Source organism: Pedococcus sp. P5_B7, assembly GCF_054049895.1.
Genome location: NZ_JBFULM010000008.1, coordinates 285136 through 342121 on the forward strand (window position 1 = coordinate 285136; position 56986 = coordinate 342121).

The 56986-nt window shown below is 70.6% G+C and carries 56 protein-coding genes (2 of these 56 running past the window's edge); 40 read left to right on the forward strand and 16 right to left on the reverse strand.

From position 1 onward, the window contains the following. The 5 genes from ACXJKD_RS18435 to ACXJKD_RS18455 all read left to right on the forward strand — a co-directional run. Positions 1-500, forward strand: the 3' portion of a protein-coding gene (locus ACXJKD_RS18435) for an IclR family transcriptional regulator (protein WP_457256270.1). 301 nt of this gene lie to the left of the window's left edge; the window shows 500 of its 801 coding nt (coding positions 302-801); its start codon lies beyond the left edge, outside the window; the stop codon is at positions 498-500. A gap of 101 nt (positions 501-601) precedes the next feature. Beyond that, positions 602-1387 carry a glycerophosphodiester phosphodiesterase family protein gene (locus ACXJKD_RS18440; protein WP_457256272.1) on the forward strand — a complete coding sequence of 262 codons (786 nt, stop codon included), beginning with the start codon at positions 602-604 and terminating at the stop codon, positions 1385-1387. A gap of 150 nt (positions 1388-1537) precedes the next feature. After that, positions 1538-1909, forward strand: coding sequence for a VOC family protein (locus ACXJKD_RS18445; RefSeq protein WP_457256273.1), 372 nt, complete (start codon positions 1538-1540; stop codon positions 1907-1909). Between the two features lie 151 nt (positions 1910-2060). Further along, positions 2061-2489 carry a hypothetical protein gene (locus ACXJKD_RS18450; RefSeq protein WP_457256274.1) on the forward strand — a complete coding sequence of 143 codons (429 nt, stop codon included), beginning with the start codon at positions 2061-2063 and terminating at the stop codon, positions 2487-2489. Positions 2490-2494: 5 nt separating this feature from the next. Beyond that, positions 2495-3715, forward strand: a complete 1221-nt coding sequence (locus tag ACXJKD_RS18455; RefSeq protein WP_457256276.1) for a DUF6544 family protein — start codon at positions 2495-2497, stop codon at positions 3713-3715. A gap of 154 nt (positions 3716-3869) precedes the next feature. On the opposite strand, the gene acs is transcribed toward ACXJKD_RS18455, so the two are convergent. Continuing rightward, complete coding sequence (gene acs / locus ACXJKD_RS18460; protein WP_457256277.1) at positions 3870-5852, reverse strand: acetate--CoA ligase; 1983 nt, start codon at positions 5850-5852, stop codon at positions 3870-3872. Between the two features lie 143 nt (positions 5853-5995). On the opposite strand from acs, the gene ACXJKD_RS18465 reads away from it, so the two are divergent. Beyond that, positions 5996-6883: a hypothetical protein gene (locus ACXJKD_RS18465; protein WP_457256278.1), complete on the forward strand. Its 888-nt coding sequence runs from the start codon at positions 5996-5998 to the stop codon at positions 6881-6883. A 107-nt stretch (positions 6884-6990) separates the two neighbouring features. Here ACXJKD_RS18465 and ACXJKD_RS18470 read toward each other — a convergent pair whose 3' ends face one another. From ACXJKD_RS18470 to ACXJKD_RS18500, 7 genes are all read right to left on the reverse strand, one after another. Beyond that, positions 6991-7551 carry an AMIN-like domain-containing (lipo)protein gene (locus tag ACXJKD_RS18470; RefSeq protein ID WP_457256280.1) on the reverse strand — a complete coding sequence of 187 codons (561 nt, stop codon included), beginning with the start codon at positions 7549-7551 and terminating at the stop codon, positions 6991-6993. Between the two features lie 217 nt (positions 7552-7768). Then, positions 7769-9403 (reverse strand): solute symporter family protein, encoded by a 1635-nt coding sequence (locus tag ACXJKD_RS18475; protein WP_457256281.1) that lies wholly within the window; start codon positions 9401-9403, stop codon positions 7769-7771. After that, positions 9400-9732 (reverse strand): DUF485 domain-containing protein, encoded by a 333-nt coding sequence (locus tag ACXJKD_RS18480; protein WP_457256282.1) that lies wholly within the window; start codon positions 9730-9732, stop codon positions 9400-9402. The genes ACXJKD_RS18475 and ACXJKD_RS18480 overlap by 4 nt, the downstream gene beginning before the upstream one ends. Positions 9733-10064: 332 nt before the next feature. Further along, positions 10065-11588, reverse strand: coding sequence for a sodium/solute symporter (locus ACXJKD_RS18485; protein WP_457256283.1), 1524 nt, complete (start codon positions 11586-11588; stop codon positions 10065-10067). Beyond that, complete coding sequence (locus ACXJKD_RS18490) at positions 11585-11950, reverse strand: hypothetical protein (RefSeq protein WP_457256285.1); 366 nt, start codon at positions 11948-11950, stop codon at positions 11585-11587. Before ACXJKD_RS18490 ends, ACXJKD_RS18485 begins: the two co-directional genes overlap by 4 nt. A gap of 64 nt (positions 11951-12014) precedes the next feature. After that, complete coding sequence (locus ACXJKD_RS18495) at positions 12015-12830, reverse strand: LytR/AlgR family response regulator transcription factor (protein ID WP_457256287.1); 816 nt, start codon at positions 12828-12830, stop codon at positions 12015-12017. Positions 12831-12840: 10 nt separating this feature from the next. Then, entirely contained in the window at positions 12841-14043 is a 1203-nt protein-coding gene (locus ACXJKD_RS18500; RefSeq protein WP_457256289.1) for a sensor histidine kinase, read from the reverse strand. A 24-nt stretch (positions 14044-14067) separates the two neighbouring features. Here ACXJKD_RS18500 and ACXJKD_RS18505 point away from each other — a divergent pair, with 24 nt between their 5' ends. From ACXJKD_RS18505 to ACXJKD_RS18540, 8 genes are all read left to right on the forward strand, one after another. After that, a complete protein-coding gene (locus tag ACXJKD_RS18505; RefSeq protein WP_457256290.1) occupies positions 14068-14910 on the forward strand; it encodes a hypothetical protein in 843 nt (280 codons plus the stop codon). Positions 14911-15751: 841 nt separating this feature from the next. Beyond that, a complete protein-coding gene (locus ACXJKD_RS18510) occupies positions 15752-16447 on the forward strand; it encodes a hypothetical protein (protein WP_457256291.1) in 696 nt (231 codons plus the stop codon). After that, positions 16444-17571: a TadA family conjugal transfer-associated ATPase gene (locus ACXJKD_RS18515; RefSeq protein ID WP_457256293.1), complete on the forward strand. Its 1128-nt coding sequence runs from the start codon at positions 16444-16446 to the stop codon at positions 17569-17571. The genes ACXJKD_RS18510 and ACXJKD_RS18515 overlap by 4 nt, the downstream gene beginning before the upstream one ends. Continuing rightward, positions 17568-18323 (forward strand): type II secretion system F family protein, encoded by a 756-nt coding sequence (locus tag ACXJKD_RS18520; protein WP_457256294.1) that lies wholly within the window; start codon positions 17568-17570, stop codon positions 18321-18323. The genes ACXJKD_RS18515 and ACXJKD_RS18520 overlap by 4 nt, the downstream gene beginning before the upstream one ends. Positions 18324-18508: 185 nt before the next feature. After that, a complete protein-coding gene (locus tag ACXJKD_RS18525) occupies positions 18509-18919 on the forward strand; it encodes a type II secretion system F family protein (RefSeq protein ID WP_457256295.1) in 411 nt (136 codons plus the stop codon). Positions 18920-19483: 564 nt separating this feature from the next. Next, a complete protein-coding gene (locus ACXJKD_RS18530; protein ID WP_457256297.1) occupies positions 19484-19678 on the forward strand; it encodes a DUF4244 domain-containing protein in 195 nt (64 codons plus the stop codon). A 14-nt stretch (positions 19679-19692) separates the two neighbouring features. After that, positions 19693-20100 carry a TadE family type IV pilus minor pilin gene (locus ACXJKD_RS18535; RefSeq protein ID WP_457256298.1) on the forward strand — a complete coding sequence of 136 codons (408 nt, stop codon included), beginning with the start codon at positions 19693-19695 and terminating at the stop codon, positions 20098-20100. Further along, positions 20084-20449, forward strand: a complete 366-nt coding sequence (locus ACXJKD_RS18540; RefSeq protein WP_457256300.1) for an Rv3654c family TadE-like protein — start codon at positions 20084-20086, stop codon at positions 20447-20449. Before ACXJKD_RS18535 ends, ACXJKD_RS18540 begins: the two co-directional genes overlap by 17 nt. Positions 20450-20493: 44 nt before the next feature. On the opposite strand, the gene ACXJKD_RS18545 is transcribed toward ACXJKD_RS18540, so the two are convergent. After that, positions 20494-21576, reverse strand: a complete 1083-nt coding sequence (locus ACXJKD_RS18545; RefSeq protein WP_457256301.1) for a hypothetical protein — start codon at positions 21574-21576, stop codon at positions 20494-20496. 52 nt (positions 21577-21628) lie between these two features. Continuing rightward, complete coding sequence (locus ACXJKD_RS18550; protein WP_457256303.1) at positions 21629-24049, reverse strand: DEAD/DEAH box helicase; 2421 nt, start codon at positions 24047-24049, stop codon at positions 21629-21631. A 73-nt stretch (positions 24050-24122) separates the two neighbouring features. On the opposite strand from ACXJKD_RS18550, the gene ACXJKD_RS18555 reads away from it, so the two are divergent. From ACXJKD_RS18555 to ACXJKD_RS18590, 8 genes are all read left to right on the forward strand, one after another. Further along, on the forward strand, positions 24123-24467 hold the full coding sequence (locus ACXJKD_RS18555) for an anti-sigma factor antagonist (protein WP_056921833.1): 345 nt from the start codon (positions 24123-24125) through the stop codon (positions 24465-24467). A 140-nt stretch (positions 24468-24607) separates the two neighbouring features. Next, complete coding sequence (locus ACXJKD_RS18560; RefSeq protein WP_457256305.1) at positions 24608-27106, forward strand: sodium-translocating pyrophosphatase; 2499 nt, start codon at positions 24608-24610, stop codon at positions 27104-27106. A gap of 108 nt (positions 27107-27214) precedes the next feature. After that, positions 27215-27721, forward strand: a complete 507-nt coding sequence (locus ACXJKD_RS18565; RefSeq protein ID WP_457256307.1) for an N-acetyltransferase family protein — start codon at positions 27215-27217, stop codon at positions 27719-27721. A 9-nt stretch (positions 27722-27730) separates the two neighbouring features. Next, positions 27731-28447, forward strand: a complete 717-nt coding sequence (locus ACXJKD_RS18570) for an AIM24 family protein (RefSeq protein ID WP_457256308.1) — start codon at positions 27731-27733, stop codon at positions 28445-28447. After that, positions 28444-29943 (forward strand): DUF7059 domain-containing protein, encoded by a 1500-nt coding sequence (locus ACXJKD_RS18575; RefSeq protein ID WP_457256309.1) that lies wholly within the window; start codon positions 28444-28446, stop codon positions 29941-29943. Before ACXJKD_RS18570 ends, ACXJKD_RS18575 begins: the two co-directional genes overlap by 4 nt. Positions 29944-30050: 107 nt before the next feature. After that, on the forward strand, positions 30051-30731 hold the full coding sequence (locus ACXJKD_RS18580; protein WP_457256311.1) for a TetR/AcrR family transcriptional regulator: 681 nt from the start codon (positions 30051-30053) through the stop codon (positions 30729-30731). After that, positions 30731-32467, forward strand: a complete 1737-nt coding sequence (locus ACXJKD_RS18585) for an ABC transporter ATP-binding protein (RefSeq protein WP_457256313.1) — start codon at positions 30731-30733, stop codon at positions 32465-32467. Before ACXJKD_RS18580 ends, ACXJKD_RS18585 begins: the two co-directional genes overlap by 1 nt. Then, on the forward strand, positions 32464-34500 hold the full coding sequence (locus ACXJKD_RS18590) for an ABC transporter ATP-binding protein (protein ID WP_457256315.1): 2037 nt from the start codon (positions 32464-32466) through the stop codon (positions 34498-34500). The genes ACXJKD_RS18585 and ACXJKD_RS18590 overlap by 4 nt, the downstream gene beginning before the upstream one ends. Before the next feature lie 235 nt (positions 34501-34735). Here ACXJKD_RS18590 and ACXJKD_RS18595 read toward each other — a convergent pair whose 3' ends face one another. Both ACXJKD_RS18595 and ACXJKD_RS18600 read right to left on the reverse strand, forming a co-directional pair. Continuing rightward, positions 34736-34936: a hypothetical protein gene (locus ACXJKD_RS18595; protein ID WP_457256317.1), complete on the reverse strand. Its 201-nt coding sequence runs from the start codon at positions 34934-34936 to the stop codon at positions 34736-34738. A 44-nt stretch (positions 34937-34980) separates the two neighbouring features. Beyond that, a complete protein-coding gene (locus ACXJKD_RS18600) occupies positions 34981-35169 on the reverse strand; it encodes a hypothetical protein (RefSeq protein ID WP_457256319.1) in 189 nt (62 codons plus the stop codon). A 146-nt stretch (positions 35170-35315) separates the two neighbouring features. Here ACXJKD_RS18600 and ACXJKD_RS18605 point away from each other — a divergent pair, with 146 nt between their 5' ends. Together ACXJKD_RS18605 and ACXJKD_RS18610 are read left to right on the forward strand one after the other, a co-directional pair. Next, a complete protein-coding gene (locus ACXJKD_RS18605; RefSeq protein ID WP_457256320.1) occupies positions 35316-37079 on the forward strand; it encodes a sodium:solute symporter family protein in 1764 nt (587 codons plus the stop codon). 12 nt (positions 37080-37091) lie between these two features. Continuing rightward, the gene (locus ACXJKD_RS18610) at positions 37092-37412 is read left to right on the forward strand and encodes a hypothetical protein (RefSeq protein ID WP_457256321.1); all 321 of its coding nucleotides are present in this window, start codon (positions 37092-37094) and stop codon (positions 37410-37412) included. 141 nt (positions 37413-37553) lie between these two features. On the opposite strand, the gene ACXJKD_RS18615 is transcribed toward ACXJKD_RS18610, so the two are convergent. Genes ACXJKD_RS18615 through ACXJKD_RS18625 form a run of 3 tightly spaced genes read right to left on the reverse strand, consistent with a single transcriptional unit; the run spans position 37554 to position 39905 of the window. Further along, positions 37554-38726 (reverse strand): MFS transporter, encoded by a 1173-nt coding sequence (locus ACXJKD_RS18615; RefSeq protein ID WP_457256322.1) that lies wholly within the window; start codon positions 38724-38726, stop codon positions 37554-37556. 58 nt (positions 38727-38784) lie between these two features. Next, entirely contained in the window at positions 38785-39189 is a 405-nt protein-coding gene (locus ACXJKD_RS18620) for a VOC family protein (protein ID WP_457256324.1), read from the reverse strand. Continuing rightward, complete coding sequence (locus tag ACXJKD_RS18625; protein ID WP_457256325.1) at positions 39186-39905, reverse strand: TetR/AcrR family transcriptional regulator; 720 nt, start codon at positions 39903-39905, stop codon at positions 39186-39188. Before ACXJKD_RS18625 ends, ACXJKD_RS18620 begins: the two co-directional genes overlap by 4 nt. Before the next feature lie 127 nt (positions 39906-40032). On the opposite strand from ACXJKD_RS18625, the gene ACXJKD_RS18630 reads away from it, so the two are divergent. Further along, positions 40033-41103 (forward strand): NAD(P)-dependent alcohol dehydrogenase, encoded by a 1071-nt coding sequence (locus ACXJKD_RS18630; RefSeq protein ID WP_457256326.1) that lies wholly within the window; start codon positions 40033-40035, stop codon positions 41101-41103. A gap of 13 nt (positions 41104-41116) precedes the next feature. Here the strand turns inward: ACXJKD_RS18630 and ACXJKD_RS18635 are convergent, their stop codons facing one another. Further along, positions 41117-41920 (reverse strand): dioxygenase family protein, encoded by an 804-nt coding sequence (locus tag ACXJKD_RS18635; protein ID WP_457256327.1) that lies wholly within the window; start codon positions 41918-41920, stop codon positions 41117-41119. A 384-nt stretch (positions 41921-42304) separates the two neighbouring features. Between ACXJKD_RS18635 and ACXJKD_RS18640 the strand changes: the two genes are divergently transcribed. From ACXJKD_RS18640 to ACXJKD_RS18710, 15 genes are all read left to right on the forward strand, one after another. Next, positions 42305-42610, forward strand: a complete 306-nt coding sequence (locus ACXJKD_RS18640; protein ID WP_457256329.1) for a hypothetical protein — start codon at positions 42305-42307, stop codon at positions 42608-42610. A gap of 53 nt (positions 42611-42663) precedes the next feature. Next, a complete protein-coding gene (locus tag ACXJKD_RS18645; protein ID WP_457256331.1) occupies positions 42664-43158 on the forward strand; it encodes a hypothetical protein in 495 nt (164 codons plus the stop codon). 119 nt (positions 43159-43277) lie between these two features. Next, complete coding sequence (gene topA, locus ACXJKD_RS18650; protein WP_457256332.1) at positions 43278-46079, forward strand: type I DNA topoisomerase; 2802 nt, start codon at positions 43278-43280, stop codon at positions 46077-46079. A gap of 4 nt (positions 46080-46083) precedes the next feature. Further along, positions 46084-47442: a serine hydrolase domain-containing protein gene (locus tag ACXJKD_RS18655; RefSeq protein WP_457256334.1), complete on the forward strand. Its 1359-nt coding sequence runs from the start codon at positions 46084-46086 to the stop codon at positions 47440-47442. 203 nt (positions 47443-47645) lie between these two features. Further along, the gene (locus ACXJKD_RS18660) at positions 47646-48419 is read left to right on the forward strand and encodes an ABC transporter ATP-binding protein (RefSeq protein WP_457256336.1); all 774 of its coding nucleotides are present in this window, start codon (positions 47646-47648) and stop codon (positions 48417-48419) included. A gap of 5 nt (positions 48420-48424) precedes the next feature. Then, positions 48425-49132 (forward strand): ABC transporter ATP-binding protein, encoded by a 708-nt coding sequence (locus ACXJKD_RS18665; RefSeq protein WP_457256337.1) that lies wholly within the window; start codon positions 48425-48427, stop codon positions 49130-49132. Positions 49133-49197: 65 nt separating this feature from the next. Then, positions 49198-50451: an ABC transporter substrate-binding protein gene (locus ACXJKD_RS18670; RefSeq protein WP_457256339.1), complete on the forward strand. Its 1254-nt coding sequence runs from the start codon at positions 49198-49200 to the stop codon at positions 50449-50451. 133 nt (positions 50452-50584) lie between these two features. Continuing rightward, positions 50585-51457, forward strand: a complete 873-nt coding sequence (locus tag ACXJKD_RS18675) for a branched-chain amino acid ABC transporter permease (RefSeq protein WP_457256340.1) — start codon at positions 50585-50587, stop codon at positions 51455-51457. Then, the gene (locus tag ACXJKD_RS18680; protein ID WP_457256342.1) at positions 51454-52470 is read left to right on the forward strand and encodes a branched-chain amino acid ABC transporter permease; all 1017 of its coding nucleotides are present in this window, start codon (positions 51454-51456) and stop codon (positions 52468-52470) included. Before ACXJKD_RS18675 ends, ACXJKD_RS18680 begins: the two co-directional genes overlap by 4 nt. Positions 52471-52625: 155 nt before the next feature. Then, entirely contained in the window at positions 52626-53399 is a 774-nt protein-coding gene (locus ACXJKD_RS18685) for a MerR family transcriptional regulator (RefSeq protein WP_457256343.1), read from the forward strand. A 53-nt stretch (positions 53400-53452) separates the two neighbouring features. Then, on the forward strand, positions 53453-54043 hold the full coding sequence (locus ACXJKD_RS18690; RefSeq protein WP_457256344.1) for a GNAT family N-acetyltransferase: 591 nt from the start codon (positions 53453-53455) through the stop codon (positions 54041-54043). 117 nt (positions 54044-54160) lie between these two features. After that, positions 54161-54403, forward strand: coding sequence for an LPXTG cell wall anchor domain-containing protein (locus ACXJKD_RS18695; protein ID WP_457256346.1), 243 nt, complete (start codon positions 54161-54163; stop codon positions 54401-54403). A 100-nt stretch (positions 54404-54503) separates the two neighbouring features. Further along, positions 54504-55121, forward strand: a complete 618-nt coding sequence (tmk, locus tag ACXJKD_RS18700) for a dTMP kinase (protein WP_457256347.1) — start codon at positions 54504-54506, stop codon at positions 55119-55121. Continuing rightward, a complete protein-coding gene (locus ACXJKD_RS18705) occupies positions 55118-56257 on the forward strand; it encodes a DNA polymerase III subunit delta' (RefSeq protein WP_457256349.1) in 1140 nt (379 codons plus the stop codon). The genes tmk and ACXJKD_RS18705 overlap by 4 nt, the downstream gene beginning before the upstream one ends. Positions 56258-56291: 34 nt before the next feature. After that, positions 56292-56986, forward strand: partial view of an alpha/beta hydrolase gene (locus ACXJKD_RS18710; RefSeq protein WP_457256351.1) — the beginning only. It continues 862 nt past the right edge of the window; only the first 695 of its 1557 coding nucleotides appear in the window; it begins with the start codon at positions 56292-56294; the stop codon falls past the right edge of the window.

The window sequence follows — 56986 nt, forward strand, 5'->3', positions numbered from 1 at the left end:
CCCACATGGAGCGGCTCGCCCACGAGCTCGGGGAGTCGGTCAACCTGGCGATGCTCGACGGCGACCAGGTGGTCTACATCGGCCAGGTGATGGCCAGCCGCAACTCGATGCGCATGTTCACCGAGGTCGGTCGTCGGGTGCTGCCGCACTCCACCGGCGTCGGCAAGGCGATCATGGCGGGCATGGATCCTGAAGCCGTGCAGGCCATCCTCGCCCGCACCGGCATGCCGGCCCGCACCGAGCACACGATCACCGATCCCGAGGCCTTCGCCGCCGAGCTGGACCGGACTCGCGACCGCGGCTACGCCCTCGACGAAGGTGAGCAGGAGGTCGGCGTGCGGTGCGTGGCCGTCGCGATCCCGGGCTCGCCGCAACCACTGGCGCTGTCAGTGTCCGGTCCGCTGCCGCGCATGACCGACGCGTTCATCGAGGGTGCGGCACCGCCGATGCACGCTGTGGCAGAGGCGATTTCGGCCGAAATGCGGGGCGCGACCGTCTAGCGGGTCGGCATCGGGCGAACGGTTGCCTTCCATGGGGTGAACAGTGGTGCCAGGAGCCGTTTTCGGTGCTGGGCGCCCCGAGACTTCGGCACGCTGGTGTCATGGCCTACGGCTCCGAGCTCGGACCCATCGCCCTCGCCCACCGCGGAGGCGCGTCCCTTGCGCCTGAGAACACCATCGCGGCCTTCAGCCTCGCGACCGCGCTCGGCATCCGCTACCTGGAGACCGACGTCCGCATCACCGCCGACGGTGAGCTCGCCTGTTTCCACGACGCGACCCTCGACCGGGTGACGGACGGACGCGGGCCGCTCGCGCGGCATACCCTCGCGCAGCTGCGGCAGCTGCGCGTCCTGGAGCGCGAGCCGATCCCCACCTTGACCGAAGCCCTTGAAGCCTTCCCTGACGCCAGGTTCACGGTCGACCTCAAGGAGCGTACGGCGATCCCTGCGCTCACCAAGGTGTTGCAGCACAAGGACTTCCGCGAGCGGGTCTGCATCGCGGGCGCGTGGGACGGGTGTCTCGACGTCGTGCGCGCACAGGTGCCGGGCGTGCGGACCGCGCTGGGCTGGCGCGCGCTCGCCGCGGTGGTCACCTGCGCCCGCGCCGGTATGCCGCCCGCTCGCCGGTTCGCGACCGCCGAGTTCCTGCACGTGCCGGATCGGCTGGGGCGGGTGCAGGTGTTCGTCGAACGCTTGGTGACCGGCGCGCACGGGATCGGCGTCAAGGTCGTGGTCTGGACGGTCAACGACCAGCCCTCGATGGTGCGGCTCCTCGACGCCGGGGTGGACGGCATCATCACCGACCGGCCGGACCTGCTGCGCGAGGTGCTGCTGGCGCGCGGGCAGTGGACCCCGATGCCGGGACGCGTGCCCAACCCGTCCTCATAGTCCCGCAGGCGCGCCCGGCTCGGGTGTCGTGGCAGGTGACGTGGCAGGTGACGTGGCAGGTGACGTGGCAGGTGTCGTGGCAGGTGTCGTGGCCTGGCCGTGGCCGGAACAGGATGCCGATCGTCCTGAACCGCGGCTAGCGTGCCGGGCATGGCCATCGCACGCTTCCCCAGCATCGTCCTCGACTGTCCCGACCCCCTGGAGCTCGCCACCTTCTACGGCGCGATGCTCGACTGGACGGTCGACACCGCCAACTTCGACGCGTCCGACGGCTGGATCGACGTGAAGGCCGACTACGGCCAGTGCCTGTCGTTCCAGGGGGTCGAGGACTACAAGGCCCCGGTCTGGCCCGGCCAGGACGTGCCCCAGCAGATGCACCTCGACGTCGTCGTCGACGACCTCGACACCGCCGAGGCAGCCGTGATCGCGTTGGGCGCGAGGAGGCACGACCACCAACCGGGCACGTCGTTCCGCGTCATGCTCGACCCCGCCGGGCACCCGTTCTGCCTCTGCACGAGCTGAGACCGGGGAGGCGCCTGCCGCCGAACGACCAGGTCGATCCACCGGGCAGACCGCACGTGCTCAGGTGCGCCAGCGGATCGGTGAGCTGATCGTCTCTCGGCAGGGACCTTCGCCTCTGGCCAGGTGCAACCGCCGGACGCAGGCTGGCCCCATGACCACCGCCCGCACGCGCAGCTTCTCGGTAGCTCACTTCGCGGCCCTGACGAACCAGGTCGCGAACCGGGCGCTCGTCCCCCTGCTCGAGAGCTCGTTCGGGGACACGCTGGGACGCCGACTGGCCGTGCTCGACTACGTCGGACGCCGCTCCGGCCAGTCGCACCGGCTCGTGGTGAGGTACGTGGCCGAGGGGCGATCCGTGCGCATCACCGTGGGTATGGCCGAGCACAAGACGTGGTGGCGCAACTTCGAGACGACTCACCCGCTCACGCTGCGGTTGGCTGGGATCGACCACCACGTGTTTGCCCACGTGCACCACGACGATGGCCGGACCTACGTCATCGCCGACCTGGAGTTCACCGACCACCCGGAGGTCTTGGTGGCCGACCTGGCGGTCGCTCCTGGGGCCCCTGTGGAGGGGTGAGCTGGATGACGCCCGTGATCCGCTGGGCCGTGGTCGTAGTGCTCGTGGGCCACGGCCTCATCCACCTGCTCGGGGCCGGCAAGGGCCTGGGGTGGGTAGAGGCCTCGGTGCTCGAGGAGTCGATCAGCCCCGGTCTCGGGATCCTCTGGCTGCTGGCAGCCGCGCTCGTCCTCTTGTCCGCCGGTCTCATCGCCGCCAGAGCCCCGACGACGACCTGGTGGTGGGCCGTTGCCCTCGGTGCCGCCGCGGTCTCGCAGGTGGCCGTCATCACCTCGTGGAGCGACGCCAAGCTCGGCACCGTGGTCAACGTGCTGCTGGTCGTCGCCGCGGTCTACGGTTTCGCCTCGGTCGGCCCGGCCAGCTTCCACGCCCAGTGGGCCACCCAGTCGGCGCAGGCCCTGGACGAGGCCGAGCACAGCATCGCCCTCGTGACGGAGGCCGACCTCGCCGACCTGCCCGAGCCCCTGGCCGACTTTGTGCGCAGGTCGGGCGCAGTGGGTCAGCCCCACATCAGCAGCTTTGCCGCCACGTTCCATGGCCGGATCCGCGGCGGACCCACCCAGGCGTGGATGCCGTTCACGGGTAGACAGGTCAACACGTTCGGACCGCGACCACAGCGGCACTTCATCATGGACGCCAGGCGATCCGGGTTGCCGGTCACGGTCCTGCACCAGTACGCCAGCGGGACCGCGACGATGCGCGCCAAGGTGGTGTCACTGGTGTCCGTGGTCAACGCCGCCGGTGCGGAGATGGACCGTGGAGAGACGGTCACGGTCTTCAACGACCTCGTGGCCTTCGCGCCCGGGGCGATCGTCGACGCCCCCATTCGATGGACTGCCGTCGACGGCACCCACGTGCAGGGTGTGTTCAGCGTCGGAGCGCAGAGCGTCTCCGGAGTACTGACCTTCGACGACGACCACCACTTGGTCGACTTCGTCTCGCAGGACCGGTCGCGGGCGTCCTCTGATGGGAAGTCCTTCACTGCGATGCCGTGGTCCACGCCCCTCGCCGGACACCTGGATGTGCGTGGTCACCTCGTGCCCCTGGAGGGCGAGGCGCGCTGGGACGCCCCTGCGCCCGAGGGCTCGTTCACCTACGTCGAGCTCGAGATCGAGGACGTGGCCTACAACCTCACGAGGGTCGACGACATCGGAGCCTCGGCCCGGCAGCTTTCCGAGGCCGATGGCCCGGCACGTTCTCGGACCGCCGCCCGCTCGCTGCCCTGACGAGCGGGCCCTGGGCGAGTTCCCAGGGCCACATTGGGCCTGGACGAGCACCGTGCGGTTCAGAGCAGAACTGCCTGGAGCCCGTCAAACCCCTTGGGGGACATGGGTATGCCGCGGACGCGAGGTGCGTCCGCGGTATACCGGGGTGGGGCGTTCAGTCCTCCTTGCCGGTGGACATGCCTTCCTTGATGAGGTTCATGACCGAGGAGTCGGCCAGCGTCGTGACGTCGCCGACCTCGCGGTTCTCGGCCACGTCGCGCAGCAGGCGGCGCATGATCTTGCCCGACCTCGTCTTGGGCAGCTCGGAGACCACCATGATCGAGCGCGGCTTGGCGATCGGGCCGATCTCCTTGGCGACGTGGTTGCGCAGCTCCTGCACGGTCTCGTCGCCGTGGTCCTCGTGGCCGCCACGCAGGATCACGAAGGCGACCACGGCCTGGCCGGTGGTCTCGTCGGTGGCCCCGACGACGGCCGCCTCGGCCACCGACGGGTGCGACACCAGGGCCGACTCGATCTCGGCCGTGGAGAGCCGGTGGCCAGAGACGTTCATGACGTCGTCGACTCGGCCGAGCAGCCAGATGTTGCCCTTCTCGTCGTACTTCGCACCGTCGCCGGCGAAGTAGTACTTGGGGCCGAACCGCGACCAGTACGTCTCCTTGTAGCGCTCCTGGTCGCCCCAGATGCCACGGAGCATGCCCGGCCACGGCTTGGTGAGGACCAGGTAGCCGACCGCCTCGGGGTCGTGCAGCGGCTGGCCCTCGTCGTCGAGGATCTCGGCGCTGATGCCGGGGATCGGCTTCTGCGCGGAGCCGGGCTCGAGGTCGGTGACGCCGGGCAGCGGGCTGATCATGATGCCGCCGGTCTCGGTCTGCCACCACGTGTCGACGATCGGGGCGCTTCCGCCGCCGATGTTCTTGCGGTACCAGAGCCACGCCTCGGGGTTGATCGGCTCACCGACCGAGCCGAGCAGCCGCAGCGACGACAGGTCGAACTTCGCGGGGATGTCGTCACCCCACTTCATGAACGTCCGGATCGCGGTCGGTGCCGTGTAGAGGATCGTGACCTTGTACTTCTCGACGATCTCCCACCACCGGCCCTGGTGCGGGGTGTCGGGGGTGCCTTCGTAGATGACCTGGGTCGCGCCGTTCGCCAGCGGCCCGTAGACGATGTAGGAGTGGCCGGTCACCCAGCCGATGTCGGCGGTGCACCAGTAGACGTCGGTCTCGGGGTGCACGTCGTGCACGACCGAGTTCGTGTATGCCGCCTGCGTCAGGTAGCCGCCCGTCGTGTGGAAGATGCCCTTCGGCTTCCCGGTGGTGCCCGAGGTGTAGAGGATGAACAGCGGGTGCTCGCTGTCGTGGGCCACGGCCTCGTGCTGGTCGCTGGCAGAGTCGACGACGTCGTGCCACCAGACGTCACGGTCGTCGTTCCAGGCCACCTCGTCCTTGGTGCGCCGCACGACGAGGACCTTCTCCACCGTGCTGTCGCCCTCGACCGCCGCGTCGACCGCGGGCTTGAGCGGAGCTGTCTTGCCCCGCCGGAACTGGCCGTCGGCGGTGATCACGAGCTTGGCCTCGGCGTCGGCGATGCGGGTGCGCAGGGCGTCGGCGGAGAAGCCCCCGAAGACGACCGAGTGGGGGGCCCCGATGCGGGCGCAGGCCAGCATGGCCGCCACGGCCTCGGGGATCATCGGGAGGTAGATGGCGACCCGGTCGCCCTTGGCGACGCCGAGTGACTCCAACGCGTTGGCGGCCTTCGCAACGTCACGCTGCAGCTCGGCATACGTGATCGTCCGGGTGTCTCCACCCTCGCCCTCGAAGTGGATCGCGACACGGTCGCCGTTGCCGGCCTCGACGTGCCGGTCGACGCAGTTGTAGGAGGCGTTGACCTCTCCGCCGACGAACCACTTGGCGAACGGCGCCCCGCTCCAGTCGAGGGTCTGGTCGAAGTCCTTGGACCAGCTCAGTCGCTGCCGGGACTGGTCGGCCCAGAACCCCTCGAAGTCGGCTGCGGCCGCGTCGTAGAGGTCGGCCTTGCCGTTGGCCTGCGCGGCGAACTCGGGGGTGGGTGCGAGGTCCAGACCCTCGGTGTGGCTCGTCGTCGTGGGCTCGGACACGGTGGTTCCTCCTGGCGGCATCGGCAGGCAACTCTCGCAGCAGGTGCGGTCGAGGTCGCGGTGACGACCCCAGCCAACCTGCATCCGGCTCTCGCATCAAGGGGAGTGGTCGCCATGATCGGTCGGCGGACGTTGCGAGCGGCCAACGGCTAGCCTTGGGCGGCGTGAGCACCCCCAGGAGCACCACCCCGACCGCCGGCTCCGGCGCCCCGTCCCAGCCCGCTCTCGACCGGGGCCGGGCGATGGCGCGCAAGGTCTGGCCCGAGGTCGCCCTGTTGCTCGCGGCCCTGCTCTGGTGGCCGGTGGGGTTCGCCGGGGTGACGTCGTGGCTGCACCTGCCGCTCAGTGTCTTCGACGGTGGCGTGCTCTTCCTGGGCGCGACCGCGGCCGCAGCCTCGGTCTCGCTGCTGGTCCGCTCGCCCTGGCCTCGGTTCGCGATCGTCGTGGTGCTCAGCGGGCTCGGGTGGCTGCTCGACGCCCCGGCCACTGACGAGTACCCGCACGAGCGGGCTGTGCTGGCGGTGCTGCTCGGGGCGGCCGCGTTCCTCGGCATCGCGCTCGGCGCCCGCGGGGCCAAGGGGCCCGTCGCCGCAGCCAGCGTGCTGGTCGTGGTCGCCGGCCTGTCACCCGCTTCCTGGCCGACCGAGGCGGCCGTCGCCGTGGCGCTCGCCCTGCCGTTCGCCGTCGCCACGTGGCAGCGGGTCGCCCCCACGATCCTCTCGGTGGCCCGGCTGGCCGTGACCTGGTTGCTCTTCGCCCTGCTCGCCCGCGCCCTGCAGTACGGCTGGGACGTGCTCCGGCCCGGGACTGGCGGTGGGTTGACCCTGCGGGAGCAGGCCAGGCGGGTCGCCGAGCCCGCATGGGACTTCGTGCGCACCCAGTGGTGGACCTACTCCCAGACGCAGCTGCAGGCGCTGCTGCCGTGGCTCTGGCTCAGCCTGGCAGTGGCCGCCGTGCTCGTCGGCGTGCGCCTCGTGAACGCCCGGATGGTGGCCGAACGCAAGCGCAGGGCCGCGGCGTCGGACGAGGAGCGGATAGCCCGCCGCAGCTGAGCGGTCCGGCCGGCACGGCTGAAGGGGCCGGCACGGCCGACCGGACCGGCCGGCACGGCTGAGCGGCCGGGCCCCCGTCAGGGGCCCGACCGCTCACCCGGCGCGGCTCACCAGTGGTGGGCCACGTCGATGACGAGTCGGCTCGCGGTCCCGTCCTGGATCGTGAAGACGCGGTAGGGGAGCCGCGCCCGCACTCCCAGGCCGAGGCTGGTGTAGCCCTCGAAGCTGCTGTCCCACTTGACCTGGCGGAAGGTGGTGTAGCCCGTGACGTTGACCATCTCGTTCGGGTTCCGCGGCGTGTAGGTGGGGGCCCCGGTGGCGGGGTTGTAGGCGGGGGCGTTGACGGTGACCTGCAGCTTGCCCGCACCGCGCAGCGCGATCGGCAGACCCGACGCCTGGCTGGTGAACGTCGTGACGTACCTGACGGTGTAGCCGGGTGCCTTCCCCTTCAGGTCGATGACCAGCCGGTCGAAGCAGGCGTGGCGTCCGGAGCGGACGCCCGTGACGGAGCCTGTCGGGGACAAGGCCTTCGTCTTGGCGAGCGAACCCCAGGTGATGCCGCAGTACGGAGCGGCCTGCGCCGAGGTGGTGGCCGTGGTGGCCGGGACGGCCCCGACGAGTGCGGCGACGAGGAGCGACCGGGTGATCGCGGTGCGGGTGATGTTCATGGCGTCCTCCTTCCGGACACCGCAATGACGTGCACCGCGACCGTCCGGTTGACCTCCGTGCCAACGGTGACCGTGTCGTCCGCAAAGGTCGGCTGTGTCTGGAAAACGCGGCATACGAAGGGGTTCGGGCCGGGACGGCGCGGTGCCGTGCCCCCACCTGCGGGGACACGGCACCGTGGTCCTGGGTATGCCGCGTGCTTGCGCGGCGAAGTTCCGCCTAGTGCGCGACCGCCTTCTCGGCGCCGTGGCCGGTCAGCGACCGGACCTCCATCTCGGCGTACTTGGCAGCGTTGTACTCCTGGCTCGTCACGGTGCCCAGCCAGCCGAGGACGAAGGCCAGCGGGATCGAGATGATGCCCGGGTTGTCCAGCGGGAACCAGTGGAAGTCGGTGCCCTGCAACATCGACAGCGACTTGCCGGTGACCGGGTCGACCGGCTTGCCGGAGACGACCGGGCTGAAGACGATCAACGTCAGGGCCGTGGTGAGACCGCCGTAGATGGACCAGAGCGCACCGCGGGTGTTGAACCGCTTCCAGAACAACGAGTAGAGGATCGTCGGGAGGTTCGCCGATGCCGCGATGGCGAAGGCGAGGGCGACGAGGAACGCGATGTTCTGCCCGTTGGCGAGGATGCCGCCGAGGATGGCGAAGATGCCGATGATGACCGCGGTGATGCGGGCGACCCGGACCTCGTCCTCCGCCGAAGCGGTGCCCTCCTTGATGACCGAGTTGTAGATGTCGTGGGACAGGCTGGCGCTCGCCGTGATGGTGAGCCCAGCGACGACCGCGAGGATCGTCGCGAACGCCACCGCCGAGATGAGGCCGAGCAACAGCTCACCACCGAGCTCGTAGGCGAGCAGTGGTGCAGCGGAGTTGGCCTTGCCCGGCGCGGCCGCGATGGCCTTCGGCCCGACGAGGGCGGCGGCGCCGTACCCGAGGACCAGCGTGAAGAGGTAGAAGATGCCGATGAGCCAGATCGCCCACTCGACCGACTTCCGGGCCTCCCTCGACGAGGGCACCGTGTAGAAGCGCATCAGCACGTGCGGCAGGCCGGCGGTGCCGAGCACCAGGGCCAGCGACAGCGAGATGAAGTCGACCTTGGTGAGACCGCTCTTGCCGTACTGCAGGCCCGGGTCGAGCACCTTCTTGCCGCCCGACTGCTCGACTGCCTTGCCCAGCAGCGAGCTGAGGTTGAGCCCGAACCGGCTCAATACCCAGACGAACATCACGCCGGCGCCGATGATGAGAAGCACGGCCTTGATGATCTGCACCCAGGTCGTGCCCTTCATGCCGCCGATGAGGACGTAGGCGATCATGATGACGCCGACGACGGCGATGACGACCGACTGCCCGGCCTTGTCGTCGATCCCCAGCAGCAGGGCGACGAGGCCACCGGCGCCGGCCATCTGCGCCAGGAGGTAGAAGAAGCAGACGGCGAGGGTCGAGATCGCCGCGGCCATGCGGACCGGCCGCTGCTTCAGCCGGAACGACAGGACGTCGGCCATCGTGTACTTGCCGGCGTTGCGCAGCAGCTCGGCGACGAGGAGCAGTGCCACCAGCCAGGCGACGAGGAACCCGATGGAGTAGAGGAAGCCGTCGTAGCCGTTGAGGGCGATGGCGCCGGCGATGCCGAGGAAGCTGGCTGCCGACAGGTAGTCACCGGCGATGGCGATGCCGTTCTGTCGCCCGGTGAAGGCGCGGCCGCCGGCATAGAAGTCAGCGGCGCTGCGGTTGTTCCGCGAGGCCCGGATGACGATCGCGAGGGTGATGAGGACGAAGACGCCGAAGATGCTGATGTTGAGCGCCGGGCTGCCGACCTCGGTCGCAGCGGGGGCCAGGGTGGTCAGGCTCATCGGTGGTCCTCCCCGATCGTCGTGGCGAGTGCGGCGGCGCGCGGGTCGAACTCACGGTCGGCCCAGCGCACGTAGATGATGGTGATGACGAAGGTCGAGACGAACTGGCCGAGCCCGAGCAGGAGCCCGACGTTGACGTTGCCGAACACCTTCGTGCTCATGAAGTCCGAGGCGTAGACGGACAGCAGCACGTAGAGGAAGTACCAGGCGAGGAAGAGACCGGTCATCGGGAAGACGAACCGGCGGAACCGGGACCTGAGCTCTGCGAAGTCCGCGGAGTCTTGGAGTGCGACGTACGGGTCGTGCTCCGTGCGAGCGTCGTTGCTCACGGGACACCTCCAGTGGTGGCGCGGGCTTGTCCCGCGGTCGTCGCCACTGTGCTCCTGCAGGCCTCTGAGCAGCAGGTATGCCGCGCGCCCACGCGCCGTGCGGAAGGCAGGGGTCGCCGGGTGGCCGGGTCCGCTGCGCCGAACGGTCGTCCACGTGCGCCCAGCGGCTGTCGTCGGCACCGGTCCGCGACCTCGGGCTCCTCGAAGCCGCAGCGGCGCGCCCCCGGGCCTCCCTCTTCGGCGAAGATGCCAGGCCTTCGCGCTGGTCATGGACGTGGCGACCGGCGATGCAGACCTCCGGAGATCGTCGAGCGGCTCGGACTGCAGTCTGGCTAGTTGCGGTCGAGCGCTAGGTCCTCGGGGGTGTGCAGCCGGACCATGGTCCGGGCGGTGTGGCGGGGGATCCGGCCGGGGGTCGCGAGGGACACGACCACGGCCGTCGCGAAGGCGATCGGGATCGTCCACGCGGCGGGCTGCCCGAGCAGCGCGCCGGGCCACCCCGGGATCGGCCCGGCGAAGATGGTCAGGCCCACGGCGGCTGCTGCCAGGGTCCCGCCGACCACGAGCCCGGCGGCCGCACCCACCGTGCTCAGCCCACGCCACCACGACCCCAGCACCAAGAGGGGGCAGAACGTCGAGGCGGCGACGGCGAACGCCAGGCTCACCATCGTCGCGAGGCCGACCGGCTCGATCAGTCTCGAGGCGGCATACGGGACGAGCACGGACAGCACCGTCGCGAGCCGGAAGCCTTGCGCCACGGTGAAGTCGTCGCCGGTCATCCGGCCCAGCCGCCGGCGGAGCAGGTCCTGGTCGATGACCCCCGCCACCGAGATGGTGAGTCCGGAGGCGGTCGACAGGAAGGCGGCGAAGGCGCCGCCGGCAAGCACCGCCGACAGCGTCTCGCCGAGTCGGTCGGGCACCATGGCGCCGGGCAGCCTGAGCACGAGGGTGTCGGCGGCACCGCTCGCCAGGTCGGGCAGGTAGACGCGACCCAGCACGCCGTACAGCGGGGGGAAGAGGTAGAACGCGCCGAGCAGCGCGACGACGGTGACGGTCGTCCGCCGGGCAGCCTTGCCGTCGGGGTTCGTGTAGAAGCGGACGAGGACGTGGGGCAGACCCATCGTCCCCAGGGCGAGGGCCAGCAGGAGGCTGTAGGTGGCGTAGACCGGATGTCCTTGCCCTGCAAGCCCGTTCAACGGCTCGATCCACTTGGCCTCCCGTGCCGCCGCCGGTCCCGGAGCGCCGTCGCCGACCCAGGCGCCGAGCAGCACGAAGGCGGGGACGGCGATGGCGGTGAGCTTGACCCAGTACTGCACGGACTGCACCAAGGTGATCGAGCGCATCCCGCCAGCGGCGACGTTCGCGACCACCACTACGGCGACGATCAGCCCACCGACCCACGTCGGCGCCCCGGTGACCGTCCCGAGGGCTAGGCCAGCCCCCTGCAGCTGGGGGAGGAGGTAGAGCCAGCCGATGCCGACCACGAGCACCGAGCAGAGTCGTCGGATCACGGTGCTCTCGAGCCTCGCCTCCGCGAAGTCGGGCAACGTGTAGGCCCCGGAGCGCCTCAACGGCGCGGCGACCAGGACGAGGAGGACGACGTAGCCGACGGTGTAGCCGACTGGGAACCACAGCATGTCGAGGCCGTTGGTGTAGACCAGTCCCGCGATGCCGAGAAAGCTTGCGGCAGAGAGGTACTCGCCGCCGATGGCGCTCGCGTTGCGGTAGGGGGTGACCGTGCGGCCGGCCACGTAGAAGTCGCTGGTCGTCCGCGACAGCCGGAGCCCGAAGGCGCCGATCGCCAGCGTCACCGTGCAGACCAGGACGATGGCGACGACGCCGTAGGCCGGGTTCACCGGCGACCCACCACGTCGGAGAACTTGGCCTCGATGCGCTCGGAGGCCCGGACGTAGACCCGCGCCACGATGATCGCGACCGGGTAGACGACCACGGCGAGCACGATCCACGGGAGGGGGAACCGCCCGATCTCCATCGTCCGTGTGGCGGGCACGAACAGGAACAGCAGTGGCAGCCCGCCCAGACCCACTGCCCCGAAGGCGAGCACGCGCAGGGCCAGCCGCAGCTGGGCGGACATCAGCCCGGCCATGTAGACCTCGCCGAGTGTGCTCTGCTCGTCGATGTCACGGGTGAGCGGGCGTAGGTCGCGCCGGGTGGCGGCGTCACGGCGGGTGCTGGTGACCCTGACTCGTGCCGGCACCGAGGACGGTGTCGGTCCAGGAGGCTCGGGGGGTCGACCGGGGCCGGAGCTCACGACGCCGAGCTCACGAGGAGGAGCGGAGGGTCGCGCGCAGCAGGCGGTCGCGCAGCTCGCGGGTGTGGCGTCGGCTCACCTGCAGCTCGGCGTCCTCGAGCACGACACTGCACCGACCGTGCTCCATGCGCACTTCCCTGACGTGCGCCAGCGACACCAGCGTGCTGCGGTGAATCCTGACGAATCCCGCTGTGGCCCAACGCTCTTCGAGGGTGCTGAGTGGGATGCGGACGAGGTGGCTGCCGGTGGCCGTGTGCAGCCGCGCGTAGTCGCCCTGGGCCTGGGCGTAGCGGACCTGGCTTCGCGTGATGAACCGCGTGACACCGCCGAGCTCCACCGGGATGGTCTCGTCCTCCGGCTCTCCCGCCCCCTGCGGCGCGCTGCCTCCCGGCTCCACGGCGGCGACGACCCTGCGCACCGCCTCGGCCAGACGGTCCTTGCGCACCGGCTTCATCACGTAGTCGGTGGCGTCGACGGCGAACGCGTCGACGGCATGCTGGTCGTGGGCGGTCACGAAGACGACCTGGGGCCGCTCGACGAACCGGGCGATGACCCGGGCCAGCTCCATGCCGTCGAGGCCGGGCATCGAGATGTCGGAGAAGACGACGTCGATGTCGCCGCTGTCGAGCGACCGCAACGCATCCGCGCCGCTCGACGCCGTGACGACCTCCGCGATCCGGTGGTCCTGGCGCAGGAGCCAGCTCAGCTCTTCGAGCGCGGGCGCCTCGTCGTCCACGACGAGGGCACGCAGGGCTGCACCCGTGGAGCCGCCGGTGGCGTCCTGCGGGCGGCGGTGCTCCGGGTCGCCGGAGGGGGCGCCAGCCATGGGGGAGAGACTACGTCGTCGCGTGGACACCGGGGGCATACTTGGGCACCCGAAAAGTCACCTTCGTGCCCGCCCCCGGGGCGGTCTCGACGACGAGTCCGTAGTCGTCGCCGTAGACCTGTCGGAGCCGGGCGTCGACGTTGCCGAGCCCGACGTTGTCCCCGTCGGAGTGGCCGTCGAGGACGGTGCGGATCGCGACCGGGTCCGACCCGACCCCGTCGTCCTCGACCGTGATGACGGCTTCCGCCCCCTCGTCGCTGGCGGTGATGCTCACGTGTCCACCACCCTCCTTGGTTGCCAACCCGTGTCGGACGGCGTTCTCGACCAGGGGCTGGATGGCCAGGTAGGGGACCGTGACCGGCAGGACCTCGGGCGCGATGAGCAGGGAGATCCGCAGCCGGTCGCCGAACCGCGCCTGTTCGAGCACGAGGTAGCGCTCGACGTTGCGGAGCTCCTCGGCCAGGGTCGTGAAGGCCCCGCCGCGGCGCAGGGCGTAGCGGGTGAAGTCGGCGAACTCCAGGAGCAGCTCGCGCGCCCGGTCGGGATCGGTGCGCACGAACGAGGCGATGGCGGCCAGGGAGTTGTAGATGAAGTGCGGACTGATCTGCGCCCGGAGGGCGCGCAGCTCGGCCTCCATGGTGCGGGTGCGCTGGTGACCGAGGTCTGCGAGCTCGGCCTGGGTGGCCATCCACCCCGCGACCTCCTCCGTCGCCCGAGCGAGACCCGCCGACGCGTTGGGACCGTATGCCGCGAGCGCCGCGACCACGCGGTCATCGGTGACCACCGGGGCGATCACCGCCGACCGGACCGGGCAGTCGGGGTCCGGGCACTGGACCTGGCCCGGACGCAGGACGATGGTCCGCCCGGTGCGCAGCACCTCCTGCGCGTGGTCGGCCGCATCCGCCGCGTGGTGGTCGGCTGCGCCGTCCCAGGCGAGCAACCCACCGGCGTCGCAGATCGCCACCGCGGAGGAGCCGAGCAGCTCGCGCAGGTGCTTGGCGGCGCGGCCGGTGCCCTCCTCGGTCAGCCCGTCCTGCAGGTGGCGGGCCGCCAGTGACGCGGTGTGGAGGGTGGCGTGGGTGGCCTGGTCGACCTCGGACACGAAACCGCGCGAGGCGCTGCGACCGTGGCGGACCAGACGGATCAGGGCGTAGAGCAGCCCCATCGCTCCCGCGACGAAGATCGCGGTGGGGAGGTGGAAGCTGCCCGACACAGGGCGAACTCTAGGCTGCACTGCGTGGTCGACGTCATCGCTTCACTCAGCGCCCTTGCCGAGCTGCCGGGCGTCCCCGAGCGGATCGCGGCTGCCCGGGACGCGTGTGAGCAGCTGCGCTGGCACGAAGCCTTGCGGCGCCGCATCCCCGAGGCGTCGGCCGAGTCACGCGTCCGAGGGGCGCAGGCGAGCGCAGCCCTCGAGGGGGCGACGGTCCCTCTCGACCTCGTCCGGGACGTGATGCGCGGCGCTGCTGAATGGCCGTTGCAGCCCGACCCGGTTGAGCTCGTCGCTCGGGGAGCCGTGACCGCCACGGCCGAGAGCGAGCACGTGAGGGGCCTCGTCACGAAGGCGCCGTTGCAGGCGCTGGCCAGGCTGCACGTGGCCGCTGCTGCCGAGCTGCTGCCCGCCGAGCAGGTCGGACGACCCAGGGTGGCCGGCGAGACCTGCGCCGAGTTCCGCGACCTCGGTGCGGCCCCGGACTCGGCTGCCCTTCGCGAGCGGCTCGACCTCCTCGTCACCGTGATGACCGCCGGCTCCGCTGTCCCGGGCCTCGTCGTGGCTGCCGTGGCGCATGCCGAGATCGCCACCGCCAGGCCGTTCGTCCGCGCCAACGGGGTCGTCGCTCGCGCTGTCGAGCGAGCGCTGGTGCAGGCCACCGGACTCGACCCGACCGGTGTCGTGGTGACCGAAGCCGGGCACGCCACCCAGGGTGGGCCGGCCTACCTCGGCGCGCTCGCCGCATACGGAACGGGCACCCCCGAGGGGCTGGGACTGTGGATCGGGCACTGTGCTGACGCTGTCGTCGCGGGCGCGGCTCAGGGGGTCCAGATCTGCGACGCCGTGCGCGCCGGCCGACTCACCTGACCTTTGCCGCGCCCGTCGTGGCTTGCTCTGCTGCGCGCGACCGCACGTGGTCTTCCTGCTGCGCGCGACCGCACGTGGTCTTCCTGCTGCGCGCGACCGCACGTGGTCTTCCTGCTTCGCCCGACGGTACTGGTTTCCTACTTCGCCCGACGGTACTGGATTTCCTGCTTCGCCCGGATGTCAAGGCTTTCCTTTGCGTCCGGGCGGGGGTACACATGGAGGCAAGTCGACGTACGAGAGTCCGACGGCCACCGTGACCCCATCGGGCACCCACGCGAAGCCAGTCCCCTGGTGGACAGATCGTGACGGGCTTGTCCCGGTGCGACAACTACAGAATGCACGCCTGGTAACCCGTGGCGGATCACGGCTGATGGCACCCCGCAACGCGGGGTGCCATCCCCCTGTGGCGGTGTTTTGTCCGTAATGGGCCGTGGTGTCCCCGGAAAATCTCGAATCTCGTGGGCGAAACGCGTCAGGAACGAGTTGCGGTTGAAGGGTAAATGGTCCACCATGAAGGCGTCCGCTCCCCCTTGTGGGTAGAGCGGATCGGCGCACCGGCTCCTCCCCCCCGGAGCTTGGCGCGTCGACGGCCCCGGTTGTCCCCCCGACCGGGGCCGTCCCCTTTCTCCACCCGGATTCTCGAGCCTCCCCCCGGTTCGAGGTATTCGGCGACCGGATCCTGGTAGGCGAATACCTCGACCCGACGCTCCCTCACCGCCGTCGTGCCGCACGGCTGCCGATGCGGTGTCCTCCGTCCACAGCTCCTTGATCGGCTGATCCCGCTCCACAGGCTTGCCGTCGGCCGCTCGCCCAGCGCCGTGGGCCACCACAGGCTTGGCGGATGGACCATCGGGTGCTGGGAGTGATCGGGGCGTCGGGCGGCCTGGGCGTGTCGACCCTCGCTGTCGCCCTGGCCGTGCGCGCCTCAGGGCTGGTGGGTGCCACGGTGGCGGTCGACGGCGCTCCGGGTGGCGGCGCCCTCGACGTCACCGCGTGCGTGGAGCACCTCCCGGGGCTGCGCTGGGCCGACCTCGCCGGTGCCGACGGCCGGATCGACGGGGCGGCCCTGCTCCGGGAACTCCCTGCCGACGGTCCGGCACGGGTCCTCGCCGGACGAGGCCCGGCGCCTCCCGACCCGGTCGTCCGTGCTGCCGTGTCCGGGCTGGCCCGGGTCTGCGGGCTGACGGTCCTCGACCTGGCGGGTTCGACGTGGTGGGCCGAGGTGTGCACCGACCTCCTGCTCGTCGTCGGGTCGACCGCTCGCCAGCTGGCCGACGGTGCCGGGGTGGCCGACCGACTCCACGACCTCGGCGTGCCGGCCGCCCTGGTGCTGCGCTGCAGTCGCGGCGACGCGCTGAGTCCGGAGGAGGTGGCCGCGCACCTCGACCTCCCGCTGGCAGGCACCGTGCGCGACGACCCGCGGGTGCCCGCCGATGCCGACCGCGGGCGACCACCGGGCAGTCGCCCGTCCGGCGCCCTGGTGGGAGCGGTCGACGCGCTGCTGTCAGCCCCGACGCCCGAGGTGGTGGGCCGGTGAGGCGCGACGCCCTCATCGTCGACCGGATCCGCCGGGGCGAGGCGCCCGATCCTGGGGCGGTGCGGGAGATCGCGGCGGCCGACGCGGCTCGGCTCGGTGATGCCGGCGTCGAGTCCGCGCACGCACTCCTGGCCTCTGAGGTACTCGGGCTGGGTCCGCTCGAGCCGTGGGTCGGCGACCCGCGCGTGACCGACGTCCTGGTGAACGGCGACGGGTCCGTCTGGGTGGACCGCGGCGAAGGAGCGCTCATGCCGGCCGGCCTCGCCCTCGACCCGTCCGACGCGCGACGGCTGGCGGTCCGGCTGGCCGCCCTGGCCGGCCGTCGGCTCGACGAGAGCCAGGCCTGGGTCGATGGGCTCCTCCCCGGGGGGATCCGACTCCACGCCATCCTTCCTCCGTTGGTCGACGGGGGTGCCCACGTCAGCCTTCGCGTGCCTCGGGCCGTCGGCTCCGGCCTGGCCGGGCTGGGCTCCCGCGGGATGTTCGGGCCGAGGGTCGAGGCGCTGCTCCGCGGGCTGGTCGGTCGCCGCTGCTCGTTCGTGGTCACCGGTGGCACCGGCTCCGGCAAGACCACCCTCCTCGCGGCGATGCTGTCCGAAGTGGCGGCAGGCGAGCGCATCGTCGTCGTCGAGGACGTTCGAGAGCTCGCCATCGGCCACCCCCACGTGGTCCGGCTGCAGGGCCGGGGGGCCAATGTGGAGGGTCAAGGAGCGGTGGGGCTGGTCGACCTCGTCCGTCAGGCGCTCCGCATGAGGCCGGACCGCCTCGTGGTGGGTGAGGTGCGTGGAGCGGAGGTGCGCGAGATGCTCGCCGCCCTCAACACCGGGCACGACGGCGGCTGCGGCACGCTGCACGCGAACGCGCCCGCCGACGTGCCCCGTCGGTTCGACGCGCTGGGCGCGCTGGCGGGGTTGCCTCGCGACGCGATCCAGACCCAGCTGGCCAGCGCGGTCGAAGCAGTGGTGCACCTCGGTCGGGAGGGCGGGGCGCGGCGGGTGGCCTCGATCTCGGTGCTGCGGTGGACCGGATCAGAGACCGCTTGCGACCTCGCCTTCGACGCCGTGGCAGACCGGGTCGGCCCGGGCTGGCCGACGCTCGCTGCCCTGACCGGGGTCGACCCGTGACAGCTGCGGGCGCCCCACCAACTGGGGTGCTGGTCCTCGCAGGGCTGGTCCTGCTGGTGGCAGCCGCTGCCCTGTGGCCCGCGGGCGTTGACCGGCTGCCGAGTGCCAGCGGGCCGGCCCTCGCTCATCCTGGCGGTCCCCCGGAGGTCGGGGCTGGCTCACGGTCCACGGTCTCGCTCCGAAGCAGGGTGCGCGCCGCCGCGCGCCGCGACGCCCTGGAAGGGGCGCTCGCCGACCTGGTGGCTGCGCTCGCGGCTCCGCTGCGAGCCGGGGTGCCACCGGCAGTCGCCGTGGCTGCGACTGCCGAGATGTTCCGCGACGACACGGCGCTCGGTCCCCTGGTGGGCGACCTCTCGATGGCAGCACGACGTGGGGCCCCCCTCGCGGAGGTGTGGCACTCGCACGCCCGGACCCGCGACAGCCCTGACCTGTCGTTCGTCGCCCAGGCGTGGGCCCTCAGCGAGCTGACCGGTGCGCCGCTCGCCGACGCCCTGGCCTGCGGTGAGCGGGTGCTGCGCGACCGGGCTCGGGCGCGCGAGCGGCTGTCGGCGGCAGCGGCCGGTCCCAAGGCGTCGATGGCGGTCCTGTGCCTCCTCCCGGCCTCGGGTCCCGTCGTGGGGACTGCGATGGGGGTGGACCCGCTGACGCTCTACTTCTCTTCGTCGGTGGCCACCGGGAGCCTCGTCCTGGGCGTCGGCCTGGGGCTGAGCGCGTGGTGGTGGAGCCGACGCATCCTGCGGAGGGCCGCGTGACGACGCTGGTGGTCTGCGTGCTGGCAGGTCTCGTCCCCGTCCTGTGGCCGGCACGACCTCCGCCGGGGCCGACCCTCGCCCGCGGGGGCGATGCCCGACCTCGGTGGCGTGGCCGGGAACGAACAGCGCGATGGCGTGGGCGGCGACCGGACCAGGCAGCGGACGGTGCCGTTGCCGATGCCCTCGTGCTCGTCGCGCTCTGCCTGCGCGCGGGGCTACCCCTGACCGCTGCCCTGCGGCACGTCCAGTCGGGGGCCACCGGCGTCGTGCGCGACGACCTCGCCTCTGTCGTGGCCGCGCTGCAGTGGGGCCTGCCGGCGCGAGAGGCGTGGGCCCACGCCGGTGCCCGCTGGCGCCAGGCCGCCACCGCAACCCACCTGTCCGAGCAGACCGGGGCAGCGGCGGCCGAGCTCCTCGAGGATGCGGCGACTCGAATGCGCGAGCAGGGTGAGCGAGCCCGCGAGGGCGCCGCCGCCCGAGCCGGCGTGCTGCTCGTGCTGCCGTTGGGTCTGGGCTTCCTCCCGGCCTTTGCCTGCACCGCTGTCGTGCCGGTGGTCGTCACCCTCGCTTCCCGGGTCCTCGCGGGTGGTTCGTGAGCTGTCGCGCGGGTCGGGAGTGGTCTGGTCCTAGTACCAAAGAGCAATTGCTGCTCGTGCTCCGCCGATCGGAGGGTGAGGGCTGCACCCACCCACGCCATCTCACGACCTCGAGAGCAGACATGACACGCAGGGCACCCAGCGCGCGGCACTGCGGTGGCGTGTCCATCTGGGACGTGGCCAGTGGCGGCCGGATGGGCTTCGTCACGGGCGAGGATGCGACCGAGGTGGCCAACCACCCACGAACTGTGTCCAGGACTGCCAGGCCCAGAACCAGGTGCAGGGTCGCCTCGCCACCCTCGGCTTCCCCTTCCCCCGTGCCGGCAGGCAGCCGCCTGACCCCGCGCACGTCTCCGTGACAGCGCTCGCCTGAGGCGACCACGCCCGAGCACGGGAGCTGGGTGAGGTGCCGGATCGCTCACGCAGGTGGGCAGTTCGTCCACACCCAGCTCTTGGCCCGGTGGTGGTCCACAAGCAGGCCGGAGGTGCGTGGCGACGCGACGCAAGGTCCGGTGGACTCGGGTGAACGGGCTGAACGCCCATCACCCATCCGAGGAGCACAGCGTGAAATGCACACTGGTCACAAGGTTTTCGACGATCCGCCACTCGGCCGAGGCCGGCATGACGACAGCAGAGTATGCCGTGGGCACGCTGGCCGCGTGCGCCTTCGCCGCCGTCCTGCTCACCATCGTGCGGTCGGACTCGGTCAAGTCGGCACTGGCGTCCGTCATCACGGCCGCGCTGGGTTCGGTCGGCTAGAGGGCGAGACGGGGATGGCGACGGCGGAGCTCGCGGTCGCCCTCCCGACGCTCATCCTGGTGCTGTTCGTCGCCCTGTCGGCGCTCACGACGGTCACCGACCAGGTGCGGTGCATCGACGCGGCCAGGGCGACGGCCAGAGCCTTGGCCCGCGGCGACGACCCGGCCGCTGCCCTGTCAGCAGGCCGGCGGTTGGCTCCACCGGGTGCCGTGTTCGCGGTCTCGGGAGCCGGGTCAGGTCCGGGGTCAGGTCCGGGGTCAGGTCCGGGGCCAGGTCAGGGGCCGGGTCCGGGGTCAGAGGTCACGGTCGTGGTGCGAGGCCGCCCGGCGCCGGGGCTGGGGTGGCTCGGGGAGCGGGCGACTCCGACGGGACGTGCGGTGGCCGCCAGGGAGGCGGTGGGAGCCGATGACCCGGCGCGGTGAGCGAGGGGCGACGACGGTGCTGGTGCTGGCGGCCGTCGGAGTGCTGCTCGTGGTCCTCGTCGCGGGTCTGGCGCTGGGCAGCGCCGTGGTCGCGACCCACCGGGCCCGGGCGGCCGCGGACTTGGGGGCGCTCGCGGCTGCGCAGGCCCTGCAGGCCGGCGACGACCCGTCCGAAGCCTGCGCGTCCGGGGCCTCGGTGGCGTCGCGCAACGGAGCCGAGTCCGCTGACTGCGTGGTGGCCGACGACGGGTCGGTGACGTGTCGGGCGACGGCGCGGCCGTCGTTCATCCTGCCGGGGACCCTGCGCCGAACCACGACGGCGACGGCCCGAGCTGGGCCGTCGCCGTGATGGAGCTGCTGCCGCCCGAGTCGGCGGCAGCGGTCAGTCGCCGGTTACTCGCGGGCCGCCCGGTCGCCCCGTTCCGTGCGGTCGCCGTCGGTGCCCTGCGTCCCCTCGGCCTGGTCGGCAGAGTCAGCAGAGTCAGCAGAGTCAGCAGAGTCAGCAGAGTCAGCAGAGTCAGCAGCGTCGGCGGGGTCGCGACCCATGATCTTGTCCGCCACGGTGCGGTAGCCGGGGTGGTTCGGGTCGTCCGAGGTGTCGCTGTCGCGCCCGTCGGAGGTAGGGGTGGCCGAGTCCTCGGCCGCGATCACGCGGGTCGAGTCATCGGTCGCGGAGGAGTCGTCGTGCGCGTGCACACCGTCGTCCGACGCCTCACCCGACGCCGTGGCCCCGGTGCTCGCGTCATGGGTGGTCGCCGCGTCATCCCTGGTCGCCGCGTCAGCCGTCGTCGTGCCAGCGGCGGTGGGGTAGCCCGAGTCGGCAGGTGCATTCGCGGAGTGGCGAGCGGCGAAGTCATCGCCGGTCGCGCGGCGTTCGTCGTCGGCCTGGTCGACGTCGGCCCGGTCGGCGTCGTGGTCGTCGTCGTGGCTGGCGGTGACGCCCGCTCCGGCTCCGGCTCCGGCACCGGCAGCGGTGGCCGACCCGCCGGTGGCCGAGCTGCGAGCTGCGTGCTCCTGCTCCAGCCGGTCGCGCTCGTAGGCGCGGGCCCGCTCCTCGGCATCCTGCTGCCGGGTGGCGAACTCGCTCTCGCGCTCGCGGTCGCGCTCGGCCATCCGAGCCTCGAACTCCTCGTCCCGGACGCGGTCACGCTCGGCCAGGGCGCTCTGGTGCGACTCCTCGGCGCGGGCCCGCTCGTCGGCGCGGATGCTCTCCTCGATCTTGGCCTGGCGCTCGGCCTCCTTGGCCTCACGGGCAGGGCGACGTCGGCGCTTGGCGCTGCCGCGGATCATCGCGAGCCCGAGCCACAGGAGCAGCAGCACGGCTGCACCGGTGATGAGCAGGGCGAGCGGGGTCATTCCCCAGCTGTAGCCGGCGAACTCGAGATCGACGGGCGTGGTGAGTGAATCGGTGGTGAGGAACAGGATGACACCTGCTCCCACGGCGAGCAGGACGAGAATCAGGCCGAGCACGATCACGGAAGGAACCTCCGACGATGAGGGGTGCATGGTGCACCGTCCGCAGTCGACCCTAGCCGCTGGCCTGCGCGTTTGCCCGATTCGTCACCGTCGGAACCTCCCGCGGACCCGTGGGTGGCTCCGCACCGGAGGGCGGGTCCGGAACGCATGCAAGCACCGCCTGCAGCAGCCGGATCGCGCCCGTTTTGTCCAGCGGCTCGTTCCCGTTTCCGCACTTCGGCGACTGCACGCAGGCGGGGCAGCCGTTCTCGCAGCGGCAGGCGCTCACCGTCTCGAGCGTCGAGCGCAGCCACTCCTCGAAGGACTCGTAGGCCCGTTCGGCGAAGCCCGCCCCGCCCGGGTGGCCGTCGTAGACCATGATCGTGGGCAGTCCGGTGTCCGGGTGCAGCGCGGTCGACACGCCACCGATGTCCCACCGGTCGCAGGTCGCGACCAGCGGCAGCATGCCGATCCCCGCGTGCTCGGCCGCGTGTGCGGAGCCGGGGATGTCGACCTCCGGCACCCCGGCCGCCGCCAGCCACTCGACCGGCATGGTCCACCAGACCGCCCGCGTGTTGAGCGTGCGCTGGGGCAGGTCGAGCGGGTGGGTGCCGAGGACCTCACCGCTGGGCAGCCGCCGCAGGAACGACGTGACCTGGGTGTGCACGTGGACCGTGCCGAACGACGCCTGCACCGGCCCCCAGGCCACGCTGCGCTGCGCCCCGATGATGTCGAAGGCGCTGACCGACTGCGCGAACGTGCTCCAGCCGGGGTCGCCGCGCACCGCCGTCGCGGTGCCGTTCTCGAGGTCGAGCTCGGTCACCACGTAGGTGTCGCCCTGGTGGACGTGCACCGCACCGGTGTGGACCTGGGTGTGCGCGGACGCCTCGTCGATGGTGCCCAGGACCCGTCCGGTGCGTTGCTCGACGATGCCGACGACCTCACCGGCACCTCGCAACGACACGTGGTCGGAGGCCCGGTCGGTGCGCGCCCAGTACCAGCCGGTGGGCCGTCGACGCAGGATCCCGCGCGCCACGAGGGCCTCGACGAGGGAGCGGGCCTGGTCACCGAAGAGCGCGAGGTCGTCCTCCTTCAGCGGCAGCTCGGCCGCTGCGGCGGCCAGGTGTGGGCCGAGGACGTGGGGATTGTCGGGGTCGAGCACGGTGGCCTCGACCGGCTGCCCGAAGACCACCTCGGGGTGGTGCACGACGTAGGTGTCGAGCGGGTCGTCCGCGGCGACGAACACCGCCAGCGATCGCGTGCCGGCACGACCGGCGCGACCGGCCTGCTGCCAGAGCGAGGCGCGGGTGCCCGGCCAGCCGGCCAACAACACCGCGTCGAGACCGCTGATGTCGATGCCCAGCTCGAGGGCGTTGGTGGCCGCCAACCCAACGATCGACCCGGCCCGCAGCGAGCGTTCGAGCTCGCGGCGCTCCTCGGGCAGGTAACCGCCTCGGTATGCCGCGACGGCACCGGCCAGCCCCGGCGCCACCTCGGTGAGCGTGCGGCGGGCGCTGGTGGCCAGGGCCTCGACCCCCGCTCGGGACTTGGCGAAGGCCACCGTCTGCACGCGCCGGGTGACCAGGTCGGCCAGCAGGTCGGCGGCCTCGGACGTGGCCGAGCGACGACCGTCGCCCTCTCCGAGCGGGCCCGGCTCCCACATCGCGAAGGTCATCGCCTCGCGAGGCGAGCCGTCCTCGGTGACCGGCACGACCGGCATACCGACGAGGCGGGAGGCGTGCAGCCCGGGGTCACGCACGGTCGCGGAGGCGAGGATGAACGTGGGGTGTGCGCCGTAGCGGGCGCAGACCCGGCGCAGGCGCCGCAGCAGCGCGGCGAGGTGCGAGCCGAACACGCCGCGGTAGGTGTGGCACTCGTCGATGACGACGTAGCGCAGGGCCCGCAGGAACGGCGCCCACCGCTCGTGCAGGGGCAGCAGCGAGTGGTGGACGAGGTCGGGGTTGGTGAGGATGAGCTGGGCGTGGTCGCGGATCCAGCGGCGCTCCTCGGTGGCCGTGTCACCGTCGTAGGTCGCGGCCCGCACGCCCGGAACGGCCATCGCCTGCACCCGGGCCAGCTGGTCGGCCGCGAGCGCCTTGGTCGGAGACAGGTAGAGGGCAGTCGCGCCGCGGCCCGACGGGGCGGCCGACCCCTCCACGAGCGCCGACAGCACCGGCAGCAGGTAGCCCAGGCTCTTGCCCGACGCGGTGCCGGTCGCCATCACCACGTGGGACCCGTCGTGGGCGAGGTCGGCCGCCGCCCGCTGGTGCGACCAGAGCGTGGTCACGCCCGCACCGGCGCACGCGGCATACACACTCGGATCGACCCAGTCGGGCCACGGGACGAGCGCGGCAGCCCGGGCGGGCACCTCGTGGACGTGGAGCAGCCGCTCGCTCCTGGTCCCGGCCGCGAGGCCCGCCAGCGCCGCCACCGGGTCGAACGCGACGCGACGAGGCCCCGCGGAACCGGGTGGGGTGGGGCCGGAGGTGGACATTGCCGCTACCGTAATCCCGAGAGCAGACGGTCTCACCGCCTGCTCACCTGTGTACGCAAGTGAAAGGGCGGACGTGGACCTCTCGGTCTCCAGCAGTGAGCAGGGCGCGGTGACGATCGTCCACGTCGCGGGCGAGATCGACGTCTACACGGCCCCGTTGCTGCGCGAAGTCCTCGACAAGCAGGTGGCCGCGGGCCGCACCGACCTCGTGGTCGACCTCGAGAAGGTCACCTTCATGGACTCCACCGGTCTGGGCGTGCTCGTGGGCCGCCTCAAGCTGGTGCGCGGCCAGAACGGCACCCTGCGCATCGTGAGCGCCCAGGAGCGGATCCTCAAGGTCTTCAAGATCACCGGCCTGGACAAGGTGTTCCACATCTACCCCACGGTCGACGAGGCTGCAGCAGCGTCAAACGCTTGACGAATTCCGTGTGACGATCCTCACCCGGCGTCACAAACCCTGTGACGTGCATTACCCTCGCACGCAACGTCCCCTCTGCGGTGCGCCATCGTGGCGCGCCCGTGGGCGGTCCTGAATGTTTCCCCATCGAGGAGGATGGAATGCCGCGCCTCGCGCCTGCCGCCGCAGCTGCTGACCTGCAGCTGGACGGCACCAATCTCACCCTGGTCTATGTGGTGCTGGCCATCGCCATCATCGCGCTGGTCATGGGTGTGTTCTTCCGCCGGGAGGTCCTGGCGGCCGACCCCGGCACCGACAAGATGCAGGAGATCGGCGCTGCGGTCGAAGAGGGCGCCCAGGCCTACCTCGCTCGGCAGTTCAAGACGCTCGGCGTCTTCGTCGTGCTGGTCTTCGGTCTGCTCCTCCTGCTCCCGGCCGACACGGCCGAGGTCCGCTGGGGTCGGTCCGCCTTCTTCGTCGTCGGTGCGCTGTTCTCCGCCTCGATCGGCTACTTCGGCATGAGCCTGGCCGTCAAGGCCAACGTGCGCGTGGCGTCCGCCGCCCGCGGCGGTGACCGCGACCTCGGCATGCGGATCGCGTTCCGCACCGGTGGCACCGTCGGCATGGCGACCGTGGGCCTCGGCCTGCTCGGCGCCTCCGTCGTCGTCCTGCTCTACCAGGGCGACGCCCCGAAGGTGCTCGAGGGCTTCGGCTTCGGTGCCGCGCTGCTCGCCATGTTCATGCGTGTCGGTGGCGGCATCTTCACCAAGGCCGCCGACGTCGGCGCCGACCTCGTCGGCAAGGTCGAGGCCGGCATCCCCGAGGACGACCCGCGCAACGCCGCCACGATCGCCGACAACGTGGGCGACAACGTCGGCGACTGCGCCGGCATGGCCGCCGACCTCTTCGAGTCGTATGCCGTGATGCTGGTGGCCGCGCTGATCCTCGGCTCCGCCGCGTTCGGCGAGTACGGCCTGGTCTTCCCGCTGATCGTCCCGGCCATCGGTGCGGTGACCGCCCTGATCGGCGTCTTCATCACCCGGGTCAAGCCCGGTGAGAACGCCCTGTCCGCGATCAACCGCGGGTTCTACATCTCCGCCGGCATCGCGGCCGTCCTCTCGGGCGTCGCCGCCTACGTCTACCTGCCGGACACCTTCGCGGCCCTCAAGTCGACCGACGCGGGGATTGCCGCCCTGGGCGGAGACCCGCGCCGCGTCGCGGTGATGGCCGTGATCATCGGCATCGTGCTGGCGGCGGTCATCCTCTGGCTGACCGGCTACTTCACCGGCACCGACAAGCGCCCGACCAAGGACGTCGCCCGCACCTCCCTCACGGGGGCCGCGACGGTCGTCCTGTCAGGTATCGGCGTCGGCCTCGAGTCGGCGGTCTACACCGCGGTCATCATCGGTGCGGCCGTCTACGCCGCGTTCCTGCTCGGTGGCGGCTCGGTCATCCTGTCGCTCTTCCTCATCGCGCTCGCCGGCTGTGGCCTGCTGACCACGGTGGGCGTCATCGTGGCCATGGACACCTTCGGCCCGGTCTCCGACAACGCGCAGGGCATCGCCGAGATGTCCGGTGACGTCGACGGCGAGGGCGCGCAGATCCTCACCGACCTCGACGCGGTGGGCAACACCACCAAGGCGATCACCAAGGGCATCGCGATCGCGACGGCCGTCCTCGCGGCGACCGCGCTGTTCGGCTCCTACTCCGACGCCTGGAAGGCGAAGTTCGAGCCGATCATCCAGGCGCTGGCCAAGTCGACCGAGACCGACCTGGTGGCCAAGATCCAGAGCGGCGCGCTGACGCAGGAGGCCGCACAGGCGCAGTACACCGCGATCCTGCAGAAGGCCAACGCGCCGTTCGACCTGCAGATCGTCACGCCGAGCGTGCTGGTCGGCCTGCTGCTGGGTGCAGCGGTGGTCTTCCTGTTCTCCGGTCTGGCCATCAACGCGGTGACCCGCGCTGCCGGCGCCATCGTCTTCGAGGTGCGTCGCCAGTTCCGCGAGCACCCGGGGATCATGGACTACACCGAGAAGCCCGAGTACGGCCGCGTGGTCGACATCTGCACCAAGGACTCGCTGCGCGAGCTGGCGACTCCTGGTCTGCTGGCCGCGCTCACGCCGGTCGCCGTCGGCTTCGGCCTCGGCATCGGCCCGCTCGCCGGCTTCCTCGCCGGTGCGATCGGCACCGGCTGCCTCATGGCGGTGTTCCTCGCCAACTCCGGTGGTAGCTGGGACAACGCGAAGAAGATCGTCGAGGACGGCACCCACGGTGGCAAGGGCAGTGAGGCCCACGCCGCGACCGTCATCGGTGACACCGTCGGTGACCCGTTCAAGGACACCGCCGGCCCGGCCATCAACCCGCTGATCAAGGTCATGAACCTCGTCTCGGTGCTCATCGCCCCGGCGATCGTGACCCTGTCGATCGGTGGCGACAAGAACAACCTCGCCCGCTACGGCATCGCTGCCGCCGCGATCATCATCGTGATCGCCGCGGTCGCCGTCTCCAAGGCGCGTGACCTGGCCATCGGTGGCGACGAGGACGGCCAGAGCGTCGCTCGCGTGGACGCGGTTGCGCCCGACGCCGGTGAGGCCGAGACCGCCCCCGGTCAGGCTGTCGACGACGCGACCGACGTCATCGAGGAGCCCGTGAACCGCTAGCACCACGCGGCATACGCCAGGCGGGCCGGCTCACCCACACGGGTGAGCCGGCCCGCTCCGCGTTCCGGGGGTATGCCGCCTGCTCACCGTCGCGCGTAGGGTCACGCCATGGGCGAGCTGGGAACGATCGACACCGGACCGGTGACCACGGGGGCCGTCAACATCAGGCGGGTCACGCCGGACGACCTGCCCGACCTGCTGCCGTTGCTGCGGGACTACTGCACGTTCTACGAGAGCGCCCCGGCGGATGACGAGCTGCGGGCCATGGCGACCGCGTTCCTCGACGAGGGGTCGGGCGGCACACAGCTGATCGCCCGCGACGCCTCGGGGCAGGTCCTCGGCCACGCCACCGTGCTCTCGAGCTGGGACACCACCCTCGGTCAGCGGCTCGCCGTGATGGAGGACCTCTTCGTCGCCGAGGCGGCCCGGGGCCGGGGCGTGGGTGCGGCGCTCATCGAGGCGTGCCGGCAGCTGGCGGCCGAGCGGGGCGTCCAGCTGCTGGCCTGGGAGACCGCGCCGGACAACGCCACGGCCCAGCGTCTCTACGACGGGCTGGCCGAGCGGGCCGGGACGTGGTTGGCCTATCGCCTGCCCACCGGGGTCCCGGCGACCTAGGCTGGAGCCATGCAGAGTCCGCTCTTTGACCAGACCAACCTCGAAGTCCAGGCGCAGCAGCGGTTCGCGCTGCAGAACCCCCAGATGCTCCGCGTCCACCTCGGCGGCGACGTGCTGGCCGTCAAGGGCGCGATGGTCTCCTACCAGGGCCAGATCCGCTTCGACCACGAGAAGGCCGGCAGCGTCAGCAAGCTGTTCAAGAAGGTCGTCACGGGCGAGGACGTCTCGCTGATGCGGGTCTCGGGCGAGGGCGACGTCTTCTTCGCGTCCGAGGCCGGGTTCGTCTTCCTCATCGAGCTGACCGGTGATGCCCTGAGCGTGAACGCCCGCAACCTGCTCGCCTTCGACTCCACCATCGAGTGGGACATCAAGCGGGTGCAGGGCGCCGGAATGCTCAGCGGCGGCCTGTTCAACACGACCCTCCAGGGCACCGGCACGGCCGCGATCCACACCGTCGGCCAGCCGGTGATCCTCGACTGCAGCCAGCAGCCCACCTACGTCGACGTGCAGGCCTGCGTGGGCTGGTCGGCCAACCTCGTCCCCCAGGTGGTCTCGAGCATGAACATCCGGTCGATGCTCCGCGGCGGCTCGGGCGAGGCCTTCCAGTACGCCTTCTCCGGCCCCGGGTTCGTCATCGTCCAGCCGAGCGAGTGGACCCCGCCGGCCGCGGGTGGCAGTGGCGGTGGGGGTGGCGGCTTCAACCTCGGCGGCCTGCTCGACGGATGAGCACCCCGACGCCGGCAGCCGAGCCCGAGCTCGTCGCCCGCCTGCGGGCTGACCTGACGGCAGCTGCCTACACGGTCGACGCGGTGGGCGCGCTCCTCGGACCCCTGGCCGCGGCGGCCCTGGCTCGCGAGCAGGTGATCCCGGCCCAGCGGGTGACGGCCGGCGCCGACGGCGCGCTGGCCACGCTGGTGCGGCTCTTCGGACTCGGCGATGCGGTCGACACCGAGGAGGCGGCGGCCGCGCTGCCGACCCTCGGCCTCGATGGCGCCAGCGCGCTGCGGCTCGTGCGCGAGCAAGGGCCCGGTGTCGTCGCGACCTGTGACCTGCGTCCGTACGGCGAGGAGGGCCATTCCTGGTGGGTCGCCTCCGACCTCACCGAGCTCGCCACTCGCGCGCCCCTGCGCGAGGACCACGTCCTCGGCATCGGCGGCGCCTCGACCACGCTGGCGTCGTGGACGCCGCGACCCGCGGTCGAGCGAGCCCTCGACGTCGGCACCGGATGCGGCGTCCAGGCGCTCCACCTCGGGTCCCACGCCACGCAGGTCACGGTCACCGACATCTCGACGCGCGCGCTCGAGTTCGCCCGGTTCAACGCGGTCCTCAACGGACTCGACTGGCACGTCGTCGAGGGCTCGATGCTGGATCCCGTTGCAGGACAACGGTTCGGGCTGATCGTGAGCAACCCGCCCTTCGTCATCACGCCACGCAGCCCCGACGTCCCGCTCTTCGAGTACCGCGACGGCGGGCAGTCGGGCGACAGCATCGTCGCCGACCTCGTGCGGTCGATCGGCGCCCACCTCGAGCCGGGTGGGGTGGCCCAGTTCCTCGGCAACTGGGAGGTCGTCGGCGACCGCGACTGGCGCGAGCGGGTACGCGGTTGGGTGGCCGGCACCGGCCTCGACGCCTGGATCGTGCAGCGCGACGTGCAGGACCCTGCCGAGTACGCCGAGACCTGGTCGCGCGACGGCGGTCACCACAGCGCCACGACCGAGTTCGCGACGATGTATGCCGCGTGGCTCGACGACTTCGCCTCGCGCGGCGTGAGCGCGATCGGGTTCGGGGTCATCACGCTCCAGAAGCCGATGGGGGCGCGGGAGCCCTTCGTCGACCTCACCGAGGCCACCGGGCCGGTGACGGCGCCGATGGGTCCGCACGTGCTCTCGGGACTGCGCGCCCGCACCTGGCTCGCCGAGCACGACGACGCCGAGCTGCTCGCGGTGGCCTGGCGGTGTGCTGACGACGTGGTGGAGGAGCGGCACGGCCGACCGGGTGACGAGGAGCCAGGGGTGATCCAGCTGCGCCAGGGCGTGGGCCTCGGTCGCGTGGTCCGGCTCGACACGGTCGGCGCCGCACTCGTCAGCGTGTGCGACGGGTCGCTGCCCGCCGGGGTGGCCCTCGACGCGATCGCGGAGCTGCTCGGCGAGGACGCGGCTGCGGTCCGCGGCTCGGCCGTTCCGCTGCTCCGGGGGTTGGTGGCCGACGGCCTGCTCGTCTGACGGCGAACCGAGTGAGTGAGGTCCGGGACATCTGTCATCCGCGGGGGCGTTTGTGCAGGTGGAAAACACAGTTGTGAGTGAGTGCTCACTCACTCATACTGATTCCCATGTCACCTCGCGCTCCCGCGATGGCCCCCGACGACCGCCGGGCCTCGATCATCGCCGCCACGATCCCGTTGCTGCGGGACAAGGGTCGGGGCATCAGCACGAAAGAGATCGCCAAGGCGGCGGGCATCGCCGAGGGCACGATCTTCCGGGTGTTCGACAGCAAGGACGAGATCATCCACGCCTGCGTCCACGAGGCGTTCGACACCGCCGCCGTGAAGGCGGAGCTGGCGGCCGTGGACCGCGACCTGCCGTTGCGCGAGCGCCTGGCCGCCGCAGTCACCGTGATGCAGACCCACCTCCAGGGGATCTTCGCGCTGATGAGCGTGCTGCAGTCGTCCGGCCAGCCACTGCACCGCCCCATGGACGCCAAGGCGCTGCGCCGTCGCCAGGAGGGGACGGCCGAGCTCGACCAGGCCTTCACCGACCTCATCGGTGACGACGCGGCGCTGCTGCGGATCCCGGTGCTCAACTTCATCGGCTACCTGCGCATGCTCACGCTCTCCAGCGTCCACCCGATGCTCGACGGTCAGGACTCGACGGCCTCCGAGCTGGTTGACGTCGTGCTCGAGGGCGCGCTCGCCCGCCCTGTCACACCACACACCGCGCCAGGCACCGCACCACGCTCGGCACCACGCTCGTCACCACGCTCCACGCCGCGCTCCACGAGGGGGAAGAACTAGTGCTCATCCGGATCATCCGCGACTACCTCAGGCCGTACCGCGGCCTGGTCGCCGTGCTCGTCGGGCTCCAGCTCATCGGCACGATGGCCTCGCTCTACCTGCCCAGCCTGAACGGCAAGATCATCGACGAGGGCGTGGCCAAGGGAGACACCGGCTACATCGTTCGCACCGGGGGCTGGATGCTCGCGGTCTCGCTCGTGCAGATCGTCGCCACCGTCGCGGCCACCTACCTCGGCGCCAAGTCGGCCGCCGGACTGGGCCGTGACCTGCGGGCCGGCATCTTCGCCCGGGTCGGCGACTTCTCGGCGCAGGAGGTCTCCCGGTTCGGCGCCCCCACCCTGATCTCCCGCAACACCAACGACGTCACCCAGGTGCAGACGGTCGTCTTCATGGGCGCGGCGATGATGGTGTCGGCCCCGATCATGATGGTCGGCGGCATCATCATGGCGCTGCGCGAGGATGTCGGGCTGTCCTGGCTGGTGGCCGTCGCCGTGCCTGCGCTGGCCCTGTCGGTCGCGCTGGTGATCCGCAAGATGATCCCGCAGTTCCGGCTCATGCAGGAGTCGGTCGACTGGGTGAACCGCGTTCTGCGGGAACAGATCACCGGTATCCGCGTCGTGCGGGCGTTCGTGCGCGAGGAGCACGAGCAGGCCCGCTTCGGCGAGGCCAACACCCAGTACACCGGCACAGCGCTGGCCGTCGGCCGGCTGATGGCGATGATCTTCCCGATCGTCATGCTGATCTTCAACGCCTCGACCGTGGCCGTGCTCTGGTTCGGCTCGCACCGCGTCGAGAACGGCCAGATGCAGATCGGTGAGCTCACGGCGTTCATGAGCTACCTCATGCAGATCCTCATGTCGGTCATGATGGCGACCTTCATGTCGATGATGATCCCGCGCGCGACCGTCTCCGCCGGACGCATCACCGAGGTCCTCGACACCGACTCCACCGTCGTCCAGCCGACCGCTCCCGTGCTGATCCCCCGCACCGGCACCACGGTGGAGCTGCGCGACGTCGAGTTCTGCTACCCCGGCGCCGACGTGCCTGTCCTGCAAGGGGTTTCGATGACCGCCGAGCCTGGCCGGACAACGGCCATCATCGGCAGCACGGGTGCCGGCAAGTCCACCCTCGTGTCCCTCATCCCTCGCCTCTACGACGTGACCGGCGGCTCGGTGCGCCTCGGCGGTGTGGACGTGCGCGATGCGGCCCTCGAGGACGTCTGGTCGCGCATCGGGCTCGTGCCACAGAAGCCCTACCTGTTCACCGGCACCGTCGCGTCGAACCTCAGGTACGGCGACTCGGGCGCGACCGACGACGAGCTCTGGGACGCCTTGCGGATCGCCCAGGCCGAGGACTTCGTGCGAGCCATGCCGCAGGGCCTCGACTCGCCGATCGCCCAGGGTGGCACCAACGTCTCGGGCGGCCAGCGCCAACGGCTCGCCATCGCCCGAGCCCTGGTGGCCAAGCCAGAGGTGTTCCTCTTCGACGACAGCTTCTCGGCCCTGGACCTGTCCACCGACGCGAGGCTCCGGTCCGCGCTGCGGCCGGTCACGCGGTATACCGCCGTCATCGTGGTGGCCCAACGGGTCTCGACGATCATCGACGCCGACCACATCGTCGTGCTCGACGACGGCAAGGTGGTCGGCGCAGGCCGCCACGACGAGCTGCTCGAGACGTGTCCGACGTATGTCGAGATCGTCGAGTCGCAGCGATCTGCAGAGGAGGCCGCGGCATGAGCGCCGAAGGTGTGAAGACCGAGGAGGAGAAGGCGGCGGAAGCGCGCCGGGGGCCGGGTGCGAACGCCGGTCAGCGGCGCGGCCCGATGTCGCTGGGCATGCCCACCGAGAAGTCGCAGAACTTCGGCCCGTCAGCCAAGCGGTTGCTCTCGCTGCTCCAGCCCGAGCGGGCGTCGCTGTATGCCGTGCTGGCACTGGCCGTCGGCAGCGTCGCCCTCAACGCAGTGGGGCCGAAGATCCTGGGGCGGGCGACCGACCTGATCTTCGCGGGGTTCGTCGGCAAGCAGCTGCCGTCCACCGCGACGCGTGCCCAGGTCGTCGAGGGGCTGCGGGCCCAAGGGCAGGACAAGCAGGCCGACCTGATCGCGAGGATGGACGACCTCAGGCCCGGGTTCGGCATCGACTTCGGTGCAGTGGGGCGGGTGCTGCTCTTCGTGCTCGCGCTCTATGCCGTCGCGAGCGTGCTGTCGTGGGCGATGGGCTGGATCCTCACCGGGGCCGTCAACCGCACCATCTTCAACCTGCGCCGCGACGTCGAGGACAAGCTCAACCGGCTGCCGCTGCCCTACTTCGACAACCAGCCGCGCGGTGAGCTCCTGAGCCGTGTCACCAACGACATCGACAACGTCGCGCAGAGCATGCAGCAGACGCTGAGCCAGATGCTCACGTCGTTGCTGACCGTCGTCGCGATGGTGGCGATGATGCTCTACATCTCGCCCCTCCTGGCGCTGATCGCGCTCGTCACGATCCCGATCTCGATGTTCGTCACCGCGGCCATCGGCAAGCGGTCGCAGAAACACTTCGTGCAGCAGTGGAAGAGCACGGGTGAGCTCAACGGCATCGTCGAGGAGACCTTCACGGGCCACCAGCTGGTCAAGGTCTTCGGTCGCGAGGACGAGGTGCGCGCCTCGTTCAAGGCGAAGAACGACGACCTGTTCGACGCCGGCTTCGGCGCGCAGTTCATCAGCGGCATCATCATGCCGACGATGATGTTCATCGGGAACCTCAACTACGTCGTCATCGCGGTCGTCGGTGGACTGCGGGTGGCCAGCGGGTCGATGAGCCTCGGTGACGTGCAGGCGTTCATCCAGTACTCCCGCCAGTTCACGCAGCCGCTCACGCAGGTGGCCTCGATGGCAAACCTGCTCCAGTCCGGGGTGGCCTCGGCCGAGCGGGTCTTCGACGTGCTCGACGCGCCGGAGCAACGTGCTGACGCCGTCGCCCCGACTGCGCTCGGCGACCCGCACGGGCTGGTGAAGTTCGAGGACGTGTCCTTCTCCTACGACCCCGAGAAGCCGCTGATCCAGCACCTCGACCTCAGCGTCGAGCCGGGACAGACCGTCGCGATCGTCGGGCCGACCGGGGCCGGCAAGACGACCCTGGTCAACCTGATCATGCGGTTCTACGAGCTCGACGCGGGACGGATCACCCTCGACGGGGTCGACATCACCGACCTGACGCGGCACAACCTGCGCAGCGAGATCGGCATGGTGCTGCAGGACACCTGGCTGTTCGGCGGCACGATCCGCGACAACATCGCCTACGGCCGGCCGGGTGCGAGCGAGGTCGAGGTCCTCGCCGCGGCGAAGGCCACCTACGTCGACCGGTTCGTGCACTCGCTGCCCGACGGTTACGACACGGTGCTCGACGCCGAGGGCGGCAACATCAGCGCGGGCGAGAAGCAGCTCATCACCATCGCGCGGGCCTTCCTGTCAGACCCCGCGCTGCTGATCCTCGACGAGGCCACCAGCTCGGTCGACACCCGCACCGAGCTGTTGGTGCAGCAGGCGATGTCGGCGCTGCGCCACGACCGGACGAGCTTCGTGATCGCCCACCGGCTGTCGACGATCCGCGATGCCGACGTCATCCTCGTGATGCGCGACGGCCAGATCGTCGAGCAGGGTTCGCACGAGCAGCTCCTCGCCAGCGGTGGCGCCTACGCCGAGCTCTACGCCGCACAGTTCAGCGGCGCGGCGGTCGACGTCGACACCGGCGAGGCCCCCGCGCCCGACCTGGCCGGCGCCAAGGTCTGATCCAAGCGTCGCCCGGGGATGCCAAGGGCGCGCGATCCTGCGCCCTTGGCATCCCTGCGGTCTGACGGCCGGCCGAATGCCGTGGCTGGCGCTCCGGCGGGTGCTACCCGTGCTGTACTGCAATGACAGTCCTCGTCCTGTTCACCATCGGAGCGGTCAAGCAGCTAAGGGCGGAACGAGCACGCGCGCCGGAATCGCACGCGCATCAGTAGCGCAGACCCACGTTGAACCGTTCTCAGCTGCTGTCGTCGAGGGACATGCCGTGGCGGATGGCTGACTGGAGGACGTCGACGTCGATGTCGGCGAGGCGCTTGAACCTGATGCAGTAGCCCGTGACGCTCGCCCTGCCGATCGAGTCGCCGTAGGTGCGCTTGAGGAAGGCCTTGTCGTCGAGGCCGAGCACGTAGACCGAGATGCCAGCGGTGTTGGCGCTCAAGCCGATTCGATAGAACTCGCGCGAGGAGCCATCGGCGTAGGTGATCAGGTAGGCGCGCCGTAGCCGACGTTCGGGTTGGCCACGACCTTGCCTTCGTCGTTGGTGCCGTCGGTGAACCACAACCGGCACGTCGGAAACTCGGCCAGCACCCGAGCGTGCAGCTGCCGGAGGTCGGACTGCTTGGCGTCGGGTTGGCTGGCGAGGTACGCCTCGACCTGCTCAGCGATCTCCATCTCGAGCCAGATGCTAGCAACGCGACGACGGCCCGGAGCCGGGGCGGAGCGACCCGCGGTCGGGAGGCGACGCCGGCCCGGGTGCCGATTCGCGGCATACGCCCTAGGTTGGCCTGAGGTCCGTCGACGTACCCCAGGAGTCGCTCGTGAACGCCTTAGCCCCCTTCGTCCTCCCCGCTGCCGAACCTCTCATCGACGCCAACTGGCTCGACTACACGTTCGTCGCGATCTACTTCGCGTTCGTGCTGGGCATCGGCGTCATGGCCCGACGGTCGGTCTCCGACTCGATCGACTTCTTCCTGTCGGGGCGTTCGCTGCCCGCGTGGGTGACCGGACTCGCGTTCATCTCGGCCAACCTGGGTGCCGTCGAGATCATGGGCATGTCGGCCAACGGTGCCGAGATCGGCCTGCCGACGGTGCACTACTTCTGGGTCGGTGCGATCCCCGCCATGCTCTTCCTCGGCGTCGTGATGATGCCGTTCTACTACGGCTCCAAGGTGCGGTCGGTGCCGGAGTTCATGTTCCGCCGGTTCGGCAAGGGGGCCCACCTGGTCAACGCGATCAGCTTCGCCTTCGCCCAGCTGCTCATCGCGGGGGTGAACCTCTACCTGCTCGGCTCCATCGTGCACGCCCTGCTCGGTTGGCCGCTCTGGGTCGCGCTCATCGTGGCCGCGGCGATCGTGTTGTCCTACATCACCCTCGGCGGCCTGTCGGCGGCGATCTACAACGAGGTCCTGCAGTTCTTCGTCATCGTCGCCTCGCTCCTGCCGCTGACCCTCATCGGCCTGCACCGGGTGGGTGGCTACGGCGGCCTCAAGGACAAGATCGAGGCCTTCGCCAGTTCCGCACCGGCCGACGCGAAGGTGGCACCGGCGGCGCAGCAGCTCGAGTCCTGGCCCGGCCAGGCCCTGTCGGGCTTCGACTCCCCGTTCTGGTCGGTCGTGGGCATCGTCTTCGGCCTCGGCTTCGTGCTGTCCTTCGGCTACTGGACGACGAACTTCGTCGAGGTGCAGCGGGCGATGGCTTCGAAGTCGATCTCGGCGGCCCGCAAGACCCCGATCATCGGCGCCTTCCCCAAGATGTTCGTGCCGTTCCTCGTCATCTTCCCCGGCATGGTCTCGGCGGTGCTGGTCAAGGAGATGATCGACCTCAAGGGTGGGGGCAGCCCGCCGGGAGGTGCCTCCGGCGAAGGGGTGAAGTACAACGACGCCCTCCTCCTGCTGATGCGCGACATCCTGCCGAACGGGCTCCTGGGGCTGGCCATCGCTGGTCTCCTGGCCGCGTTCATGGCCGGCATGGCGGCGAACATCTCGGCCTTCAACACCGTGTTCAGCTATGACCTGTGGCAGCGCTACATCCGCAAGGACCACAGCGACGACTACTACCTGCGCATCGGCCGGCTGGCCACGGTGGCGGCGACCCTCATCGCCATCTTCACGGCCACGCTGGCGAGCAGCTTCTCGAACATCATGGACTACCTCCAGACGCTGTTCGGGTTCTTCAACGCGCCCCTGTTCGCGACCTTCATCCTCGGCATGTTCTGGAAGCGGATGACGGCCACCGCCGGTTGGGTGGGCCTGTCCAGCGGCACCCTCTCGGCGGTCCTCGTGGCCTTCCTCTCCGAGGACGCGTTCGGCTCGGCGAGCCAGGGAGTCATCCCCCTCTCGGGGCAGGGGGCGAGCTTCGTCGCGGCCTCGACCGCCTTCGTCGTCGACATCGTCCTCAGCGTCGTGGTCAGCCTGGTCACCCAACCGAAGCCGGCCTCCGAGCTCAAGGGTCTCGTCTACTCCGAGACGCCCAGGGAGGACCTCGTCGACCCCGAGGAAGCCGCCATGCCGTGGTACCAGCGCACCATTCCCCTCGCGGGCATCGCGCTGGTCATGGTCCTCGTCCTCAACTTCGCGTTCTAAGGGAGGCTGCAGATGTCCGACAAGAAGACCGACACCTCGACCAAGTCATCGGGTGGCCACACCGCTGGCGCCTTCGACATCCGCAACATCATCGGTGCCCTGCTCGGCATCTACGGCGTCCTGCTTCTCCTCGCGGGACTCTTCATGGACACCGAGGAGGCCAAGACCGGCGGCGTCAACGCCAACCTCTGGACCGGTCTCGCCCTCGCAGTCGCTGGCGCGGTCTTCCTCCTCTGGGCGCGGCTCAAGCCGATCATCGTCCCGCCCGACGTGGAGCGCGTCGACGACGACCCGACTCGCCCGGCCCCGCGTCGCCGCCCCGGCGGCCACTGAGCTGCTCAGCCACGACCACGACCACGACTGACACGACCGACAGGTATGCCGCGTGGTCACCACCCGGCGCCATCTCATGCAAAAGGCGAGTTAGCGCCGCGATCGGGCGGCGCTAACTCGCCTTTTGCATGGGTGAGCGACTCAGCTCGCCTTTTGCATGGGTGAGCGACTCAGGGATTGGCTGCCGGTGAAAGCGAGGACGGCCGCTGCGGCCACGCCGAGGGCACCCCCGCACACCCACATGAGCCGCGGGCTCAGCTCGAAGAGCGCTCCGGCCAGGGGCGGGGCGAGGACGGTGCCGCCGATGGAGGCCGCGCCGTAGAGGCTCTGGTAGCGACCGTGCATCCCCTCGGGCGCGCGGTCTGACGCGTGCGCAGTGGCCGTCGGCTTGTAGAGCATCTCGCCCGCGGTGACGACGGCCACGGCGACGAGGACCAGCATGATGCCGGGGGACGGCGCGACGACCAGCCAGCCGACACCGACGAGCAGGAAGCCGAGGGCGATGAGGCGTTCGGGGGCACGGTCGCGAAGCCGGTGCGCCAGCCACGGCTCGAACAGCACGATGAGCGCGCAGTTGAGCGAGATGGTCGTGCCGTAGATCCAGGGAGCGGCGCCGAGGGCGTCGAGCTGCCAGGGCACGGCCGAGTAGGCGAAGCGGTAGGCCGTGTCGGCGGCGACGACCGTGAGCAGGAGCAGGACGAAGCGCGGGTCCTGGCGCAGTGCCGCGAGCAGCCGGGTGGGGGTGCCGTCGGGCAGCGGGACGCGGGCGGCGGTCGGCACGACGAACAGCACGACGCCCAGCATGATCAGGCTCGCGGCCGCGTCGATGACGAAGATCGCGCCGAAGTGGTGCACGGCCAGCAGGCCTCCGAGCGGTGGGCCGAGGACGGTGCCGGCGTTGTTGACCGCCCGCATCCACGCGGTGGCCTGGCGGCGGTGCTCGGTCGGCAGGGCGCTCGTGACGAGGGCGAACGACACGGGACGGCCGATGCCGCCGAGAGCACCCATGAGAGCTAACACGACGGGCAGCGCGGGAGTGGGCGTCAGGGGTACCAGCAGACAGCCGACTGCCGAGGCGAGCGAGGCCAGCGCCAGCGTCGGACGCAGGCCGAAGCGGTCGCCGACCGACCCGCCGGCAAGGTTGCCAGCGATCATGCCCAGGCCCCACACTGCCGCGACGGACCCTGCGGCGCCCGCGCTCAGGCCGCGGTCGGAGACCAGGTAGAGCGGGATGAAGACCCAGGCCATCGAGCCCAGGGCGTTGACGAACCGTCCGACGAGCAGCCACCGGACCCAGCCTGGGAGGTCCCTCACGCCAGCGTCACCGCGGGACCGCGGGCCGCCACGCCACCCGTCATCACATCGCCACTCGTCACCACATCGCCTCGAGCTCGGACCTTCCCAGCGCCGGCGGGTCGTACCGAGGCTGGTAGAGCGTCATGGTGCCCGCGCCGGGGACGACGAGCTGCACCGTGGTGCCCCACGACTCCTCGGTCACGCCACCCTCGAACTCCGCGCCGCGTTCCTCGAGCTCGGCCATGGTCGACTCGAGGTCGTCGCACACCAGCGACAGGTCGAACCGCTGGTCGGTGCTACCGGAGTTGCCCGGTCCGTGGTCCCACGCCGAGGGGTGGACCCCGAGCTCGCTCGGGCCGGTGCGGAAGATGAGCCAGCCGCGGCCGATGTCGGTGGCGGGGAAACGGAGCACGTCGCGGAAGAAGTCGCGGGCTGCAGCCGCGTCGTGCGCGTAGACCAGGGTGTGCAGGGCAGTGATCATGGGACCACGGTAGAAGCCCGGCGGCGCTCCAGCCCGTCGAGCACGACGTCGAGCCCGAACTCGAACTCCGTCTGGTCGTCGCACCACCCGAGCGTCGACCCGGGGTCGTCATGGGCCACCTCGCCGAGCATCTCGACCAGGTGGGGGATCTGGCCGGCCATCGCCGCGAGCATCTCCTCGGAGGCGTCGCCGGCCGCGGCGTCACCGGGGTCGAAGAGCTCCTGTGAGAAGCCGATGACGCGGCTGCCGAGGGCGTGTAGGGAGTGGTGCGCGAGGTCGTGGCTGAACCCGCCCGCGCGCAGGATGCCCACGACGCCGTCGTAGTAGCGGACGATGTCGAGGTTCATCGTGGTGCGGGTCTCGAGGACCCCCGGGGACCACCGGTGCGCGAGCATCACCTCGCGGGCGGCCAGGGCCCGGGCCCGCAGCGCGCCACGCCAGTCGGTCGCCGGGTCGGGGGAGGCGAGCGACGCCACGGCGGCGACGATCTCGGTGGCCACCTGCTCCACCATCGCGTCGAGCAGGGCCTCCTTGCCGGCGACGTGGTTGTAGAGCGACATCGCCTCGACGCCCAGCTCCTGCCCGATCCGGCGCATCGAGACCGCCGAGATGCCCTCCGCGTCAGCCACGTCGACCGCGGCGCGCTGGATGCGCTCGCGACTGAGCGGCAGGCGGGGGGTCCCCTTCTCGGTGCCAGGGGCGAGGGTGTCGGTCAAGGCTGCCTCCGGGTCGACTGCGTGGCTGTCACGAATGCTAGCTCTCGGCCGTTGACAGACTTACGCCGTAGGGCTAACTTACACCGTATATTTACACCGTAAGTTCGACTTGAGCCTGGGAGCCACCATGACCGACCTCGACCACACCCTCTCCTCGGTCGCCGCGCCGCGCGCAGCCGCTGAGCCGGCCCCGCGGCATACCCGTCCGACACCCAGGACGATGCGCGCGGCGGTGCACGAGCGCTACGGCAGTCCCGAGGACGTGGTGACGCTGCGCACCGTGCCCGTGCCGGAGGTCGGGCCCGACGACGTGCTCGTCCGGGTCGGGGCCGCCTCGGTGAATGCCCTCGACTGGCACTACGTCACCGGGCTGCCGATGTTCGCGCGCCCCACCCTGGGCCTGCGTCGACCCAAGCGGCAGGTGCCGGGGGCCGACGTCGCTGGCGTCGTCGAGGCGGTCGGGTCGGCGGTCACGCGGTTCCAGCCGGGCGACCGGGTCTTCGGCGAGGTGTCGGGCGGAGCGTTCGCCGAGTTCGTCGTGGCGCCGGCCGACTGGTTGGTGCCGGTGCCCGAGGGGATGGAGATCGAGACGGCGGCCACCATCGGCGTCGCTGCCGAGACCGCGCTGCAGGGCCTGCGCGACTGGGGCCAGCTGAAGGCGGGGCAGCGGGTGCTGGTGAACGGCGCCTCGGGTGGCGTCGGCAGCTTCGCGGTCCAGCTCGCCAAGGCACTGGGGGCCTCTCACGTGACGGCCGTGTGCAGCACCGGCAACGTCGAGGCAGCCCGTCGAGCCGGCGCCGACAGGGTCATCGACTACACCCGCGACGACCTCCGGGAGCTGGGCGAGACGTTCGACGTGTTCTTCGACAACGCCGGCAGCCTGACCCTCCGGGAGAGCCGTCGCCTGGTCTCCGCCGAGGGCAGCTACGTCATGGTCACGTCGCCGAAGTCGAAGTGGCTGCACCCGCTGCCGCGGTTGCTCAGGGTGCCGATCTACTTCGCGTTCGGCAGCCAGCGGGCCCCGGCCTTCAAGGTCGCCGCGCGCAACACGGACGACCTCGAGCTCGTGGCCGACTTCGTGGCGCGCGGGCTGGTGACCCCCGTCATGGACCGACGGTGGGCCCTCGCGGACGCGCCGGAGGCGCTGCGGGTGCAGGGCGAGTTCCACACCAAGGGGAAGTCCGTCGTCATCCCCTGAGGCAGGGTTCGGGTCAGGCGAACTGCCAGGAGCGCTTGCTGAGCCCGAACCAGAAGCCGTCGATGACGCTCGTGTTGTCCAGGCTGCCGGACTCGTATGCCGCGCCGAGACTCACGTACAACGGCGCCCAGTGCTCGGTGCGCGGGTGAGCCTCACGGGCGGCAGGGGCCTTCTGCATGAAGTCGAGGATGGCGTCGACGTCCTGGCGCTCGAGCGCCTCGGCGGCCCAGTTGTCGAACTCGGACGAGGCCGCGGGGGGCGTGCCGTCAGGGCCACCGGCCGGGTTGAACCACCGCAGGTTGTGCGTGGTGAAGCCCGAACCGACGATCAGGGTGCCCTGGTCGCGCAGGGGAGCGAGCTTGCGGCCGAGGTCGAACAGCGCCCGCGGGTCGAGGGTCGGCATCGACATCTGGAGGACCGGGATGTCGGCCTCCGGGTACATCTCCACGAGCGGCACGTAGGCGCCGTGGTCGAGGCCACGGGTCTCGTCCCGCTGGACCGGTGTGTCGGTGGAGTGCACGAGCTTCGCGACGTCGGCGGCGAGCTCAGGCGCGCCCGGGGCGGCATACGTCACCTCGTAGTAGTGCCGCGGGAAGCCGTAGAAGTCGTAGACGAGGGGGACGTCGCCGGTCGTCGCGGACAGCGACAGCGGCGCCTCCTCCCAGTGCGCTGAGACCATCAGGATGTTCGCCGGCTTGGCGAACTGCGTCGACCACGTCGAGAGCTGGTCGGTCCACACCGGGTCGTCGGCCAGCGGGGGTGCGCCGTGGCTGAGGTAGAGGACCGGCTGGCGGGTGGTGGTCGTGGTCTCGCTCATGGGGGAATCATACCGGACATTACTTGAACCTTCAACTAAAACTCGGTAGGAACTCGTCACATCGACTTCCTCAAGGCGTCCCGACAGGAGGAGCCGCAGGAGGCGGCTGATTCGGACCGGGGAAGTGTCATGACACGCAACAGACTTTGCCCGTGCGTAGCCATTATCGTCCTCGTCGGAGTGCTTGGGAGCGTGCCCCAAGTCGCATGGGGGTCTCCTGCCCCGTCGGGAGGCCGGGGTGGGCAAGGCGAAGTTGGCAAAGGAGGTCAACACGATCGCGGAGCGACCTGGGGACGCGAAGGGTCAGAAGGAGCCGGCCACGAGGGGGATGTTGCGGCTGCCTCTGTGTGGGAATGCACCGGCCACGCGAATACGCCGGGAATCGTGGTGGACTCCTCGCACAGGAACTGGATTTCGTATTCGGCCTTCCAGAACTGCGTCGGGACTTTTGACGTCCAGCAGGTATGCGTCGAGCTCCAGGAGAAGGACTACTTCGGCAATTTCTACAATCGGACGAACTATGAGTGCTCAGTGCAAACGGTGATGCCGCAGGCGTTCAAGGGGAGGTCTGTGCTTTGTTCGCAGGCCGAGCACGGCACATTTCGAAGTGCCGCGTACGGGTTGGCATGGCCGGACGGTGTGCGCTGGCAGTCGGTCACTCGTTACTCCTACAGCGCGACGCTCTGCTGATGGCCCCGTCGCATCACACGTGGTCGATGGGTCCCGGGGGTGGGGGTCAGTTCGTGAGGGAGGACGTCACGGTGCGGGCCACGTACCTGCTCACTGGTGCGGCCACCGGGGCTCCGCGCACGGTCACGTACTGGCGACTCGGGCGGTGGCTGCGCGTTGAGCAGGCCGGGCAGGTGCTGTGGCTCGATGGTCCTGAGGGTCTGTTCGGGCAACTCGGGGGCGGCTCGTTGACGCCCATTGAGCCGGATGCGGTGTTCCGCCATCCGGCGCAGGAAGCCGACTCTCTCGAGTCCGCAGACCACGCAGCCGCGTGGCTCGACGTCCTTGGTGACCCAGCCTTGCGCACCCTAGAGGCCCATCCGATCCTTGGCGTCGTTTGCTTCGTGAGCACGTGGCCGAAGCTCAACCTCCGCATCGTCGCGGACGCGGACACCGGGTGCGTCCTCGATCTGTCCGCGGACGGTCTGCGGGGCCCGGTGACCATTCGCACGACGGCTTTCGACCTCCTGCCTCCCGACCTGAGCCTGTTCGACACGCCGACGAGGTGACCGGCCGAACCGCGGGCGGTGTGACGCGAACTTGACGCGCTCGGCTACCGTCATCGGCGATGCCGTGTCCATGCAGCGACGAATCCGCTGCACATGGGGTCAGGAACTGAGGTTGAACCATGAGTGAGGGGCGCAAGCTCGTCATCGTCGAGTCGCCTGCCAAGGCGAAGACGATCGGCGGCTACCTGGGCAAGGACTGGGACGTCGAGGCGTCGGTCGGGCACATCCGCGACATCCCGACCCCGTCGGAGATGCCCGCCGACATCAAGAAGGGCCCGTTCGGCCGGTTCGGCGTCGACGTCGACAACGGCTTCGAGGCCTACTACGTCGTGGACGCCGACAAGAAGAAGAAGGTCTCCGAGCTCAAGCGGCTGCTCAAGGGTGCCGACGAGCTCTACCTCGCCACTGATGAGGACCGCGAGGGCGAGGCCATCGCGTGGCACCTGCTCGAGGTGCTCCAGCCCAAGGTGCCGGTCAAGCGGATGGTCTTTCACGAGATCACCAAGGAAGCGATCCAGCGGGCCGCGAACACCACCCGCGACCTCGACGTCGCGATGGTCGACGCGCAGGAGACCCGCCGCATCCTCGACCGCCTCTACGGCTACGAGGTCAGCCCGGTCCTGTGGCGCAAGGTCAAGGCCGGCCTGTCCGCCGGTCGCGTGCAGTCGGTCGCGACCCGCATGGTCGTCGAGCGCGAGCGCGAGCGGATGGCGTTCGTCCGGGCGTCCTACTGGGACGTCGAGGGCGACTTCACGCCCGACGGCACGTCCAACCAGTTCGGAGCCCGGCTGAGCGCGGTCGACAGCCTTCGCGTCGCCACCGGCCGCGACTTCGCCGACGACGGCATGCTCAAGTCCAAGAATGTCGTCCACCTCGACGAAGAGACCGCGAACTCCATTGCGCGACAGGTGATCTCGGCCCAGGTCAAGGTCACCAGCGTTCAGGAGAAGCCCTACACACGGCGCCCCTCCGCCCCGTTCACGACGAGCACCCTCCAGCAGGAGGCGTCGCGCAAGCTGCGGCTCTCGTCCAAGAACGCGATGCGAGTCGCGCAGCGGCTCTACGAGAACGGCTACATCACCTACATGCGTACCGACAGCACCACGCTGTCGGAGGCCGCCCTCACCGCCGCACGCCAGCAGGCCCGTGACCTGTATGGCGCGGAGTACGTCCCCGACGCCCCTCGCCGCTACGAGAAGAAGGTCAAGAACGCCCAGGAGGCGCACGAGGCCATCCGTCCCGCGGGCGACCGGTTCCGCACCCCGGCGCAGGTCGCTGGCGAGCTGCGCGGCGACGAGTTCGCGCTCTACGAGCTGATCTGGAAGCGCACCGTCGCCTCGCAGATGGCCGATGCCCGCGGGTCGACGGCCACGGTCAAGCTCGGCGGCACCCTCGAGGACGGCCGGGTGGTCGAGTTCAGCGCGTCCGGCACGGTCATCACGTTCCGCGGGTTCCTCGCGGCCTACGAGGAGGGCCGCGACGAGGAGCAGATCAGCCGCGCCCAGGAGGCCGACGAGGAGCGCCGGCTGCCCAAGCTCAGCGAGGGCGTGGACATCACCACGCTGCGCGCCGACGCCGACGGCCACGAGACCTCACCGCCGCCGCGCTACACCGAGGCGACCTTGGTGAAGGCCATGGAGGAGAAGGGGATCGGTCGTCCCTCCACCTATGCCAGCACGGTCGGCACGATCCAGGACCGCGGCTACGTCAACACCCGCGGCAACGCCCTCATCCCCACCTGGCTGGCGTTCGCCGTAACCCGGCTGCTGGAGGAGCACTTCAGCGAGCTGGTGGACTACGACTTCACCGCCTCGATGGAGGAGGACCTCGACCGGATCGCCGGGGGAGACGAGCAGCGGGCCGCATGGCTCCAGCGCTTCTACTTCGGTGATGGACTCGGCACCGGCGCCGCCACCGGGTCGCCTGGTGGCCTGCCCAACATCGGCCGCTCCGGCCAGGGCCTCAAGCACCTCGTCGAGGACCTCGGCGAGATCGACGCCCGCGAGATCTCCACCATCCCGATCGGTGAGGGCATCGTCGTGCGCGTGGGCCGCTACGGCCCCTACGTCGAGGAGACCGTCCCGCAGGGCGTCGACCTGTCGACCGGTGAGATGCGCGACGACGCCTCCACCACGCCACGCCGCGCGACGATCAACGACGACATCGCCCCCGACGAGATGACCCCCGCCAAGGCCCGCGAGCTGCTCGAGCAGTCCGCGGACGACGGCAAGGTGCTCGGGCAGGACCCCGCCAACGGGCGCGACATCGTGGCCAAGGCCGGTCGCTACGGCCCCTACGTCACCGAGGTGCTCGACGAAGAGACCGCGGCGCTCAAGGGCAAGGCCAAGGTCAAGCCGCGCACCGCGAGCCTGTTCAAGGACATGGACCTCGCGACCATGGACCTCGACACCGCCCTCAAGCTGCTCAGCCTGCCCCGGGTCGTCGGCATGTCGACCGAGGAGGACGGCACCGCGGTCGAGATCACCGCGCAGAACGGTCGCTACGGCCCCTACCTCAAGAAGGGCACCGACTCGCGCTCGCTGACCACCGAGCAGCAGCTCTTCGACATCACCCTCGAGGAGGCCCTGGCGATCTACGCCCAGCCCAAGCAGCGCGGTCGTGCCTCCACGGCTCCCCTCAAGGAGCTCGGCAACGACCCCGTGTCGGGTCGGCCGATGGTGGTCAAGGACGGTCGCTTCGGGCCCTACGTCACGGATGGCGAGACGAACTCGACGCTGCGCAAGGGCGACGACCCTGAGGCGATCACCCCGGAGCGGGGCGCCGAGCTGCTCGCCGAGAAGCGGGCCAAGGGCCCCACCACGCGCAAGCGGGCGGCCAAGAAGACGACGACCAAGAAGGCCGCCACCAAGAAGACGGCTGCGAAGAAGACGGCCAAGAAGGCCGCGACGAAGAAGGCGTAGCCGGATGCCGATCGACCCCACCACGGCCCGCGCACTGGACCTGCGCCTGGCCACCGAGCAGTCGCAGAGCCGGCTGCCCTCGGTGGCGGCAGGCCTGGTCCGCGACGGCGGGCTGGTGTGGTCGGGTGCGGTCGGCACCCTCTCCGGTCGGGTCGACGGCGAGCCGTCGAGCACCGACACGCAGTACCGCATGGGCTCGATCACCAAGACCTTCGTCGGGGTGGAGGTCCTGCGCCTGCGTGACGAGGGGCGCTTGGAGCTGAACGACCGGATCGACTCCCTCCTCCCCGAGACCGCCGATGCCGAGTTCGCAGCGGTCACCGTCGCGCAGCTCCTCTCGCACTCGTCGGGCCTCCAGGCCGAGACGTCGGGTCCGTGGTGGGAGCGGGTCGAAGGCGGCAGCTGGAGCGACCTGTTGGCGAGCCGGCCGCGCCTGCGCTTCCGTCCCGGCGCGCGGTTCCACTACTCCAACCTCGGGTATGCCGTGCTGGGCGAGCTCGTGGGGCGCCTCCGGGGTGTGTCGTGGCAGGACGCCGTGACCGCGAACCTGCTCCAGCCGCTCGGCATGTCACGCACGACGACCCGGCCGGTCGCCCCGGCGGCACCCGGCTGGGGGGTGCACCCGATGGCGGACCTGCTCCACGTCGAGCCCGAGCACGACGCCGGGGCGATGGCCCCGGCCGGGCAGCTGTGGTCGACGGTCGAGGACCTGGCGCGCTGGGCCACCTTCCTGGCCGGCGACACGGCCGGGCTGCTCGACGCGGCCACGCTCGAAGAGATGTGCCTGCCGCTCGTCGTCAGCGACGTGCCCGAGCAGGCCTGGACCGGGGCGCACGGCCTCGGCTGGCAGGTCTGGAACGTCGATGGCGTCCGCTTCGCCGGACACGGGGGTTCGATGCCGGGCTTCCTGGCCGGGCTGCGGGTCAACCTGTCCACCGGCGACGGTTTCGTCGTCTTCGCGAACGCGACCTCGGGCATGGGCCCGCTCGGCCCCGACCTGCTGGACCTGCTCGCCGCGGAGCCGCGCCCGGTGCGGCCCTGGCACGCGGACGCCGACCACGCGTCCGCGCTCGACCTCGTGGGCGACTGGTACTGGGGCACGACCGGCTACGACGTGAGGCTCGCCGCCGATGGCCACCTCGTGCTGGGTGAGCCCGGCAAGCTCCGGGGCACGCGGCTGCGCCCGACCGAGACCGGCTGGGTGGGTCTCGACGGCTACTTCGAGGGTGAGCCGCTCACCGTCGTGCGTGACGCCGACGGTCGCCCGGGCCACCTCGACCTGGGGTCCTTCCGGCTGAGCCGGACGCCCTACGACCCGGCCGCAGACATCCCGGGCGAGGTCCATCCCGACGGCTGGCACTGAACCACCCGGCATACCCTCGCCCACCTGTGCCAACCACGCGAAAACAGGCCAAACCGTGACAACCGCCGGGTGTGTGCCGAGGACATGTTCTGGCACGGTTGTGTGGCGAACCCGGACATGTCCGGCCCCCTCCGGTCGCCCTAGGGTTCTCCAGAACGCGACGGATCCCCCACCGTCGCACCGACCGCACGAGGAGGTGCCCGGTGCCCAGCGACGCCAGCGCGCCCACGGCAGGAGCACTGCTCCAGACCCGTGGGCTGACCAAGGAGTTCCGCGGGTTCCGCGCGGTCTCCGACGTCAGCCTCAGCGTCGCCGACGGCACCGTCCACGCGCTCGTCGGCCCCAACGGCGCTGGCAAGACCACCCTGTTCAACCTGCTCACCGGCTTCCTGTCGCCGACGTCGGGCCGGATCCTCTTCCGCGGCCAGGACATCACCGGCCGCCAGCCTGAGCAGATCGCCCACCTCGGGATCGCCCGGTCGTTCCAGATCACCAGCCTGTTCGACCAGATGAGTGCCGTCGACCACGTGGAGCTGGCGCTCGCGTCCCCGACCGGGCTCGGCTACCGCTTCTGGCGGTCCTCCGCGCAGATGCGGCAGTTCCGCGACCGCGCCATGGACCTGCTCGACCAGGTCGGGCTGGCGGACCGCTCGGGCGCCGCGGCCGGGTCGCTGGCCTACGGGCAGAAGCGGGCCCTCGAGCTCGCCCTCGCGCTCGCGCTCGACCCGCAGCTGCTGCTCCTCGACGAGCCGACCGCAGGCATGGGCCTGGAGGACGTCGACCGCACCATCGCACTCGTCAAGAAGGTCTCGGAGGGACGCACCGTCGTGTTCGTCGACCACAACATGCACGTCGTCGGCTCGCTGGCCGACACCGTGACGGTGCTGCAGTCCGGTCAGGTGCTGGCCGAGGGCAGCTACGACCAGGTGCGCCACGACGAGCGCGTCGTCACCGCCTACCTCGGACAGGCGGGGTGACCCCGATGTCCGGAGCGATCCTCGAGGTCGATGGCCTGTCCGCGTGGTACGGCGAAGCGCGCGTCCTGACCGACGTCGACCTGCGCGTCGCGCCGGGCGAGGTCGTCACCCTCGTCGGACGCAACGGCGCAGGCAAGACGACGTTGCTGCGCTCGGTGATGGGCCTGCACCGGCAGGTCGAGGGCTCGGTCTCGTGGGCGGGCCAGGTGCTCGGGCGGTCGAGTGCCGACAAGCGGGCCAAGGCCGGCATCGGCTGGGTGCCCGACGACCGCGGGATCTACGCGACGCTCTCGGTCCAGGAGAACCTGCTCCTGCCCCCGATCACCAGCAAGGCCGACGCGTGGAGCCTCGAGCGCGTCTACGAGCAGTTCCCGGTGCTGCACGAGCGCCGTGACTTCCCCGGCACCAAGCTGTCGGGCGGTGAGCAGCAGATGCTCGCGATCGCCCGCGTCCTGCGGACGGGTTCGCGGTTGTTGCTCCTCGACGAGCCGTCCGAGGGACTCGCGCCGGTCATCGTCCAGCAGATCGGCGACATCATCCGCCAGATCAAGGACCAGGGCGTCTCGGTGCTCCTCGTCGAGCAGAACGTCACCTTCGCCTCCACCGTCGCCGACCGCCACTACCTGCTCGCGCAGGGCCGCGTCGTGGAGTCGCTCGACAACGAGTCCTTCCAGTCCCGCACCTCCGAGCTCCTCGAGTACCTCGGCATGTGACGCCGATCGAAAGCGCCCAGCCGCACCACATCCGCACGTCCGGCACCACACCCCAGGAGGGGAACATGCAGCGCACCACGTCCCGACAGACCCTGGCCGTCCTGGCCACTGCTGTCACCGGCAGCCTCGTGCTCGCCGCGTGCGGCGGGGCCGGCGGCCCCAGCTCCGGCGGCGGGAAGATCAGTGACGACAAGGTCGTCATCGGTCTGCTCAACGACCAGTCAGGCGTCTACAAGGACCTGTCCGGCCCGAACTCGAAGGTCGCCATCCAGATGGCGATCGACGACTACAAGGCCAAGTACGGCGACAAGGCCGTCGCCAAGAACATCGAGATCGTCTCGGCCGACCACCAGAACAAGCCGGACGTCGCCAACACCAAGGCGCAGGAGATGTACGACCGCGACAAGGCCGACATCATCCTCGACGTGCCGACCTCGTCGGCCGCGCTCGCCGTCGCGACGCAGGCCAAGGCGAAGAAGAAGCTGTTCATCGACATCGGCGCCGGCACCACCGCGCTGACCGGCGCCCAGTGCAACAAGTACACGTTCCACTGGGCCTACGACACCTACATGCTCGCGTCGGGCACCGGTGCGGCACTGGTCGAGGGTGGCGGCAAGAACTGGTCGATCGTCTACCCCGACTACGCCTTCGGTCAGGACATGACCAAGTCCTTCACCGCCGCCGTCGAGCGCGCCGGTGGCACGGTCCAGCAGAAGATCGCCACGCCCTTCCCCAACGAGAACTTCGCGACCTTCATCACCAAGGCCGGCTCGTCCAAGCCCGACGTCATCGGGATCATGGCCGCCGGTGGCGACCTCGTGAACTTCGTGAAGCAGTACAACCAGGCCGGGATGGCCGACAAGGCCAAGCTCGCCGTCGGCCTGATGTTCATCACCGACATCCACAGCCTGGGCGTCGACCAGTTCAAGGGCACCACGTTCACCGATGCGTGGTACTGGAACTTCGACGCGCAGAACAAGGCCTGGGCCGACAAGTTCAAGGCCAAGACCAACACCCGCCCGTCGTTCGCCCACGCCGGCAACTACTCGGCCGCCTTCAACTACCTCGAGGCCGTCCAGGCCGCTGGCACCGACAAGTCCGACGACATCGTCAAGCAGCTCGAGGGCAAGAAGATCAACGACATGTTCCTGCGCAACGGAGAGGTCCGCGCAGCCGACCACAACGTCATCCACGACGTATACCAGGTCAAGGTCAAGAGCAAGGACCAGGTCAAGGAGGACTGGGACTACGAGGAGGTCGTCAAGACCATCCCCGCCGCCGACGCCTACGGTCCTGCGAACACCGCCTGCAAGATGTGATGTCCGGTCACCGATGACGCACTACTGAGCCAGCACGGAGAGGTATGCCGCCCGCGCCCGCAGGCGGGCGGCATACCTCCCGGCGCCGGTGGCTCAGGGACACCGCACCGCACCGACCGCAACGGGAAGCCACATGACCGCCTTCATCCAGTACACGCTCCAGGGCCTGGCCCTCGGTGGCTTCTACGCGCTGGCCGCGCTGGGACTGGCCGTGATCTTCGGTGTCCTCGGAGTGGTCAACTTCAGCCACGGCGCCTGCTACATGCTCGGCGCGGTCGGCGCGGCCGTCCTGCTCGACGCCACCGGCCTCGGGTTCTGGTGGGCGCTGCCGCTCATGACGATCGCGATGTTCCTCTTCGGCGTGCTGATGGAGCGGCTGCTGGTCCAGTGGCTGTTGCGGCTCGACCCGCTCTACAACTTCCTGCTGACCTTCGGGCTCACGCTCCTGCTCGTCGACGTGGTCAAGCGCAAGTACGGCGTCTCCGGTCTGCCCTACCCGCTGCCGTCCGGGCTCGACGGCCGGATCACCGTCGGCTCGGTCTCGCTGTCGACCTACCAGGTGTTCGCCGCGGTCTTCTCGATCGTGGTCTGCCTCGCGGTCTGGCTGGTGCTCACCAAGACCCGCGTCGGCATGATCGTGCGCGCCTCCACCGAGGACGCCGAACGGTCCCGGGCGCTCGGCATCAACGTGAGCCGTTGGGTGACACCGGTTTTCGGCTTCGGCATCGCTCTGGCCGGGTTGGCCGGGGTGCTACGGGCGCCGACCGGGTCGGTCACCGCCGACATGGGCAGCTTCTTCATCATCATCCTGTTCGCCGTGGTCGTGATCGGCGGGCTCGGCTCGATCCTCGGCGCCGTCGTCGCCGGCTTCCTGGTGGGCCTCGTCGAGGCCTACGGCCAGGGGTATGCCGGTCGGTTCAGCCAGGTGTTCATCTTCATGTTGATGGCGTTGGTGATCCTGGTCCGGCCCTCCGGGCTGTTCGGGCGAGAGGAGGCCGCATCATGAGCTCACAGCTGGAGAACAAGGTCGACGTCGAGCTGCCGGCCGGTCCGGTGGTCACGGAGCGTCGTCCCGCCATCCGCTGGGCGATGCTGGCGGTCGGCCTGCTGGTGACGCTCGCGCTGCCCTGGTTCATCTACCCGCCGGTGGCGATGGACATCGCCGCGTGGGCGCTGTTCGCCATCTCGGTCGACCTGCTGCTCGGCTACACGGGGCTCCTGTCGTTCGGGCACGCCGCCTTCTGGGGCACCTCGGCCTACACGACCGGCCTCATCGCCACCCACTTCGGCGTGCCCTTCCCGCTGGCCGTCCTCGGCGGCGCCGTCGCCGCGATGGTGCTGGCCGCGCCGATCGGCTACCTGTCCGTGAAGCGCACCGGCATCTACTTCGCCATGGTGACGCTGGCCTTCGCGCAGATGGTCTACTTCATCGCCAACCAGTGGCGCTCGGTCACCGGTGGCGAGAACGGGCTGCAGGGCATCCCGAAGAACCTCGGCCCCGCCACCGACACCATCAACGCCGACTCGTTCTACTTCTACTACTCGGCGCTGCCGATCATCCTGCTCGGGGTGTTCATCGCCTGGCGCACCGTCAACAGCCCGTTCGGACGGGTGCTCGTCGCGATCCGCGACAACCCGGCCCGGGCCAGGGCCCTGGGGTACGACGTCGAGCGATACAAGATCATGGCGTTCGTGCTGTCGGCCGGGCTCGCCGGTGGCGTCTTCTCGATCAGCCACGGGTTCGCGTCGTTGCAGGAGCTCATCTGGACCACCTCCGGCAAGGTCGTGCTCATCACCGTCCTGGGCGGGATCGGCACCCTGTGGGGAGCGGTCGTCGGCGCTGCCCTCGTGGTGACCCTCGAGGACCAGCTGGCGTCGTCGGGCTTCAACGGCATCGGCATCGTGACCGGCGCGATCTTCGTGATCATCGTGCTGGCGTTCCGGCACGGCATCTGGGGCACGGCCCGCAACGGGCTCAACTCCTGGCTCCGGAAGCGCCGTCACGTGCGCGACCTCTGACCCCCCGCCGCCCCTTTATCGGGTTTAGGGACTTGGTTGTGCTTCACCCGAGAAGGGAAGTCGGGTGAAGCGCAACATTCCCCCTAAACCCGATAAAGGTGCGCGTCGGAGGAAGGGCTTGACCCTCACGCGGCGTGAGGCGTCACAGTGGTCGCATGACCGAGCGGACACAGACGCTGCTCACCGTGGGGCAGGTGGCCGAGCGGCTCGACGTCACGGTGCGGACCTTGCACCACTACGACGAGATCGGGCTGCTCCGGCCGAGCGAGCGATCGCCGGCGGGCTACCGGCTGTACACGGCTGACGACCTCACCCGCCTGCAGCACGTGGTCGTCTACCGCCGCCTCGGGTTCGCCCTGGAGGAGATCGCACTCCTCCTCGACCACCCCGAGAGCGTCGAGCAGCACCTGCGTCGTCAGCGCGCAGCGGTCCAGCAACGGCTCGACGAGATGAGCGACCTCGTCACGGCCATCGACCGAGCACTGGAGAGAGAGATGAACGACGAACAAGCCACCGCCGAGGACCTGAAGGAGCTCTTCGGCGACGGGTTCGAGGACGCCCAGGCGGAAGCCGAGCAGCGGTGGGGTGACAGCGACGCGTGGCAGCAGTCGCAGCGCCGCACCAAGAACTACACCAAGGCCGACTGGGCAGCGGTGAAGGCCGAGAGCGACGCCCTGCACCAGGGGTTCACCGACGCGATGGACGCCGGCGAGCCGCCCACGAGCGCCGCGGCGATGGATGCCGCCGAAGCCCACCGGCGCAACATCAACGAGCGCTTCTACGACTGCTCGCCCCAGTTCCACCGCAACCTCGCGGACATGTACACGAGCGACCCGAGGTTCACGGCGACCTACGACGAGATCCGGCCCGGCATGGCGCTCTACGTCCGCGACGCGATCTACGCCAACGCCGACCGCCAGGAGCAGTAGATCGGGGGAGGCGCCGGGCAGCAGCGGCCCCGGCGCTGTCCTACGCTCGGACGATGGTGACTGGACCGGTCGGCTTCGCGGCCTTGTCGTGGCCGCTCCGCACCCGTCGCACGTCGCTGCGGCCGGTCGTCCCGGGCGACCGTGACGCGGTGCACTCCTACCGCAGCCGTGCGGACGTCACGACCTACCTCGGGCGCGGTCCGCTGACCCCGTCCGACGTCGACGAGCGCATCGCCGAGAACCTCGAGCGCTCCCAGCCCGGACACCCGAAACCGTTGCTGGGACTCGTGATCGAGGTGGAGGGCGCTGTGGTCGGGGACTGCATGGTCCGGTTCGAGCCCGACGACAACGGCATGCGGACGGCGTTCATCGGCTACACGCTCCACCCCGCGAGCGCCGGCCGGGGCCTGGCCACCGAGGTGGCCGAGGCGCTCGTGCGACTGTGCTTCAGCGAGCTCGGAGTGGTCATGGTGCAGGCCGACGTGTTCGTGCCCAACGTCGCGTCGCAACGGGTGCTGGAGAAGGTCGGGCTGCGTCAGATCGGGGTCACCGCCGCGGGCAGCGAGGGCGGGGGACACCCCCGCATGGACGACTACCTGTATGCCGTGACCGCGGCCGAGTGGGCCACCTCCGGATCGTCGTAGCCGGCTCGTCGTGACGGGGGTGGTGGGCGACGGCACCTCGACGCCTGACCGACCGTCAAGGCGCACCTGGGCCGACCCCGGTGTGCCGCGGGGCCGAGCCGGCCACGCGGCATACCTGTGCCGCTCGTCCGTCACACTGTCCGTCCCCTCAGCGACCCCGACTCGGCGGACTTCCCGACCGCGTTCGGTGTCGGTGACTTCACCGTCCTCGCCGCGGCTGTCGCCGCTCCGGCTCCTGCCGCCGCAGCCCGTCCGACCCTGCCGGAGACCGGCTCGGACAACCTGCCCCTGGCCGGCCTCGGTGCCGCCCTGGTGCTGGTCGGTGCGGGTGCCTACGGCGTCCGTCGCCGCACCTCCTGACCCACCCGCTCCACCCGCGGAGGTATGCCGCGTGGCCAGGCCGGCCGCGCGGCATACCTCGCCCGCATGCCCTGTCCGCCCGCTGGCCTAGGCTCGGCCCGTGACCGACGGACTCTTCATCGCCTTCGAGGGCGGCGACGGCGCCGGCAAGTCCACCCAGGTGGCCCTGCTGCGCGAAGCCCTCGAGGCCGCCGGTCGCACCGTGACGGTGACCCGTCAGCCCGGCGGCACCACGCTGGGTCGCGAGATCCGCGACCTCGTGCTCCACGGCGACCACGTCGCCCCGCGCGCCGAGGCCCTGCTGTTCGCCGCCGACAAGGCCCACCACGTCGACCAGCTCATCAAGCCGGCGCTCGACCGGGGCGAGGTCGTCCTCACCGACCGCTACACCGACTCCTCGGTGGCCTACCAGGGAGCGGGGCGCGATCTCGGCGCCCAGGAGATCCACGACCTCAACATGTGGGCGGTCGACGACCTGGTGCCCGACCTCACCGTGGTGGTCGACGTCTCGGCACAGGAGGGGCGGCGGAGGCGCGGCGACGTGCACGACCGGCTGGAGGCCGAGGAAGACACCTTCCACGAGGCGATCCGGGCCCACTACCTCGCGATGGCCCGGGGCAACCCGCAGCGCTATGTCGTCGTCGACGGCACGCTCAGCCCCGCCGAGATCCACGCACGGGTCGTCGACCGCCTGCGCGGCATGGGGGTCCTGCCGTGACCGTCTGGCGCGACGTCATCGGTCAGGACTCGGCGGTCGCTACGCTCCGGCGCGCGGTCACCGACCCCGCGTCGATGACGCACGCCTGGCTGCTGACCGGTCCGCCGGGGTCTGGGCGGTCCGTGGCGGCCCGCGCCTTCGCGGCCGCCCTGGAGTGTCCCCTCGACGGGTGCGGGGAGTGCCGCGAGTGCCGCACCGCGGTCGACGGCACCCACGCCGACGTCGACGTCATCGCCACCGAGGGGTTGTCGATCAAGGTCGAGCAGGCCCGTGAGCTGGCTGCCATGTCGGCGCTGCGACCCTCGGTCGGACCGTGGCGGGTGATCATCGTCGAGGACGCCGACCGCCTGACCGAGCGGGCGGCCGACGCGCTGCTCAAGGCGATCGAGGAGCCGGTGCCGCGCACCGTCTGGATCCTCTGCGCCCCCTCGCTCGAGGACGTCGTCATCACCCTTCGTTCGCGGTCGCGCCACGTGCGCCTGCGCACCCCTCCCGCCGAAGCGGTCGCCGAGCTCCTCCACCGCCGCGACGGTGTCGAGATGCCGATGGCCATGTACGCCGCGCGAGCGGCCCAGAGCCACGTCGGCCTCGCGCGCCGGCTGGCTCGGGACGAGGGTGCCCGCATCCGTCGCCGCGACGTGATCAGCCTCGCGGGGAGGATCCACGGCGTGGGCGACGCGATCGGCGCCGCCGCCGACCTCGCGTCCATCGCCGACGAGGAGTCCACGGCCGCCGCAGCCGAGCGCGACACCGCGGAGCGGCAAAGGCTGATGGAGGTGCTGGGGGCCGACCCCTCCGCGCGCACCCAGCCGCCCCACATCCGCAGCCAGCTCTCGGGCCTCGAGAAGGAGCAGAAGGCGCGGGCCACGCGACACTCCCGCGACGTGCTCGACCGGTCGCTCGTCGACCTCCTCTCGGTCTACCGCGACGCGTTGATCCTGCAGAGCGGAGCAGCCCTGGGGCTGGTCAACCAGGACAGCCTGCCGATCGTGCAGGGCGTCGCCCGGTCGATGAGCTCGGAGCAGCTGCTCCAGGCGATGGACGCCATCGGCACCGCCCGCGAGCGCATCGGTCTCAACGTCGCGCCCCTGCTCGCCCTGGAGGCCATGGCGATCTCGCTGCGCGTGCCGCGGTGAGTGCTCCCCAGCAGCTCGGGATACGGTCGACCGCATGACTGCGAGGCGACGAGTCCTGGTAGCCGCGGCAGCCGCTCTGTCGATGGGGCTGTCAATGGGGCTGACCGGCTGCTCCCTGGTGCCCGGTGGCGACTCCGGGCCCGCCGTCACGCCACTGCCGAGCACCGCACGCACGCCCCCGGCCGGGTCCGAGGCGCTCGCGAAGTTCTACGGGCAGACGTTGGCCTGGAAGGGCTGCGTCGTCGGGGAGTGCGCCGGCCTGTCCGTCCCGCTGGACTACGCCAAGCCCGACGGCCCGGCGATCAGTGTGCAGGTGGTGCGGATGCGCGCCACGAAGAAGGCGCAGCGGCTCGGCTCCCTCGTCGTGAACCCCGGGGGTCCCGGTGCATCGGGCATCGACTACGCCCGCGCCGCCGACATCATCGTCGGCAAGCCGGTGCGGCAGCGGTTCGACGTCGTCGGGTTCGACCCTCGGGGCGTGCAGCGCTCCAGCCCGGTCGACTGCCTGTCCGACCAGGAGATGGACGGCTTCCTCGCCCAGGACCCCACGCCCGACGACTCGGGCGAGGTGGACAAGTACCTCGGCTCGATGAAGGTGCTCGCCGAGGGATGCCTCCAGCGCACCGGCCCCCTGCTCGGCCACATCTCCACCGAGGAGACGGCCAAGGACATGGACATCCTGCGGTCGGCCCTCGGCGACGCCAAGCTCAACTACCTCGGCAAGTCCTA

What these genes read in the sequence shown, in the direction of transcription:
- ACXJKD_RS18440 (WP_457256272.1), top strand. Translation starts at nt 602, where the DNA reads ATGGCCTACGGCTCCGAGCTCGGACCCATCGCCCTCGCCCACCGCGGA.
- ACXJKD_RS18445 (WP_457256273.1), top strand. Translation starts at nt 1,538, where the DNA reads ATGGCCATCGCACGCTTCCCCAGCATCGTCCTCGACTGTCCCGACCCC.
- ACXJKD_RS18450 (WP_457256274.1), top strand. Translation starts at nt 2,061, where the DNA reads ATGACCACCGCCCGCACGCGCAGCTTCTCGGTAGCTCACTTCGCGGCC.
- ACXJKD_RS18455 (WP_457256276.1), top strand. Translation starts at nt 2,495, where the DNA reads ATGACGCCCGTGATCCGCTGGGCCGTGGTCGTAGTGCTCGTGGGCCAC.
- acs (WP_457256277.1), bottom strand. Translation starts at nt 5,852, where the DNA reads ATGCCGCCAGGAGGAACCACCGTGTCCGAGCCCACGACGACGAGCCAC.
- ACXJKD_RS18470 (WP_457256280.1), bottom strand. Translation starts at nt 7,551, where the DNA reads ATGAACATCACCCGCACCGCGATCACCCGGTCGCTCCTCGTCGCCGCA.
- ACXJKD_RS18475 (WP_457256281.1), bottom strand. Translation starts at nt 9,403, where the DNA reads ATGAGCCTGACCACCCTGGCCCCCGCTGCGACCGAGGTCGGCAGCCCG.
- ACXJKD_RS18495 (WP_457256287.1), bottom strand. Translation starts at nt 12,830, where the DNA reads ATGGCTGGCGCCCCCTCCGGCGACCCGGAGCACCGCCGCCCGCAGGAC.
- ACXJKD_RS18510 (WP_457256291.1), top strand. Translation starts at nt 15,752, where the DNA reads ATGGACCATCGGGTGCTGGGAGTGATCGGGGCGTCGGGCGGCCTGGGC.
- ACXJKD_RS18535 (WP_457256298.1), top strand. Translation starts at nt 19,693, where the DNA reads ATGGCGACGGCGGAGCTCGCGGTCGCCCTCCCGACGCTCATCCTGGTG.
- ACXJKD_RS18540 (WP_457256300.1), top strand. Translation starts at nt 20,084, where the DNA reads ATGACCCGGCGCGGTGAGCGAGGGGCGACGACGGTGCTGGTGCTGGCG.
- ACXJKD_RS18550 (WP_457256303.1), bottom strand. Translation starts at nt 24,049, where the DNA reads ATGTCCACCTCCGGCCCCACCCCACCCGGTTCCGCGGGGCCTCGTCGC.
- ACXJKD_RS18560 (WP_457256305.1), top strand. Translation starts at nt 24,608, where the DNA reads ATGCCGCGCCTCGCGCCTGCCGCCGCAGCTGCTGACCTGCAGCTGGAC.
- ACXJKD_RS18565 (WP_457256307.1), top strand. Translation starts at nt 27,215, where the DNA reads ATGGGCGAGCTGGGAACGATCGACACCGGACCGGTGACCACGGGGGCC.
- ACXJKD_RS18570 (WP_457256308.1), top strand. Translation starts at nt 27,731, where the DNA reads ATGCAGAGTCCGCTCTTTGACCAGACCAACCTCGAAGTCCAGGCGCAG.
- ACXJKD_RS18575 (WP_457256309.1), top strand. Translation starts at nt 28,444, where the DNA reads ATGAGCACCCCGACGCCGGCAGCCGAGCCCGAGCTCGTCGCCCGCCTG.
- ACXJKD_RS18580 (WP_457256311.1), top strand. Translation starts at nt 30,051, where the DNA reads ATGTCACCTCGCGCTCCCGCGATGGCCCCCGACGACCGCCGGGCCTCG.
- ACXJKD_RS18590 (WP_457256315.1), top strand. Translation starts at nt 32,464, where the DNA reads ATGAGCGCCGAAGGTGTGAAGACCGAGGAGGAGAAGGCGGCGGAAGCG.
- ACXJKD_RS18600 (WP_457256319.1), bottom strand. Translation starts at nt 35,169, where the DNA reads ATGGAGATCGCTGAGCAGGTCGAGGCGTACCTCGCCAGCCAACCCGAC.
- ACXJKD_RS18610 (WP_457256321.1), top strand. Translation starts at nt 37,092, where the DNA reads ATGTCCGACAAGAAGACCGACACCTCGACCAAGTCATCGGGTGGCCAC.
- ACXJKD_RS18620 (WP_457256324.1), bottom strand. Translation starts at nt 39,189, where the DNA reads ATGATCACTGCCCTGCACACCCTGGTCTACGCGCACGACGCGGCTGCA.
- ACXJKD_RS18630 (WP_457256326.1), top strand. Translation starts at nt 40,033, where the DNA reads ATGACCGACCTCGACCACACCCTCTCCTCGGTCGCCGCGCCGCGCGCA.
- ACXJKD_RS18635 (WP_457256327.1), bottom strand. Translation starts at nt 41,920, where the DNA reads ATGAGCGAGACCACGACCACCACCCGCCAGCCGGTCCTCTACCTCAGC.
- topA (WP_457256332.1), top strand. Translation starts at nt 43,278, where the DNA reads ATGAGTGAGGGGCGCAAGCTCGTCATCGTCGAGTCGCCTGCCAAGGCG.
- ACXJKD_RS18655 (WP_457256334.1), top strand. Translation starts at nt 46,084, where the DNA reads ATGCCGATCGACCCCACCACGGCCCGCGCACTGGACCTGCGCCTGGCC.
- ACXJKD_RS18665 (WP_457256337.1), top strand. Translation starts at nt 48,425, where the DNA reads ATGTCCGGAGCGATCCTCGAGGTCGATGGCCTGTCCGCGTGGTACGGC.
- ACXJKD_RS18670 (WP_457256339.1), top strand. Translation starts at nt 49,198, where the DNA reads ATGCAGCGCACCACGTCCCGACAGACCCTGGCCGTCCTGGCCACTGCT.
- ACXJKD_RS18675 (WP_457256340.1), top strand. Translation starts at nt 50,585, where the DNA reads ATGACCGCCTTCATCCAGTACACGCTCCAGGGCCTGGCCCTCGGTGGC.
- ACXJKD_RS18680 (WP_457256342.1), top strand. Translation starts at nt 51,454, where the DNA reads ATGAGCTCACAGCTGGAGAACAAGGTCGACGTCGAGCTGCCGGCCGGT.
- ACXJKD_RS18685 (WP_457256343.1), top strand. Translation starts at nt 52,626, where the DNA reads ATGACCGAGCGGACACAGACGCTGCTCACCGTGGGGCAGGTGGCCGAG.
- ACXJKD_RS18690 (WP_457256344.1), top strand. Translation starts at nt 53,453, where the DNA reads ATGGTGACTGGACCGGTCGGCTTCGCGGCCTTGTCGTGGCCGCTCCGC.